Source organism: Variovorax sp. M-6 (genome assembly GCF_052114385.1).
GTDB lineage: Bacteria > Pseudomonadota > Gammaproteobacteria > Burkholderiales > Burkholderiaceae_C > Variovorax.
In genome coordinates, this window is record NZ_JBFREQ010000016.1 from 57,304 (window position 1) to 112,389 (window position 55,086).

Below are 55,086 nucleotides of genomic sequence, written 5' to 3' on the forward strand. Positions count from 1 at the left end.
GCACCGGCAGCACGGGGCTGGCCGGAACCATCGGCGCCGCCGACAGCAATGCGAGTTGCTGTTGCATCAGTTGCATCTGCTGCGCAATGACTTGCTGCACCAGGTTGCCGTTGCCCGCTGCGGGCTGCATCACCGGCAGCGTGATCGCGGCAACCGGCGGCTGCGCCTGCGCCATCGCGGGCGCAGGCTGCATGGCAGCGACCGGCGCCGCAGCGACCGCAGGGGCCGCGACCGGCTCGGGCGGCAGCGTGGCATCGAGGAATTCGGCCAGCGCGTCGAAGCTGCGGTAGCTCTCCATCAGCTGACGGAACGTGAGGTTGACCTTGAAGGTCTTCTTGACCTGCATCGCGACCTGCGTGAGCGTGAGCGAATCCAGGCCGATCTCGACGAAGGGCGCGGCGCCCTCGACGTCGGCCATGTCGATGCCCGACAGGTTCTCGAACAGTTCGCGCAGGCGCGTGACGAGGGCGGCGCGGCGCGCGGGCGGTGCGAAAGTGGCTGCTGCTGCGGCGGTCATGGTCAACTCCGGAATCGAGGGGGACGGTGGCACGGATATGGAAGGAAGCGAGGCGAGCGCCGGTGCCGCGGGTGCGACGGCGATGTCGACCCAGAAGCGCTTGCGCTCGAAGGGATAGGTGGGCAGGCGCAGGCGATGCTTGCGTCCGCGGGTGTCCAGGGCGCCGAGGTCGATCTCGACGCCTTGGGCCCAGAGCCGTCCGGCGCCGAGGCGCCAGGCCGCGCTTTCGCCGGCCGGCCGGTCGGCCAGCAGCGTGGCTGCTGCCGCGGGCTGCGCCTTGGTCGCATGCTGGCGCACCAGCGTCGCGAGCGTGTTGCGCGGACCGATCTCGACGAACAGCGGGTGCGCGAGTCGTGCCTGCGCCTCGCGCACGGCGGGCGAGAAGCGCACCGTCTCGCGCAGGTGGCGTGCCCAGTAGCGCGGGTCGGTGGCCTCCTCGGCGGTCAGCAGCTTGCCGCTGAGCGTGGAGTAGATCGGCAGGCCGGGGGCGGCGAGCGGGGTCTCGCGGACCAGGGCCTCGAAAGGCGCGACCGCCGCGTCCATCATCGCGGAGTGGAAGGCGTGCGAAGTCTGCAGCGTCTTGGCGACGATGCCCTTGGCTTCGAGCGCCGCGCGCAGGGTCTCGATCGCATCGCTCGGGCCGGCGGCGACGCAGACGGCGGGGCTGTTGTCCGCGGCCAGGGAGATGTCGTCGGGCAGCAGCGGCAGCAGGTCGGCGGCGGCCATGCGCACCGAGAGCATGGTGCCCGCGGGCAGGGCCTGCATCAGCGCGCCGCGTCGGGCGACCAGCCGTGCCGCGTCCTCGAGCCGCATCACGCCGGCCAGCACCGCGGCGGCGAACTCGCCGACGCTGTGTCCGATCATCGCGGCCGGCTTGACGCCGAGCGCCATCAGCTGGCGGGCCAGCGCATATTCGAGCGCGAAAGTGGCCGGCTGCGTGACCGAGGTCGGGGTCAGCGCGGCGGCATCGTCGGTGAACATGCGCTCGCGGAGGTCGAAGTCGAGCAGGCCGTCGAAGCACCGGATGCAGTCGTCGAAGGCGGCGCGGAAGACCGGGTCCTCGGCGTGCAGCGTGCGGCCCATGCCGGCGTACTGCGCGCCCTGGCCCGGGAACATGAACACCGGCTGCGGGACCCAGGCGTTGAGCGATGCGGCGGCGCGCAGGGGCGAGTCGGCGCTGCGCAAGGCGGCGATCGCCTCGTCGATCGATTCCGCTGCCACGACGGCGCGCTGTGCGAACTGCTTGCGTCCGACGCGCAGCGTGTGGGCCACGTCGGCCAGCGACAACTCGCGGTGCGCATCGAGGTGCTCGGCCAGGCGCGCGGCCGCGGCGGCGAGCGCCGCCGGCGAGCGCGCCGACAGCGTGAGCAGCTGCGCGCCGGTGGCGGAATCGGAAGGTGCGCGCAGCGGCGCTTCCTCGATCACCACGTGGGCGTTCGTGCCGCCGACACCGAAGGCGCTGACGCCGGCCCGGCGCGGCGAGGCTTCGCGCCGCCATGGGCGCAAGCGGCTGTTGACGCGGAAGGGCGTGGCGTCGAAATCGATCGCCGGGTTCGGCGCCTCGTAGTGCAGGCTGGCCGGAATGGCCTCGAAATGCAGCGCGAGCGCGGCCTTGATCATGCCGGCCGCACCCGCGGCGGTCACCATGTGGCCGACGTTGCTCTTCAGCGAGCCGATGGCGCAGAAGCCGGTGTCGCCGGTGTGCGCGGCATAGGCCCGCGTGAGTCCCTCGACCTCGATCGGATCGCCCATCGGCGTCGCCGTGCCGTGTGTCTCGACGTAGGAGATGCTGCGGGGGTCGACGCCGGCCGAGGCCAGCGCGGCCTCGATCACCGCGGCCTGGCCGTCCACGCTCGGCGCCGTGAAGCTGGCCTTGGCGCCGCCGTCGTTGTTGATGGCCGCACCGCGCAGCACCGCATAGATGGTGTCGCCGTCGGCGATCGCGTCGGAGAGCCGCTTGAGCAGCACGACCGCCGCGCCGTCGCTGAAGACGGTGCCCTTGGCGCCGGCGTCGAAACTGCGCGTGTGGCCGTCGGGCGACAGCATCGATCCCTCGTTGTAGAGATAGCCGCTGCGCGGCGGGCAGGTGACCGAGGCGCCGCCGGCAAGCGCCATGCGGCACTGGCCGGTGCGCAGCGCGAAGAAGGCCTCGGCGATGGCCACCAGCGAGGTCGAGCAGGCGGTGTGCACGCTGACCGCGGGGCCGGTCAGGTTCAATCGGTTGGCCACGCGCGTGGTGACGTAGTCCTTTTCGTTGGCCAGCATCACCTGGAATTCGCCCACCATCTCGACCAGGTCGGGCCGGGTCGCGACATGCCGCTGGAAGTAGCTCGCGTTGTACATGCCGCCGAAGACGCCGACCGGGCCGGGTGCCTGGTCGGGCACGTAGCCGCCGCGTTCGAGGCATTCCCAGCAGATCTCGAGGAACACGCGCTGCTGCGGGTCCATCAGCTCGGCTTCCTTCGGGTTGATGCCGAAGAAGGCGGCATCGAACTGCTCGATGTCGTCGATGACGCCGCGTGCGCGCACGTAGAGCGGATCGGCGCGCAAGGCGGCGCTGACCCCGGCGTCCAGCGTCGCGTCGTCGAAGAAGCTGATCGACTCGCGACCGGCCATCAGGTTGTCCCAGAACTGCTCGACGTCGGCGGCGCCCGGGAAGCGGCCGGCCATGGCGATCAGCGCCACGGGCTCGGCGCCGACAGGGGTCGCCGGCTCGGCGGCCGCGGTGCGCTGCGGCGCTGCCGCAGGCGCGTTGTCCTGCAGGCTGGCGGCCAGTGCCGCGGGTGTCGGCTGGCGGAAGAAGAGATTGGCCGACAGGCGGCGCTCGCTGCCTTGCTGCAGCTCGCGCAGCACCTGGAGCACCAGCAGCGAATCGCCGCCGAGATCGAAGAAGTTGTCGCTGCGGCCCACCGCGTCGATATGGAGGGCGCGCGCAAAGGCCGTGCAGACGCGACGTTCCGCGTCGTTGCGCGGTTCCTCGAAAGTCTGGGCCAGGTCGGGCCGCTGCCGTGCGGGCTCGGGCAGTGCGCGGCGGTCGAGCTTGCCGTTGGTCGTCACCGGCAGCTGGCCGAGCCAGACCTGCGCCGCGGGCAGCATGGCTTCGGGCAGGCGGTCGGCCAGGTGCGTGCGCAGCGCCGTCCACGGAATCTCCGAATCGCGCGCAACCAAATAGGCGACCAGGCGCAGATGGCCCGCCGCATCCTTGCGTGGCACGACCGCGCAGGACTTGATGCCGGGATGCGCAAGCAATGCCGCCTCGATCTCGCCGGTTTCGACGCGGTGGCCGCGGATCTTCACCTGGCCGTCGATGCGGCCGAGGTACTCGATGGTGCCGTCGGGCAGCCAGCGCACCTGATCGCCGGTGCGGTAGAGGCGCTCTCCGGGGGCGCCGAAGGGGTCGTCGACGAACCGTTCGGCGCTCAGGTCGGGTCGCTGCAGGTAGCCGCGCGCCAGGCCGCGGCCGCCGATGCACAGCTCGCCGACCAGGCCCGCCGGCAGCATCGCCATCGAGGGGCTCAGGATGCGCAGCGCGGTGTCGTTGATGGGGCGGCCGATGGGCACCGAGCGGGCGTCGGCCGGCAGGTCGTGCGGGATGCGGTGAGTCGCCGCGAAGGTCGTGCACTCGGTCGGGCCGTAGCCGTTGATCAGCATGAGCGAAGGCATCGCCGCCAGCGCGCGCCGCACGTGCGGTACCGACAGCGCCTCGCCGCCAATCAGCAACTGGCGCAGGCCGGCGAGTTGCGCCGGCTCGTCGTCGACCACGGCGTTGAAGAGGGCGGCCGTGAGCCAGGCGGTCCGTACCGAGTGCTGCTCGATCGTGCGCGCGAGGCCGGCGCCGGACGGCACCTGCTCGTCGTGCACCACGCAGATGCCGCCGTTGAGCAACGGACCCCAGATTTCCAGCGTCGAGGCGTCGAAGCCCAGCGGCGCCGCATGCAGCATCGCCTCGCCGGCCGGCAGCGCCACGTAGCGGGCACCGATCACCAGGCGCAGGATGGCGCGATGGCAGATCTCGATGCCCTTGGGCGTTCCGGTCGAGCCCGAGGTGTACATCACGTACGCCACGGACTCGCCGTCGGCGGTGACGCTCGCGAACGGTGGCGGCGCAGCCTCGTCGGCCGCCGTTTCGTCGATGCACAGCAGCGGCCGATCGCTCGGCACCAGCGCCTTGTAGACGGCCTGGGTCAGGACCAGGCGGACGTCGGAATGCGAGAACATGAACGCGATGCGCTCGGCCGGGAAGTCGGGCTGCACCGGCACGTAGGCGGCACCGGCCTTCAGGATGCCGAGCAGCACGATCACCGCGGCGCTCGACCGGTCGAGCATCACGCCGACGGTGTCGCCGGCGCGAACCCCCTGCGCCTGCAGGCGGCGAGCGACGAGCTCGGCGCGATCCGCCAGCTCGCGGTAGCGCAATGCCCCCTCCTCGCCGACGAGCGCGACCGCGTCGCCGTGCGCGGCAGCCTGGCGATCGAACATCGCATGCACGGTCAGCGCGGCGTCATAGGGGGATGGCGGCGAGTTCCAGGTATCGAGCTGGCGCTGCCGGTCGGCGGCGGGCAGGGTGCGGATCTCGTACAGGGGCACCGACGGCCGGTCGAGCAGGTCGGCGGCGGTGTCGGCGATGGCCTGCAGAAGGCTCAGCTCGCAAGCGCGGTCCATCAAGGACGAGGCGCCGGCCAGGCGGAGCGTGCCGGGCCGGTCGGCGAAGGCCTGGAAGTGCAGCTGCAACAAGGCCGCGTCGCCGGCATCGGCGACGCCCTCGCGGCGCGCGCGGTCAACCTCGGACAGCCATTGCGGTGCGCAGACGTTGTCCGCCACGCCCAGGGAAGTGCCCAGCCAGCGGGACTGAAGCAGCGCCCACGCGGCAGCAAAGAGCGTGTCCGGCAGGAAGCCGAAAGTGCGGGCCTGCTCGGCCCAGCGCATGGCGAGGGCTGCGGGGATGTCGAGGCTGGCCGCTTGATCGGCCTCGCCTTGCGCGCCGGAGCGGGGTACGAACAGGTCGGCCAGCGACAGCGCCGCCTCGGCCGAGGCCTGGGAAACGGGTTGAAGTGCTTGGGCCATGAACTGATGACTCCGCTGTGAAAAAGCTGATGTCTTCAAGAAACAGTTGTTGTGTCAACGCCCGCAAGTTCGCAATACATGTATCCGACCCAATCAGTAGTCACAAAGCATTCAACTCGACATCCAGGCCGATGTTGCCCTCTGGGCGCTTGCCGCACCACCAGACGAAAGCCATGCTGGGCAGCCTATGTCGTTTGGAAGTCCTGCAACATTCGACGCATTTGGTTTCACTGATGCATTGACGAAGCGCTCTCTCGGTGACGATTCTGCCCCCATTTTTACAAATTGAATACAAATGGCGTAAAGGAATCGCCAAGTTGGCGGCAAGAACTCATAGAAAAGTTCTATTTTTTCACGGCGGCCTGTCAGGCCGCGGCTTCGTCGAGCGTTCCTTCGTCGAGATGGCCGATGTCACCCCAGCCGACCAGCGTGAAGCCCTGCGGTGTCCAGAGCAGGCGGTTGATGGCGGCGTTTCCCAGGTGCCAGGTACGCGGTGCCTGCAGTTCCTGGCCGGTGGCCGCGCGGTAGAGCACGTCCATCACCCCGCCATGGGCGACCAGGACGACCAGCTCGCCCGGATGCAGCGCCGCCAGCCTGGAGGCAGTGGCCGTGACCCGATCCCTGAAAGTGAGCAACGACTCTCCGCCTTCGGGCGCAAATTCCGGATCCCGGGTGCGCCAGAGCCGCGCCTGGGCTGGCAGGCTGGCGTCGATGTCGGCGAAGGTGCGGCCTTCGAAGTGGCCGAACGCGCGTTCGCGCAGCCCGGGCTCGGCCGCCACCGCGATGCCGCGCGACTGCCCGATGGGCTGCGCGGTCTGCCAGGCGCGCGACAGGTCGCTGGCATAGATGGCCGCGATCGGCTCCTCCTCGAGCGCCCGGGCGACCCGACCGGCCTGCCAGAGGCCGGTGTCGTTGAGCCCGATGTCGAGCTGGCCCTGGATGCGGGTGTCCACATTCCAGGCGGTTTCGCCGTGGCGAATGGCGATGACGCGGGTGAGCTCCATCGCCGAGAATTTTAGGGGTAAACCCTTGGCCTCATCGGGCCGCGCGCGGGATCTCGATGTTGACCCGGCGCTCGCCCGGTGGCGGATTCGGGAAGCCCTGCAGCGCGGCCTGAAACATCACGGGCAGGATGTCGGCGCTGTTGCTGTAGGGGCCGTCGTTGCGCGCATGCGTCTCGTACACCACCCGGTTGGACGGCAGCTCGCGCAGCACGACGCTGACCTCGCGCGCGAACCAGGGGGTGGCCGGCGGCCCGAACGCCGACCCGTACCAGCCGCCGCCGTACCAGCCGCGGGGGCCCCAGCCCCCGTAGCCCCAGCCGGCGCCGTAACCCCAGCCCGGCCCGGGCCAGGGGCCGCCGACCAGCCAGGGATCGGCCCAGGGCGACAGCTCGGTCGTCACGCGGGCACCGATCAGGGCGCTCAGCTGGGGTGCGGCGTCGTCGTGCCGCAAACCCACGCCGTCGAGCGCGGCACCCGCCATCGCCTCCAGCTGTTGCTGCGCCGCCTCGTCGATCTGCTGCGAGGGCAGGCGTTCGAAGCGGTAGCTCGCCCCGGCCGGCACGCCGCCCATGTTCGCGAAACTGCGCACGTCGCTGTCGACCACCCAGCGCGTGGCGCAGCCCGTCAGGCTGAAGGCCAGCAGGAGGGCGGAGAGGACGACCTTCATGTGTCAGAGCTGCACGATGCGCAATGCCGCCGGTGCCGGGGACGCCGGGAATTCCGGGGCGTCGAAGGCCTTGTCGCCGTCTTCGTCGGCCACGCCGGTCGCCTTCAGGCCCTTGAAATCGAAAGCCTTGCCGTCGAGCAGGTGCGAGGGCACGATGCTCTGCATCGCGCCGAACATGTTCTCGATCCGGCCCGGGTGCTTGCGTTCCCACTCGCGCAGCATCTCGCCGACCTGCTTGCGCTGGAGGTTCTCCTGGCTGCCGCACAGCGTGCACGGAATGATCGGGAATTCGCGGTGCTGGGCCCAGCGGATCAGGTCCTTCTCGGCCACGTAGGCCAGCGGCCGGATCACGATGTGGCGGCCGTCGTCGCTCACCAGCTTGGGCGGCATCGACTTGAGCTTGGCGGCGAAGAACATGTTGAGGAAGAAGGTCTGCAGCATGTCGTCGCGGTGGTGGCCCAGCGCGACCTTGGTGGCGCCGAGTTCGTCCGCCACGCGGTACAGGATGCCGCGGCGCAGCCGGCTGCACAGGCCGCAGGTGGTCTTGCCTTCGGGGATCACCCGCTTGACGATCGAGTAGGTGTCCTGCTCCTCGATGTGGAAGGGCACGCCGAGCGCCTTCAGGTAGCCCGGCAGCACGTCTTCAGGGAAGCCCGGCTGCTTCTGGTCGAGGTTGACCGCCACGATGTCGAAGTGGATCGGCGCCCGGGCCCGCAGCTTCAGCAGGATGTCGAGCAGCGCATAGCTGTCCTTGCCGCCCGAGACGCAGACCATGACCTTGTCGCCATCCTCGATCATGTTGTAGTCGACGATCGCGCGGCCGACCTCGCGGCACAGCCGCTTCTCGAGCTTGTGCGTCTCGCGCTCGATCTTCAGGGGGTTGGGGGACGCGGGTTCGTCAATCCAGACGGCGCTCATTTACTTGCTCCTGAATACTTCCACGCCGACCGCATCGCAGTCGGGATACACATCGGGCTTGGCGGTCGACACTCGCGCGGCCTGCACCTTCGGATGACTCAGCACCTGCGTCAGGATGTCGTCGCACAGCGTCTCCTGCAAGTGGATATGGCCCTTGCTCAGCCGGGTGGCCACGGTGCGGCGGATGAAGTCGTAGTCGACCACCTCGTCGAGCTCGTCCGCCTTCGGCGTCGAGAGCTCGAGCGGCACGTAGAGGTCGACGTTGATGATCACGCGCTGCTCGGCGCGCTTCTCGAACTCGTGCACGCCGATGTTGATCCACACCTCGTAGTCGCGCAGGAAGACGCGACGGCACGAGAGCAGCAAGGGGTCGAGGGCAGCGGTGGTCATGAGTGGGAGGCTTTCAGCAGGTCGTCGACGACGAACATGATGTCGCGCGCGAGCGGCACCAGGTGCTGGCCGTTGTCGACGCAAAGGGTGGTGCCGGTCACGCTGGGCGTGGCGGCGAGGAAGACGCAGCTGCGGGCGACATCGGCCGGGTCGATCGGCCGGCGCATCAGGTTGCCTTGGCGAGCCCGGGCGAAGTTGGCCTCGGTCTGCGGGCCGCTGCGGTAGAGGATGCCCGGCGCCACGCCGCACACCCGCAGCGCGGGCGCCAGCGCCTGCGCCTGCAGCGACACGGCGCGCTCCAGCGCCAGCTTGGACACGGTGTAGGAAAAATAGTCGGGGTTCAGGTTGTAGACCTTCTGGTCCAGCACATGGATCGCCGAGCGGTCGATGCCGTCGCCGGCCGTTGCGCTTTGAGCGAGCAGCCGCGCCAGGGACAGCGGCGCGATCAGGTTCACGCCGAGCTGGCGCAATGCGGCGTCGCTGTCGAAGTCCAGCCCGGTGTCGGGCTCGAAGGCCGAGGCGTTGTTGACGACGCAGGCCAGGGGCCCTTGGGCCGAAGCCTGCGCGACCAGCGCGCGCCGGCCCGCTTCGCTGCCGATGTCGGCTTCGACCGCGGTCGCCGCATGGCCTTCGTCGGCGAGACGCGCGCACAATGCCTGCGCCTCCTCTCGCGAGGCACGGTACTGGCACCACACCTGCCAGCCCGCGCGCGCGAAGGCCTCGCAGACCGCGGCGCCCAGTCGCTGGCCGCCGCCGGTCACGAGCACGCCACGGCGTGGGGTCGATTCAGCCATCCTGATAAATTTCCCGTATGAACATGGAGCAAGGCGCCGAACGCGCCACCCCCCTGACCCGGATTATCGACGCGGCGCTGCAGCGCACCGGCGGCTGGCTGCCCTTTGACCGCTTCATGGCGCTGGCCTTGTACGCACCGGGACTGGGCTACTACGCCAACGCGAGCCGCAAGTTCGGCCGGATGCCGGCCTCGGGCAGCGACTTCGTGACGGCGCCCGAACTCACGCCGCTGTTCGGCCGCACCCTGGCCCGGCAGGTCGAGGAGGCGCTGGTGCGCACCGGCACGCAGGAAGTCTGGGAGTTCGGTGCCGGTTCGGGCGCGCTGGCGCTGCAGCTGCTCGACACGCTGGGCGAACGCATCGCGCGCTACCGCATCGTCGACCTGTCGGGCACGCTGCGCGAGCGCCAGCAGCAGACGCTGGCCGGGCATGCGGCCAAGGTCGAGTGGCTGGCCGAGCTGCCGCAGGAGATGCGCGGCGTGGTGGTCGGCAACGAGGTGCTCGATGCGATGCCGGTGCAACTGCTGGTGCGCAAGGCGCAGCAATGGTTCGAACGCGGCGTGGTCCGCCAGGGCGACGGCTTCGCCTGGGAGGACCGGCCCACCGAACTGCGGCCGCCGGTCGAGGTGGAGGGCGCGCACGACTACCTGACCGAGATCCATCCGCAGGCCGAGGCCTTCATCGCCACGCTGGCCGACCGGCTGCGGCAGGGCGCCGCCTTCTTCATCGACTACGGTTTCCCCGAGGCCGAGTACTACCACCCGCAGCGCCACATGGGCACCGTGATGTGCCACCGCGGGCACCTGGCCGACGCCGATCCGCTGGCCGAGGTCGGCGCCAAGGACATCACGGCCCACGTGAACTTCACCGGCGTCGCGCTGGCGGGGCAGGACGCCGGTCTCGAGGTGCTCGGCTACTGCAGCCAGGCGAGGTTCCTGCTCAACGCGGGCATCCTGCCGATGATGGAAGCGGCTTCGCTGGCCGAGCGCGCGATGGCCGCGCGGCTGATCCACGAGCACGAGATGGGCGAGCTGTTCAAGGTGATCGGCTTCGCCGTCGGCGAGCCCTGGGACGCGCTCGGCTTCGCCGAGGGCGACCGCAGCCACACGCTGTGAGGTTTTCGGTGACCGGCGGTGGGGTCTAATCTCCCCATGAGTTCCATCTTCACACCGGCCGACGACCTGCGCGTCGCCCATGCATTGGCCGATGCGGCGGCCGCGCACTCGCTGCGCCTGTTCCGCACTCCGCTCGACATCATCTCGAAGGCCGACGAAAGTCCCGTGACCCAGGCCGACCGCGCGGCCGAGACCGCGATGCGCGAGATCCTCGGCACCGAACGGCCCGCCGACGGCATCTTCGGCGAAGAGCACGGCCGCGAACGGCTCGAGGCCGAGCGCGTCTGGGTGCTGGATCCGATCGACGGCACGCGCAGCTTCATCACCGGATCGCCGCTGTGGGGCACCCTGATCGGGCTGCTGCGCGGCGGCCGGGTCGAGCTCGGCATGGTCGACATGCCGGTGCTCGGCGAGCGCTGGATCGGGCAGGCCGGCATCGGCGCGACGCGCAACGGCCAGCCGGTTCGTGCGAGCCAGTGCAGCGCGCTGGCCGACGCCCGCATCGTGACCACTTCGCCGGACATCTTCAACCCGGCCGACTGGCAGGCCTTCGACGTCTTGAGCCGCCGCTGCGCGATGCGGCGCTTCGGCGGCGACTGCTACGGCTACGCCCAGCTGGCCGGCGGCACCATCGACCTGGTGGTCGAAACCGGCCTGCAACCCTATGACTACCTCGGCCCGACCGGGCTGATCGAGGCCGCTGGCGGCATCGTCACCGACTGGCAGGGCCGGCCGCTGGGGCTCGAATCGGACGGCCGCGTGGTCGCGGCCGCCACAAGCGAACTGCACCGACAGGCGCTGGCGCTGCTCGCGGCCTAGACTGCACGCATGATCCGCTGGCTGATCGTCGTCGTCCTGGCCCTGGTGCTCATGAGCGGCCTGACGGCCTGGCTGCGGCGCTTCGGCTTCGGGCGCCTGCCCGGCGACTTCGAGTTCCGTGCCTTCGGCCGCGATTGGCAGCTGCCGATCGCGAGCACGGTGCTGCTGAGCATGATCGCGGCCCTGGTCGCACGATGGATCTGAACAGATGAGCGCAGTGCAGGGCCGCCCCAAGCAAGCTCGCGCCCCCTCGGGGGGCAGCGAGGACACGAAGTGCCGAGCGTGGGGGCCCATGAGCGCAGTGCAGGGCCGCCCCAAGCAAGCTCGCGCCCCCTCGGGGGGCAGCGAGGACACGAAGTGCCGAGCGTGGGGGCACCCATGAGAGCCTGCGTCGACATCGGCGGCACCAAGATCGCCGTGAGCCTTTCGGCCGACAGCCGCACGCCGCTGGTCGGCCGGCGCAGCGAACCGACCGCCAAGACCGGCGACAACGACTCGGTGGCGCTGCAGATCGTGCGGCTGATCGACGAGGCCTGTGCCGAGCAGAACATCGCCAGCGCCTCGATCGACCGTGTCGGCATCTCGTCGGCCGGCCCGTTCGAGATCCGCGACGGCATGGTCGAGCTGGCGTCGCCGAACATCTGCGGCGGCATCGCCGGCCCGGCGCGCGGACTGCCCAACCAGTGGATGACCGCGCTGATCGAGGCTCCGCTCAAGCGGCGCTTCGCCCATGTGCGGATCGAGAACGACGCGGTGGCCGCCCTCGAGGCCGAGCGGCGCTGGGGTGCGCTGCAGGGCGCCGACCATTGCGCCTACGTCACATGGAGCACCGGCGTCGGCGTCGGGCTGTGCGTCGACGGCCACGTGCTGCGCGGCAAGAACGGCAATGCCGGCCATGCCGGCCACAGCTTCGTGTCCGACGACGACCACCAGGCGCTGTGCGGCTGCGGCAATTTCGGCGACGTCGAGGGACTGGTGGCCGGCAATGCGATCGCACGCCGCTTCGGCGAGCCGGCGGCCGACCTGTTCGCCGCCGCCGCCCGCGGCGAAGCGAAGGCGCTGGCCACCACCGATGCGCTGTGCCGCGTGATGGGCCGGATGCTCTTCAACCTGGTTGCCACCCTCGACCTGCAGCGCATCAGTCTCGGCGGCAGCGTGTTCTGGAACAACCGCGACTTCCTGCTGCCGCGGCTGCAGGCCCAGATCGACGGCAAGCTCGCGGCCCTGACCCGGGGCGCGGTGCTGGTGGCTGCCGGCCTGGGCGACCGGGTCGGCGACTACGGGGCGATGGCGCTGCTCGACTGAGCGAGATCCGCCAGGGGAACACGGTTGGCGCCAGTCGGCTTCAGTGCAGTGCCTTGCGCACCGATGCGATCGCATCCCAAATGGCCTGCATGCGCCGCTCCACGTCGGCGTTGATGACCGTGACCAGCGAGCCAAGGGCGTAAACCGGCAGGGCTCGCGCCCTCCCGCCCGAGCCGCCAAAAAATGAGGCACGAGCCTGAAAGCAGCAGGCCATGGCGACGGGCGATGCTTGGGCTTGCATGCAGGGGCGGACTGCCGGTTTGCTGCAGCCGACCTTGGGCTTATGCTCGCGTACTACCGTGATCGGCCAGGAGCCGTCGGTCGCCGTTAGCGCCAGGAGCAGTCACTCGACGGCACGCTCAACCCGAGGTGGACGATTCAGATGCCACCCCGCGTCGCGCGTTGACTACCATGCTACGGCTGGATATTTTGGTTCATGTGGAACAGGTTGCCCGGGTCGTACTTGCGCTTGATCGACGCCAGCTTGTCGTAGTGCGGTCCGTAATTGTCCTTGACCCGGCCCTGGTCGTCCTCGGCCATGAAGTTGATGTAGCCGCCTGCTTGCGAGTGGGGCTCCAGGGCTTTGTAGTAGTCCTTCACCCACTTCGTGTTCCTGGCGTTGTCAGCGGGATCCGGCCACATCCCAGCGATCACGGTCGCGAAGCTCGCGTCGCGATGACCCCATGCGGTCGCGTCCGGCTTCACCCGGTGGCAGGCTCCGTTGATCGGGTAGATGTGCATCGTGGAGTTCATCACCGGCACCTGCGGCCCGAACCGGGCGTGGGCCTCGATCGCGCCATCCGTCAACTCGGTCGCGAATGAGGCCTTCCAGTAGTGCTGCAGGCCCGGAGGCAACAGCGCATCGAAAAGGCCGTTGATCACGTAGTACGGCATCGGCGCGACCATCTCCGCAACGACCGGCGCCGCGCCGCGTATCTTCGCCATTTCCGCGTCGGCCTTGTCCATCGGCCCGGCCCAACACGAGACGATCGCAATGAACGTCTTGCCATGGTCCTCTGCTTTGATGAAGGGCAGTGGCGGGGCAATCTGGAACGCTGGAAACAGCCCCATTTCCTCCGGCGCTTTCGCCACATAGTCGCGGTAGAACTGCAACACCTCGCGCACCTTCTCGATCGGATAGAAGAAGATGCCTGCCGTAATGTCCTTGACCGGATGCAGCTGGTACTCGAACGAGGTCACCACGCCGAAGTTCCCGCCTCCGCCGCGGATCGCCCAGAAGAGATCCTCGTTCTCCGCGGCACTCGCCACGCGGAACTGTCCGTCCGCCGTTACGAGATCCGCCGAGAGCAGGTTGTCGAGCGATAGCCCGAACCGGCGCGTGAGGTAGCCGATGCCGCCGCCAAGCGTCAGCCCGGCGATGCCGGTCGAGCCGATGATTCCACCGGTCGTCGCCAAGCCGAACGGGTACGTCGCGTGATTGAAGTCGGCCCACAGGGTCCCGCCGCCTGCCCGCGCCGTCTTACGATTCGGATCGATCCGCACGCCTTTCATCTGCGAGAGGTCGATCACGACGCCCCCATCGCACGTCCCGAAGCCGGGAACACTGTGCGACCCGCCGCGCACCGACAGATCGAGGCCGTTCTCGCGCGCATAGTCGACCCCGGCCATCACGTCGCCAACGTCGACCGCACGGATCACGACCGAGGGCCGCCGATCGATCATTCCGTTGTAGACCTTGCGCGCCCCTTCGTAGCCGTCGTCGGTGGGAGTGATCACCTGCCCGCGAGCGCGCTCCCGAACACCGTCGATCGTCGGCTTGGCCATCGTTGTCATCGCCGCACCTCCGCTTCTGTTGCAAGACTCGGGCGAACAATATGCGCCCGATGAGAAGCCCAGTCAATGACGCAGGCTCGGGCCGTCAATTGGCGCGCAATCTCTGCGAACACCCGCTGCTGCGCCGCGCAAGCCATGCACTACCCGGGCCATCCCGGTGCGCGCGACATCCCCGGCCGCCTGAAAGCAGAACGGCTGACTTGAATGTCGGCTTCGATGCGGGGCGAGCAGCCGCTACGGGCCCATTCCCGAGAATGAAGCTTGCTCAGCCAACTTCCGCAACCAGTCCGAGACAGTCATTCGCCAACCCGACATGAACGCCCAGCGCCGCCCCTCACGCCGCCATCCGCACCGCCGCGCCTTGCCCCGCCCCTGATTCGCACGCAATCTCCCCAAGCCGCCGCAGCCCGCCCTCGATCGCGTCGGTGAAGGGCCAGCCGCAATTGATGCGCAGGTAGTGGTCGAAGCGCGACGAGTTCGAGAACAGCGCGCCGGGCGCCACCAGGATCCCCTCGCGCAAGGCGCGGTCGAACACCGTCATCGATGGCAGCCGGTCGGGCAGCTCCACCCACAGCTGCAGTCCGCCCGGCGGCAGGTTCAGCCGCGTCCCCGCGGGGAAGTGCGCCGCGATGGCATCGGCCGTGCGCTCGCGCTGTTCCCGCAGGCGTTCGCGCAGGCGCCGCAGGTGCCGGTCGAAGGCGCCGGTGCCCATGTACTCGCCGGCCGTCCACTGCGACAGCTCCTCGTTGCTGCGGGTCTGCGTGTACTTGAGCATCTCGACGCGCCCATGCCACCGTCCGGCCGAGATCCACCCCAGCCGCATGCCCGGCGCCAGGATCTTGTGCAGCGAGGCGCAGTGGATCACGTTGCCCGTGCGGTCCCATGACTTGATCGCCCGCGCCGGCGTCTCGGTGTCGAGCAGTTCGCTGTAGGTGTCGTCCTCGATCAGCGCAACGCCATGCTGCTCGCAGAGCGCGACCAGGCGCTGCTTGTGCGCGTCGGGCATGACGCTGCCCAACGGGTTCTGCAGATGCGGCACCACCACCACCGCCTTGATGTTGTCGTAGGCATCGAGCGCCATCTCCAGGGCCTCGACCGACAGCCCGGTCTGCGGGCTGGTGGGAATCTCGACGGCGCGCATGCCCAGGCTCTCGAGCACTTGCAGCAGGCCGTAGAAGGTCGGCGACTCGACCGCCACCGTATCGCCGGGCTGGGCCACGGCGCGCAGCGCGAGGTTGAGCGCCTCGATGCAGCCGTTGGTGGACAGCACCTCGTCGGGCGCGAGCGTCATGCCCGCGCGCAGTCCGCGCCGCGCCGCGGCTTCGCGCAAGGGCGTGAGGCTGCGCGAGGGCGCGGCGGTCGTCAGCACGGCCGGCCGCTGGCGCAGCAGCCGCATCATGATCGTCTGCAGCGCCTGCGCCGGATAGAGCTCCGGCGCACCGCGCGCCAGCGAGAAGTCGATCCGCACCTCGCCCTGGCGCCTGCGGGCGACGAATTCCGAGACCTTCGCATGGATGCCGACGTACTGCGCCGGGTCGGGCGCCACATTGGCGGCGGGCTCTTCCATGGTCGCGATCGCGAGCCGGCGCGGCCGCCGCACGAAGTAGCCCGAACGGTCGCGGGCCTCGACCCAGCCTTCGCCTTCCATCGTGCGGCACAGCTGAAGCGCGGTCGACAGGCTGATCCCGTGCAGCCGCATCAGGCTGCGCAGCGAGGGCAGCTTGTCGCCCGGCTTGAGCGAACCGGCGCCGATCGCGTCCAGGTAGTGCGTGGCCAGCTGGCGGTAGAGCGGTGGCGATTCCATGCGGTCGATGCTCGCCCAGGCGGGGCCGGGAAAACAGATGCAGATTGTTCGGAAAGAACCATAACAGATGGCCTTCCAAGACGTCTGTTGCGGCAGCCAAAGGCTTTTGCTGTGCCTGTTTTTTCGGCAGGGCGCTGCCTACGATGAAGCCGTTGCCAACTCTTCGACAGGGCCCCCGCGATGACCACCGAGCTTCCCGAAACCACCCGCCTGCTGCCCGGCCAGACGCTGCGCATGGCCGTCGATGCCGGCTTCACGCTGCTCGTCACGCAAGGTTGCGTCAACGTGACCGCGCCGCCCAGCTGGTTCGGCGAAACCATGTTCAGCGTCAGGACGCCGCTGGACGATGGCGAGGCCTTCGTTTCGGAGCGGGGCGGCTGGATCGAGGTGACGGCGCTGTCGCCTGCTCGCGTGAGCGCCATCCCGGTGTCCTCGGCCGCGGCGCCCATGCCCGTTTCGCGCGTGGTTCGTCTCGTGCAGCGCCTGATCGGCGGCACGGCCTGACCTGGTCAGGCCGCGCGCTGGCGGACGCGCTCAGCAGAGCGAATCGGTCAGCGCACTGATCTGTTCGGCACAGGCGCGCAGCGAAGGCACGACACGGCCCTCGATGTGCGCCAGGCTCCATGGTTCGCCGATCGAACTCACGTTGAGCCCGACGGTCGATTCGCCGCTGCGTGACGGCAACGCGATCGCGACGCCGAACAGCCCCGCGACGAGCTCGCTGTTCGTGAAGCTCCAGCCACGTTGCCTTACTTGCGCGAGTTCGACATGCAGCGCTTTGCGCTCGGTCACGGTGTAGGGCGAGAGCCTGGCCATCGACCCCGAGGGCAGATGCTCGGCCAGTCGGTCCTGGGGCAACTGCGCGAGCAGCGCGCGGCCCAGCGAATGGGCGTAGGCCGGCAGCCGGTCGCCTGCCCGCAGATCGAGCTTGATCGGCCGGTCGGCCTCCACGCGCTCCACGAAGAGCACGTCCGTGCCTGACAGGATGCCGATGGCGGCACCCGCGTCCAGCTCCCTGGACAGCGCCAGCAGGTAGGGGCGCGACGCGGCTGGCAGCCCGAGCGAGCGGAAATACCGATAGCCCAGCTCCAGTGACTTCGGCGCCAGTTCGAAGAGGCGGTCGTGCTGGACCAGGTAGCCGAGTTCGGTCAGCGTGATCAGGATCCGGCGCGAGGCCGCGCGCGTGACGCCGATGAGTTCCGCGGCGGACTGGATGCTCACCGTGCGCGTGCGCTCGTCGAAGACCTCGAGCAGCCGAAGCCCGTTGGCCAGGGCGTCGAGGAACTCCCGCTTCTCGTCGCCAGCGCTTTCCTGGCTGTCCTTCTTTTGCATCTGCACTCCATGAATTGAAACCTGCGCGAGCCGCTCGCGACACGCGTTGACAGCGTATCCGAGCGCCGCTAAAGTAAGTAGCGAACATTTGTTCGCAAATTGAGGAGTTTACCCATGCAGGTTCTGCCGCTGTCCGAGGGCTTCGGTGCCGAGGTGCGAGGCATCGATTTGTCGCGCGACTTTTCCGAGGAGGAGTTCGATGCGATCCACCGTGTGTTCGTGGACAACAAGCTGGTTTGTTTCCGCGACCAGACGCTCTCGGCGCCGGCGCAGATCGCCTTCAGCAAGCGCTTCGGGCCGCTCGAGGTGCACCTGCTGTCGCAGTACAACCACCCGGATCACCCGGAAATCTTCAGGCTCTCCAATCGTGTCGTGGACGGGCAGCCGATGGGCATCGCGGACGGCGGTTCCTACTGGCATTCGGATTTCGCCTTCCAGGAGCAGCCCGCGAAGGCGACGATCCTGAACGCGCTCGAGATTCCGCCCGAGGGCGGGGACACGCTCTTCGTCGACATGGCCGCGGCCTACGACGCCTTGCCCGACGCGTGGAAGCAAAGGCTCGACGGGCTGCACGCGGTGCACCGCTATCGTCGCAAGGCGTCGACCGATGGCCAGTCGACCCAGGTCGAACTCACCGAGGCCCAGAAGCAGCAGACGCCGGACGTGGCGCATCCGCTGGCGCGCACGATCCCGGACACGGGCAGGAAGGCCGTCTTCGCCCATCGTGGAATGACGGCGGAGGTGGTCGGCGTGTCGCGCGAAGAGAGCGACGAGATCCTCGAATTCCTGTTCCGCCACACGCTGCAGCCGCAGTTCCGCTACGACTTCCGCTGGAGTCCGGGTGACGTCGTGATGTGGGACAACCGCTCCACCATGCACAGTGCGACCACGCGCGATCTGCCCGCCGGACAGTTCCGCACGCTCTACCGCACCACGGTGCGCGGCGAGCGCCCGGTCTGAGCATGGTGCAGGCCACACAGGTCGGGACCTGCGATGTCGACGGCATGCCGCTGTCCGACGGACGGATCGTCCGCGTCCGCCTGGCCTATACCAGCCAGGGGCCCGCAGAGGCGCCGACCTACCTGCTTCTCCATGGCTACACCGGCAGTCACTTCGCGCTCGCCCCGCATCCGGCGGCCGCCGACAGCGCCTGGGCCTGTGCCTGGGTCGGTCCGGGGAAGGCGCTCGACACCCGGCACTGCCGGGTGTTGACGGTGAATCTTCCCGGCTCCTCGTACGGGTCGAACTGGGAGGGTGCCGACCATGCGTACGCCCCCATCGCCGGCATGGCGTGGGCGATCGACGCCTGGCTCGGCGGGCTCGGCGTCGTGCGCCTGCATGGCGCCATCGGTTATTCGTTCGGCGGCTACGTTGCGCTGGGTCTCAAGTCCTGGCATCCATCGCGGGTGGCTCGCGCGTTGGTGATCTGCAGCGCATCGCGCGGGCGTGGATCGCTGGACGAACTCGACGCGCTGCGCCGCCTGGACACGCCGGAAAAGCGCTTTGCCCATCGAATGGAGACGCTTCGGACGGCCGGCCTGGCGCAGTGGACGCAGAATCATGGAGAACAAGCCCTGGACCGCGAGCGCAGCGCGGTTCGCCGCTGGGCCGCCGAATTCAGCGCTGCGTCGCTGTGGCGCCTGCGGGCCGCCGCGGCCACCTTCGAACTGCCTCGCTGGCCAGCGGCCACCACAGCCCTGTATGCCTCCTCCGACCTGCTGTTTCCTCCGCGTGCGGAGGGGGCGGAAGAGGTGCACACGGTGCAGACGCGCTATGGCCATCAAGCGCTCCTGCTCGACCCCGACGCCTGGATCGAGCCGATCGGCCGATGGGCGCGCGCAGAGCCGCCAGGACCGGCCTCGACATCAACGACCGAGACAACACCACAGGACCTTGCATGAAACGCAATCACTTCATTCACTCGCTGGCCGCCTTGCTGCTGTCTGCGGCCGCCTGCGCGCCGGCCTTCGGCGAAGCCGCCAGATGGCCCACGAAGCCGGTGCGCCTGATCGTGGCCTACCCGCCGGGCGGCGCCACCGACACGCAGGCGCGCGTGGTCGGGCAGAAGCTGTCCGAGCGCTGGGGCCAGCCGGTGATCGTGGAAAACAGGCCCGGGGGCAATACGGTGATCGCCACCGATGCCGTCGCCAAGGCGCCGCCCGACGGCCACACGCTGCTGCTCACCGCGATGCCCTTTGCGCTGAACCCCTTTCTTCTCGACAAGCTGCCCTACGACTCCGCCAGGGACCTGGCGCCAGTGACTGTGCTGACGACGATTCCCAACGTGCTCGTCGCGCATCCCGACCTGGGCGCGAAAAACGTGTCGGCGCTGGTGCGCAAGGCCAAGGCCGCCCCGGGCTCGATCTCGTTCGCATCGACCGGGCTCGCGACCTCCACCCACCTGTCCGGCGAACTGTTCGCGAGCATGGCGGGCATCGAGCTGGTCCATGTGCCGTACAAGGGAAGCGCGCCGGCGCATCAGGATCTGCTCGCGGGTCGCGTGCCGATCATGTTCGACAACGGTGTGCTGCAGCACATCAAGGCCGGCAAGGTCGTTGCGCTGGGCGTCACCTCGGCCAAGCGCGTGCCCTGGCTTCCCGACGTTCCCACGATCGCGGAACAGGGCTTGCCCGGCTATGAGGCGGTCGCCTGGTACGGCATCTTCGCGACCGGCGGCACGCCGCAGGACACGGTCGACCGCATCGCCGCCGACATCACCTGGGCCGTGCGTTCGCCGGAACTCGCACCGAAGCTCGAGGCCATCGGTGCCAGTGCGGGCGGCGGCACGCCGGACCAGTTCCGCCGCTATCTGGCGGACGAAACGCAGCGCTGGGGCAAGCTGATCAAGGAGCGCGGCATCAAGGTCGAGTGAGGCCAGCGCGGCGGCACCGCTAGCGCTCGCTTGCCGCTTCGCGCAGCGCCATCAGAAAGCCCTGCCGCCACCAGTGCACGTCCTGTTCGCGGATGCGCGCCAGCAGCTTCTGGTGGCGCTCGCGCCGCTCCTCCAGCGGCATCTGCAGCGCCTGCTGCACGGTCTCGGCCGTGCCGTGGGTGTCGTAGGGATTCACCAGCAGCGCCTCCTTGAGCTGCTCGGCCGCGCCGGCGAAGCGCGACAGCACCAGCACGCCGGGGTCGGCCGGGTCCTGCGCCGCGATGTATTCCTTGGCCACCAGGTTCATGCCGTCGCGCAGCGGCGTGACCAGGCCGACCGCGGCGGCACGGCACAGGCCGGGCACGCGCTTGCGGGCGACCATGCGGTGGATGTAGCGCACCGGCATCCAGTCGAGCTCGCCGTAGTCGCCGTTGATGGCGCCGCACAGCGACTCCAGTTCGCGCCGGATGTCGCCGTAGGCGTCGACGGTCTCGCGCGTCGGCGAAGCGATCTGGATCAGGGTCGCGCTGCGGCGGTTCTCGGGATAGTTGGCCAGCAGCTCGCGGAACGAGCGCACACGCTGCGGGATGCCCTTGGAGTAGTCGAGACGGTCGATGCCCAGCAGCAGGCGCCGGCTCGAATACTCGCGCTTCATGGTCTCGTACATGTCGCGCGATTCCTTGGCGTGCGTGAGCGCCGCGAACTCGTCGACGTCGATGCCGATCGGGAAGGCGTTGCAGCGCACCTTCTGGCCGTAGGCGCGGTACATGTGGTTGTCCAGGATCTCGCCGTGGGCCTCGTTCTTCACGTAGTGCTCGAAATGCTGCACGTCCTGCTCGGCCTGGAAGCCGATCAGGTCGTAGGCGAACAGCGAGCGCATCAGCCACTCGTGCTGCGGGACCGCCGCGATGATGATCTGCGGCGGCAGCGGGATGTGCAGGAAGAAGCCGATGCGCTGCCGGCAGCCCATCGCACGCAGCTCGGCCGCCAGCGGGATCAGGTGGTAGTCGTGCACCCAGATGATGTCGTCTTCCCTCAGCAGCGGCAGCAGCTTGCGCGCGAACAGCTGGTTCACGCGCCGGTAGCCGCCGATGAAGCCGGCGTCGAAGTGCGCCAGGTCGAGCCGGTTGTGGAACACCGGCCACAGCACGTCGTTGCTGTAGCCCTGGTAGTAGCTGTCGTGGTCCTCGCGGCTCAGGTCGATGGTGGCGAGGGTGACCTTGCCGGCCTGCTGCCGGTGCAGTTCGCCTTCGCCGGTCGGGCCTTCCTCGACGATGGCGCCGCTCCAGCCGAACCACAGGCCGCCGCTTTGCTGCAGGCTCTCGCCGAGCGCCACGGCGAGCCCGCCGGCGGCTGGCTTGCGCGGGTCGGCGACCCGGTTGGAGACCACGACGAGTCGACTCATATGCACGAATCCCAAGGCGCCGACAGCCGCACCGCCGCGTTGATGATCCCCACCATCGAATAGGTCTGCGGGAAGTTGCCCCACATCTCGCCGGTGACCGGGTGCGTGTCCTCGGACAGCAGGCCGAGCGGGTTGCGCGCCGCCAGCATGGTTTCGAAGATCTGGCGCGCTTCGGCCTTGCGGCCGATCTTGGCCAGCGCGTCGATGCGCCAGAAGGTGCAGATGTTGAAGGCGGTCTCGGGCTTGCCGAAGTCGTCGGCGGCCTCGTAGCGGCGCATGTAGGGGCCGTCGCAGAGGGATTTCTCCATCGCCTCGACCGTCGAGATGAAGCGCGGGTCGCGCGCATCGATCAGGCCGACTTCGACCATCAGCAGCACGCTGGCATCGAGCTCATGGCCGCCGAAGCTCTCGGCGAAGGCCTGGCGCTCTTCGCACCACGACTTGTCGAGGATCTCCTCGCGCATCCGGGACGAGTGCCCGTGCCAGTAGGCCGCCCGGTCCACAAGGCCGAGCGAGCGTGCGATCTTGGCGAGCCGGTCGCAGGCGGCCCAGCTCATCAGCGCCGAGCTGGTGTGGATGCGCGCGCGCGTGCGCAGCTCCCACATGCCGGCATCGGGCGTGCCGTAGACCCGGATCGCCTGCTCGCCGACCGCCTCCAGGTGCGGGAACTCGGCGACGCCGGCACGGCTCAGCAGCCGGTGGTCGTGGAAGGCCTGCGCCGCGCCGAGCACGATGTTGCCGTAGACGTCGTGCTGGAAATGCTCCTGCGCCTGGTTGCCGACCCGCACCGGTCCCATGCCCCGGTAGCCACCCAGCCCTTCGACGAAGGACTCGGGCAGCTCGCGCTCCAGGCCGATGCCGTAGAGCGGCTGGATGTGCTCGCCGTGCGAGCCGATCACCACGTTCGACAGCCAGCGCAGGTAGTCCTCCATGGTGCCGACCTCCGACAGGCTGTTGAGCGCGCGCACCACGAAGAAGGCGTCGCGCAGCCAGCAGTAGCGGTAGTCCCAGTTGCGCTGGCTGCCCGGCGCCTCGGGAATGCTGGTGGTCATGGCAGCGACGATCGCGCCGGTGTCCTCGTAGAGCGAGAGCTTGAGCGTGATCGCGGCCCGGATCACCGCCTCCTGGTACTCGAACGGGATCGCGAGGCGCTTGCTCCAGGTGCGCCAGTAGGCGATGGTTTCCTGCTCGAAGTGGCGCGCGGTGTCGGCGATGCCGTCGGTCAGCGTCTCGTCGGCGCCGAGCACGAAGTTGTGCTCGCGCGAGAGCACGAAGGGCTGGCGCGAGAGGATGTGCGAGACCGAGACGTCGGTGGTCAGCCTGAGCGTGAAATCGGGGCCGACAAAGCGGATGTGGTTGCTGCCGCGCGTGATGGTGGGGGCCTGCGCGCCCCATTGGAAGCGCGGCGCCAGCGACACGCGGATGCGCGGCGTGCCGTTGATCGGCTTCACCCGGCGCACCATCGTGAGCGGCCTGAAATAGCGCGAACGGCTGTGGAAGCGCGGCGCCAGGTCGGTGATCTCGATGCCCTGGCCGCTGCTGTCGAACAGCTGGGTCCGCAGCACCGCGGTGTTCGACTCGTACCACTGCCTCGACGAGGCGAAGTCCTCGATCTCGATGGCCCAGGCGCTGGCGTCCTCGCCCGGGTGCAGCAGCGCGTTGAACACCGGGTCGCCGTCGAAGCGCGGCAGGCAGCACCAGACCACGCGGCCGCGGGCATCGACCAGCGCGCTGTAGGCGCAGTTGCCGATCACGCCGACGTCGAGCGAGGCGGCGGCGGGCGGGCCGAAGCCCGTGCGGGTGGCCGGATCGGCGAGGTCTTCGATGGCGGCGATCTCTGCGGCGGGTGTCTTCATTCAGGCTTCCTAGGGCTGTCGTTGTGGCCGGGTGACGCGAGCAGGTCCCGCGCCGCCACCAGCCATTCGAACACCGCGCGCGGCGAGTCGAGGCGGCACAGCGCCCGGCTGGGACCGGAGCCGACCTTGATCGCGACGCCGCCGCGCGGCTGCACGATGGCGAAGCCGCTCTCGTCGGTGGTGTCGTCGCCCGCGAACACCGGCATCCGGCCGGCGAACGGCGCTTCGTGCATGAAGGCGTCGATCGCGACGCCCTTGTTGATGCCCGCGGGCTTGACCTCGAACACGAACTTGCCGTGCATCAGTTCGAACTGCGGCTGGTCGCCGATCACGCGAGCCATGGCGTCGCGGCAGACGGCTTCGAGCTGGGGCGCGAGCCGGTAGTGCAGGGCGATCGCGGCGTGCTTGCGCTCGACCAGCAGGCCCTCGTGCACGCGCGCGAGTTCGTTGGCGGCATCCAGCACGAGCGTGAGATCGAGCGCGCGCTGCTCCTGCATCCGGCCATCGGCATCGCGGCGCTGCACGCCATGCTCGCCCGCGGCCGGCAGCCTCAGGGGCGCGAGGAAGCGGTCGATGACGTCGATCTGGCGGCCGGAGACGACGGCCAGCGCGCCGCCCAGCAGGTCATGGAGGTCGCCGAGCAGCGCGACCAGGGCCGGCGGAACATGAATCGCCTCCGGCGTCTCGGCGATGTCCACCAGCGTGCCGTCGAAGTCGAGAAAGAGGGCCGCGTCGGCGGTGAGTCTGGGGGGCTTCTGCATGGAGGGAAAACCATAGCAGACTCGCGCCGCCCGGCGCGTCGGCCAATGTCGCTATTCGAAACTCAGGGCGCGGGCAGAAGGGCAGCCGACACCGCCGCGACCCGCGCGCGGGCGATCGCCTCTCCGATCTTCGGACCGGATGCGCCGGCCCCCTGCGCGGCGCGCGCGATCGGCTCGGTCGCCACCGAACGCGCCGCGGTCAAGGCCGCCAGCAGTCGCGGTCGCTGCGGATACGGCGCCTGCTCCAGGCCGAGCCGTCCGCGCGCATCGCATTCGCAGGCCAGCAGCACCTCGGCGAAGCGCTCGGGTTTCCTGAAGGCGTCGCAGCGCTCCAGCAGGCGGACGATCGCGGCGGCGTCGAGATCGCCGCTGCGGTGGATGTTGCCGTGCTCGCGCGCCACCACGTCAGCCAGTTCCCGGACCTCGACCGGCACCCGCCAGCGGTCGCAGACCGCGCGCAGCAGGCGGGCGCTGCGCTGCTCGTGACCGATGTGGCGCGGCAGTACGTCGGCGGGCGTGGTGCCCTTGCCGAGGTCGTGCACCAGGCAGGCGAAGCGAACGCCCAGCGGCGCCGAGAGGCGCGCCGCCATGTCGAGCACCATCATCAGGTGCACGCCGGTGTCGACTTCGGGGTGGTGGGCCTCGGGCTGCGGCACGCCCCAGAGGCGGTCGACCTCGGGCAGCAGCACCGCCAGCGCGCCGCATCGGCGCAGCAGCTCGAACATCCGCGAAGGCCGGGTCTCCATCAGGCCGCGTGCGAGTTCCTGCCAGACGCGCTCGGGCACCAGGGCGTCGACCTCGCCGGCCTCGACCATCTCGCGCATCAGCGCCAGGGTGTCCGGCGCGACCTGGAAATCGCTGAAGCGGGCCGCGAAGCGCGCGACCCGGAGGATGCGCACCGGGTCCTCGCGGAAGGCGTCGGTCACATGGCGCAGCAGCTTGTGCTGCAGGTCGCGCTGGCCGTGGAAGGGGTCGACCAGGTCGGCCGGGTCCAGGTCCAGCCGGTCGGCGGCGGCGATGCGCTCGGCCGGCAGCGCGATCGCGTTGATGGTCAGGTCGCGCCGCGCCAGGTCTTCCTCGAGCGTGACGTCGGGTGCCGCGTGGACGACGAAGCCGCGGTAGCCCGGGGCACTCTTGCGTTCGGTGCGCGCCAGGGCGTATTCCTCGCGCGTCTCGGGATGCAGGAAGACCGGAAAGTCGCGTCCCACCGGCAGGAAGCCGAGCGCGGCCATCTTTTCGGGCGTCGCGCCGACCACGACCCAGTCGTGGTCGCTGCCGTCGCGGCCGAGCAGCGCATCGCGGATCGCGCCGCCGACGAGATAGGTTTGCATGCGGCGAGTCTAGACCCGGGCGGGCCGGCCCGAGCCGGCGCCGGTGCTCAGCGATGCTGGCGGTATGGCTCGTCGAAAGGCACGAAGGTTTTCTCCGCCAGCGCGTCGTCGATCCATGCCTTCACGCCGGGCAGCGCCTGCACGCGCTCGATGTAGGCGCGGATGGCCGCGGGCACCGGGAGCGCGTAGGTATTGATGCGCGTGCCGACCGGTGCGAAGTAGGCATCGGCGATCGTGAACTCGCCGAACAGCATCGGCCCGCCATGTTGCGCGAGCAGGTCGCCCCACATCTGCACGATGCGCTCGAGGTCGCTCTTGACCTCCGGCTCGTCGCGCAGCAGCCGGGCGCCGACCTCGGGCAGCGAGGCCTCGATGTTCATGACGCAATGTCCGCGCAGGCCGCCGAAGCCCGAATGCATCTCGGCGCAGATGCTGCGGGCGCGGGCGCGGTCGGCCACCCCCTGCGGCCACAGCTTCTTCTCGGGAAAGGTCTCGGCCAGGTATTCGGCGATCGCCAGGGTATCCCACACCACGAGATCGCCGTCCGTCAGCACCGGCACCTTGGCGACCGGGTTGAGCGCGCCGATGGCGTTCTTGAACTGCGAGCCCGTATCGAAGGAATCGAAGCGCACCATGACTTCCTCGAAGGGGATGCCGGCCTGCTTCATCAGCACCCAGGGCCGCATCGACCAGGACGAGTAGTTCTTGTTGCCGATGTAGAGCTGGGTCATGGCAGTCCTTCGAAATGATGCAAAGCCTTGGATGCTAGCGGCGCTGCGCGATGCGATTGATGCCATCGCCGCGCGGTATTGATGCTCAGCCGGGCCGGGTGTCCGGGGCGCGTGGCGCAGCCAGGTCCACCGTCCGCGGCAGCACGGGGGCGCTGCCATGCCAGCGGCGCACGGCGCGCTGGAAGAACATGCTGTTGGGGATCTTCAGCGTGGTGCCCTCCTGCGCGCTGCCGCTTTCCTCGAGCGTGGTGAAGACCAGGTTGATGTCCAGCACGCGGCCCTTGAGGCCCGGCTTCTCGCCGTTTTCCAGCACCTCGATCGTGTCGCCGGGCCAGAACATGCGGGTGGTGAAGATCAACAGCGCGCAGAAGATGTTCGACAACACGCTCCAGGCGGCGAAGAAGGCCACCGCGCCGACGGCGGCAAAGCTCGTGAAGGCGGTCCACAGCACGGTGCCCGAGACGCCCAGCCGCTCCAGGCCCCACAACAGGGCGCCGCCATAGATCAGGAAGGCGGCCGTGCGGCGCGTGACCAGGGCCACGTTGCCGGGCAGGGCATAGCCTGTCGTCACGCGCAGGATCAGCCGGCGCGCGAAGCGGTACAGCAGCCAGGCGGCCAGCGCGATCAGCGCCACCTGCGCCATCGGGATGAGGATTTCCAGCCACTCGATGGCCCAGCCGGGTAGCTGGGTGCGCAGGCTCTGCAGGGTTCGGTTCACTCCCGTCCTCAGGGCAGGTCTTTGTTCGGCTCGGGTTCGCTGGCGTTGCGCGGACCGACGGTGCCCAGCCGCGCCTTGAGCGACTGCGGCTGGCCGCTGATCAGGGCCGCGTAGTTGGTGGTGTTCGCGAGCACCTTCTTGACGTAGTCGCGGGTCTCGGTGAAGGGGACGTTCTCGGCCCAGATGGCCGCCTCCATCAGCGGCCCGTTGCGCCAGTTGCGCGGCCGGCCCGGCCCGGCGTTGTAGGCTGCCGCGGCCAGCGCCATCGAGCCGTCGAAATCGTCGAGCGCGAGCTTGAGATAGTTGGTGCCGATGGTGATGTTGGTCTCGCGGTCGTTGATCTGGCCCGCCGTGAAGTCGCCCATGCCGATCTTCTTCGCGGTCCAGCGCGCGGTGGCGGGCATCACCTGCATCAGGCCCGAGGCGCCGACGCCGGAGCGCGCGTCCATGATGAAGCGGCTTTCCTGCCGGATCAGCCCGTAGACGTAGGCCGGGTCGAGCCCGATCTCGCGGCTCTTGCGCAACACCGTGTCGTGGAACGGCATCGGGAAGCGCTGATCGATGTCGATCACGCCCTTGGTGCGCTCGCTGGTGTTGATGCAGCGGTCCCAGACCTCGCGCTGGCAGGCCAGGTCGGCGGCGGCCAGCAGTTCGCGGTCGCCCATCCCGCCCTTGTCGTGCAGGTTGGTGGCGTAGTTCCACTCGCGCGTGCCTTCGGGGCGCAGCCCGATCCCGATCGCGTAGAGCGCTCGGCTGAGCGAGGCGTTGCCGCGCGCCGCGTTCTTCTCCTCGGCCGTGAGCGGCTCCGGCCTGGTCGGCACGGCGGCGCGCTGGCCCAGTTCCTCGAGCGCCAGCAGTTCGTAGAAGCCGCGGGTCCCGGCGATGGTCTCGAACAGGGTGCGGGCCTGGGCGCGGCGCTCCTCGCCGCCGGCGGCGAGCAGGGCACGGGCCTTCCAGTAGACCCAGGTCGGGTCCTGCTGCTGGACCTCGCTCATGGCATTGATCGCGGCCTGCACATCCTTCCAGTTGCCGCTGCGCAGCGCCGCGCGCGCCTTCCAGGCGAGCATGTCGTCGCTCAGGTCGCCCAGCCGGGTGACATTGGCGAAGTAGCTGTTGGCCAGCGGCGAGAGCTTGGTCGCGAACTGGCGCCCGATCGCGCCCCAGAGCCAGTTGCGCTCCTCGGTCGACAGCGTGGTGTCCCATTTGCCCTCGAGCTGGGCGGCGGCCACGGCCGGGTCGGCGACCGTCATCTTGATCAGGGCCAGCACCACCAGCTCGCGGCGCGACTTGGCGACCGCGGTGGCGCGACCGGCCAGGAACCTGGCCGGGCTGGCGTTCATTTCGTCGAACAGCCCGACGGCATCCGGCGCGACCAGGATCACCGCGGCGCGGGCCGCCTGCGGACGGTTGGCCTCGATCGCCAGCCGGGCCTTTTTCCAGGCGTCGTTGGGCGACATCAGGCGGGCGCCGATCATCCGGTCGGCCGCGGTCAGGCAGCCGTCGTCGAGATCGCGCTGGGCGAACCAGTTGCGCCGCACCTCGTCGGCCTGGGCCTGGGTGACGCTGCCCGAGCGCAGCGTCTCGACCAGGATCGCGTAGCAGCGCACCTGGGCGTCGTCGTTCATCCGGAAGGCCGGGTGCAGCGCGCTGAAGCTGTCCCAGTCGCGGCGCTGGCCGGCCAGCAGCAGCCAGTCGTTGCGCATCCGGTCTTCCTGGTAGGTGCCGGGATAGCGGGCCAGGAAGTCCTGCACTTCCTGTGCGCTCGCTTCTCCGAGCCGCGACTTGAGTTCCCAGTAGGCGGCCCAGGGTTCGAGCGCATGGCCGCGCGCCTGCGGCAGCAGGGCGGCCAGGCGGGCCTTGTCGCCGCGCTGCGCGGCCTGTTTCATCTGCAGCAGGACGTCGTCGTTGCCGCTTTGGGCGCGGGCCGGCTGCAGCATCGACGCGGCGGCCAGGAGCAGCGACAAGGCCAGGGTGGAAAAAGAGGCGGCGGCCGGGCGCCGTGTGGATGCCAAAATGCTTGCGAACTGCATCGGGGGATTATGGACAAGTCAAAGGGTGCCGACACCTCGGCAACTGCCACATTTCTCAAGGGCCAACTGCGAGCGGCGCTGATCGAACAGCGCCTCGCCATGCCCGACCGCCTCGCGCGCGCTGACCTGCTGCAGCGCGTGATGCGGATCTGGCTGGTGGGGCGGCCGGACGCCGTGATCGGCGCCTACTGGCCGATCAAGGGCGAATTCGACCCGCTGCCGGCCCTGCACCGCTGGAAAGAGGACGGCGAACTGCTCGACGAGCCGCAGCGCCGGCGCATCGGCCTGCCGGTGGTCGACCGGGTCCACAAGACGCTGACCTTCCACGCCTGGTATCCGGGCTGCCCGATGGAGAACGATGCCTTCGACATCCCGAAACCCAAGGACACCGAACTGATCGTCCCGACGCTGCTGTTCGTGCCCTGCCTGGGCTACAGCGCCGGCGGCTACCGGCTGGGCTACGGCGGCGGGTTCTACGACCGCACGCTGGCGGCGCTGGAGCCGCGGCCGTTCACGGTCGGGCTGGGCTTCGCGAATGGCTTCATCGACGATTTCGAGCCGGAGGCGCATGACCTCCCGCTGGACGCCATCCTGAACGACAACGGCGTCGTCTGGCCAATCGGCTGAGCTCGCCGTTCAATCCAGCTGGTCGATGGTGTCGGGGTCCGGCACTTCGCCGATCGTCTCGCGCGTCGTCGCGGCCTGGCCTTGCAGCCATTCGCAGAAGGCCTGGATCTCGGGCCGCGGCGCGCTGCGCGGGCCGGTGATGAGCCAGTAGGCCATCGGGGAATCCATCCGGTGCTGCGGCAGCACCTCCACCAGGTCGCCGTTGGCCAGGCTTTCGGCGATCAGCGAGCTGCGCGCCAGCACCACGCCCTGCCCGGTCAGCGCGGCCTGCACCATCTGGTAGGCGTAGTTGAAGTAGAGCCAGCGCCGCGGCTGCGCGCGCGGCATATCGTTGACCTCGAACCAGCGGCGCCAGGTCAGCCACTCGAGGTGCGTGCGGTGGGCGTCGCCGGCCTCGATCAGCGTGAAGCGCGTGATGTCCGCCGGCACCTTGATCGCCGGGTTGCTCTTGATCAGCCAGGGGCTCGCCACCGGCGTGATGGTCTCGCCGAAGAGGCGCAGCGCCCCGGCCGGCATGTTCTCGCGCGGACCGTAGCGCAAGGCGATGTCGACGTCGGCGATGTCCATGTCGAGCGCCACGTCGCTGGCATCGATGCGGATGTCGATTTCCGGGTTGTCGCGCTGGAAGGCCTCGAGCCGCGGGATCAGCCACATCGAGGCGAAGGAGGCGAAGGTGGTGAGCGAGACGCTCTTGCGCCCCGCGTTCTGCCGGATCTGGCGCACCGCGCCGTCGATCCGCGGCAGCGACTGCTGGACCGCCAGCAGCAACTGGGCGCCGGCGCCCGTGAGTTCGACCGCCCGCGTGTGGCGCAGGAACAGGCCGACGCCGACCTCTTCCTCGAGCGACTGGATCTGCCGGCTCACGGCCGACTGGGTCAGCGCCATTTCCTCGGCGGCGGCGCGAAAGTTCAGGTGCCGGGCGACGGCCTCGAAGGCGCGCAGATGACCGGCCGAGATCGGCCTTGAACGCAGGTGGGTCTGGGAGTGCAGCATGGCGAGGGACTTCGGCCAGAAGTTGGATTGATGCGAAACCGGAATCAGTAGGCTACCGCGTTTTCATTGGACCGCCAACGAGGGAGCGCCGATCATTCATTCCCGAAGCGCGCCATTGCGTGCTGCAAATCCTCAGGAGTCCATCATGTCCGCTGTCTGCACCTCTACGTCGCTTCCGTCCGTTGCGCTGGCCCGTCCGGCGGCCGTGCCGCCGGCCGTGCGCCGCGGTGCATGGCAGCTCGATGCCGGTCATGCGATGAGCCTCAGGGCCGCCAGTGCGAGCGTGCTGCGCATCCGCCAGGGGCGGGTCTGGGTCACCCGCGACGCCACCGCGCACTCAGCCAGCGAAGACCTCGTGCTGGCCCCGGGCGAGTCCCTGGCGATCGCGGCCGGGGAACGCATCGTGATGGAGCCGTGGGACAGCCACGGCGCGACCTACAGCTGGGACGCCGCGGTGGCCTGAGCTGTGGAAGGCCAGGCCCCCCGGGTCCTGGCCTGAAATGTCGAAGCGCTGGCAGCGTGGGTGCGCCGCCTCGGCGCCCAGTCGTCGCGCAACGGCGCCCGGGTGGTCGAAGCCGGTGGCCATCTCCGGTGAATGCGGCCTCGGGCCGCGACTCAAATACTGCCGTTGTGAGCACGAACGCACGCTGCGCAGGGTGAAGTCGGCGTCCGCGTTTCCGATATCGCGTATCTTCGGACCTCCGCGCGATTTCCGCCCCCACCGTCCCACCCATGAATTTGCTATCCCGGCTGCGCCAGATCGTCATGGTGAGCGGCGTCGAGTTTCTGGGCGTCGCGGTCGGTGGCATCGCAGGGTTGCTGATCGTCAACGTGCTGCCGAAGGACCAGTACGCGGTCTACACCTTCCTGATCACCTGCATGCAGCTGATCCTGGGGCTGACCGACCTGGGGCTGAGCAAATGCTCGCTGCCGATCGTCGGCCAGCGAAACAAGGAGGTGCCCTGGGTGGTGGGCGTCTGCCGTCAGATCTTCAGCCGCCGCACGCTGATCCTGGGCGCCAGCTTCGTCTTCGTGGTGCCCTATGCCGTCTATACCTTCCTGCAGCACGGATGGAGCGAATGGGCCTACGTGCTGGCCGGCGCGCTGGTCGTCGCCTCGATCCTGGTCACGCTGTGGGGCCACTATGCCGGCGCGGTGCTGCTGATTCTCGGGTACGTGAACGCGCTCACTCGCATCGGAGCCTGCGTGACCGTCGCGCGCTTCGCGCTCGTGTCGGCGGTCCTGCTGCTGCCCATGACGCCCTATTCGATCGCGATCCTGATGGTGGCGACCGTGAGTTCCGAAATTCTTGCCCTGATGCTCTTGCGCAGGGAGTTCAAAGCCAAGAACATCGAGGAATCGCGCCTGAGTCCGCAGGACGAGAAGCGCGTCGACAGCCAGATCCTGAAGATCGTGATCCCCCTGATTCCGTCGGCGGTGTTTTTTCAGGTTCAGGGCGTCGTCACCATCTTCCTCGCCTCCCTGTTCGGCACGGCGAACATGGTGGCCGACATCGGCGCTTTCGGCAGGCTTGCACTGGCGCTGGTGCTGCTCGATCGGGTGGCGGGTATTCTTCTGTTTCCGGCCATTGCAAGAGCGCCTGCAGGAGCGCGCCTCGTGACGATGATCTCCAGGGCCCATGCCATCTATCTGGTGGCGATGATCTGCCTGCTCCTGAGTGCGGTCTTCTTCCCGCAATACTGGATCCTGCTGCTGGGGAAAAAATACGAGAATATGGTGCCGTATGTCTGGATGCTGTTCTTGTCTTCCATCCTGTTGAACGGCGCCGGGTTCGCCTTCTCCACCCTTGCGGTGCGGGGATTCACCGAGAAGCAGGCATTCAGCGTGCTGGTCGTCATCGCCCTGCAATGCCTGTATTTGTGGAAATTCGGCGCCAATGATCTTTCTGCGATTCTCTGGTTCAACATCGTGACCAGTGCCGCCCATTTCTTCTATCAATACGGGTTGCTGATTTTAAAGTGGCCCGATTTCAAAAGAGCGCCGCAACCCGCTGTCGAGGGCCTTACGCCATGAAAAAGCCAAGAATAAGCATCATCATTCCGTCCTACAACCAGGGCAAATACATCGAGGAAACCCTGCGCTCCATCCTGGATCAGCGCATCGATGGCCTGCAGTTGATCGTGATGGACGGCGGCAGCACCGATCAGACGCTCGACGTACTGAAGAAGTACGCGTCGAAAATCGACGTGCTGGTGTCGGAGCGCGACGGCGGCCAGACCGACGCCATCAACAAGGGATTGCTGCAGGCCCGGGCGGATATCGTCGGCTGGCTCAACAGCGACGACGTCTACCTCCGAGGCGCACTGGCGAAAGTGTTGCGCGTTTTCGACGAGCACCCGGAGATCGGCGTGGTGCATGGCGACCGCCTCATGCTCGACGCCGATTCGCACGTGGTCGGCTGGGTTTGCGGGCGCGAGTTCAATCCGGCCGAGTACGGGTACAACGTGGCGAGCGAAACGGCGTTCTGGCGAACCGATGTGTTGCGCGAACCCCTGGACGCCTCGTTGCGCTTCACCATGGACCTGGACTGGTTCAGCCGGCTTCATCTGGCGGGCGCGAAATTCCATCTCATTCCCGATTTCATCGGCGGGTTCCGTTGCCATGCAGAATCCAAATCCTCGACCATGCAGGATGTGTGCGGCGTCGAATCGGAGCGCTGCTGGACCAAGTACTTTTCCAATGACAAATGGAAAATACAGGCCCCCAACAATCGGCGGCGATTCTACGGAAGGCTGCTGACCCGGCCGTTCATGCTCACGGTGCCATATCTTTATCAGCGCTTCATTGTTCGCCCGCGCTCGGCCCGGCGCAATTCAGCGCACGCTTGAATGTCGGCTGATTCCAGAAAATCCGCTGCGCGCGCCAAATCATGATCGGCAAGAAAGCAAGATACTTCGGCGTCGAGCTTCTGATTTACCTGACGAATCACTGGGTCAACCGGTTTCCTTCGCACTACGTTCGGCTGGCGTGGTATCGGAGGGCCATGGGATTCGATATCCATCCCGACAGCAGTCTGCTCATGGGAAGCACCTTCGACACCCGAAGGGGAATAAGCATCGGCCGGAACTCGATCGTCAACGAGAAATGCCGGCTCGACAACCGGGGGGAGCTGACGATCGGCAACAACGTCTCCATCAGTTCCGAGGTCATGATCCTGACGGCCACGCACGATGCCCAGTCGCCCGAGTTTTCCACCGTGACTTCGCCCGTGGTCATCGACGACTACGCGTGGATCGGCGCTCGCGCGGTCATCTTGCCGGGGGTCCATATCCACCGCGGCGCGGTGGTGGCGGCGGGTTCGGTGGTGACCGGTGACGTGCCCGAGAACGCCATCGTGGGGGGCGTTCCGGCGCGCCCGATCGGCACCCGCCACGCCGAGATGGTCTACAACCCCTCCTACCGCAGGCTTTTCCATTGACTCGCGTGCCGTGAGCCGGCTTCGTCACGAAGCCTCGGCCAACTGGCGCAGATCGTCCTCATAGGCACGCAGCCGCCGCACGGCCTTTTGGCGCTGCGCGTCGCTGGTTCGATTGTGAAGCGCCGCGACGGTCCGGCAGGACTCCTGCTGCGCCGCCCGTTGCCGATCGCGCAGCGGGCCGGGCGGGGGCTCGGCGATCCGCGCCACATAGGCCTTGATCGCCGACCGGGCCTGGGCCGGGGATGTCTTCTCGACACTGAAGCGGCGCAGCAGTGTCAGGACCTCCTGCTGCCGCTCCCTGCGTTCGGCGTCGAATGCGCGCGGGTCGAAGGCCGAGCGCTCGAATTGCTGCCGCAGCAGCTCGCGCTGCCCGGTGTCGAGCCGGCCGTAGAAGTCCTCGCTGCGATCGAGGAACTGGTCGTAGCGCTTTTCGCGCTGCTGGGCGGGGGGGCGATCGAGCCAGTCCTGCTTGTATTTGTCGTTGGTCTTTTCGTACTTGCGGGCGAGCTGCTCCAGCTGCGACTCGCTGAGGCTGAGCGCCAGCGCGGTGCCGGCCGGCTCCGCCCGCTCGGCCAGCGCCAGCAGGCGCAGCCGCAGGGCATCGAACAGCGCGCAGGCCTGGGCCGGGGTCAGGTCGGCGGGTGCCAGTGCCTGTGCCTGCTGCAGCAGGTCGGCGATCTTCGGCAGTTCGTCGCGCCGATGCCAGGCCAGCAGTTGCCGCAGCTCCTCGCGCACGCGCGGCGTTTGCGCGTCGTCGAAGTCGACGTAGCCGTCGAGCCACCAGTAGCCCACTTCAGGCAGGTTGTTGTAGGCCAGCTTGACCGCGCTGCAGGCGGCGAGCGCTGCGCCCAGGGCGAGCACGCCGATAATTCGCGCCAGCTTGGCGCAACAATTTCGGGAAAGTGGCATGAATCAGATTCCGCAGGACAACCAGGGGCCGGTCGACGTCGTCATCATGGCGGCCGGCAAAGGCACGCGCATGAAGAGCAGCCTGCCCAAAGTGTTGCATCGTTTGGGCGGGCGCGCGCTCGTGACCCATGTGATCGACACCGCGACACGCATCGGCGGGCGCCACATCGTGGTCGTGACCGGCCACGGCGCCACCGATGTCGAGGCGGCGCTCGAAGGCGCAGCGGCCGGCGCGACGCCGCAGTTCGCGCGCCAGGTGCCGCAGCTCGGCACCGGCCACGCCATGCAGCAGGCGGCGCCGCTGCTGCCTGACGATGGCACGGTGGTGGTGCTGTCCGGCGACGTGCCGCTGATCGGTGACGACACCTTGCGCGCGCTGGCGGCCCAGAGTGCGGGCCGGCGGCTCGCGCTGCTCACCATCCGGGTCGACGACCCGAAGGGCTACGGCCGCATCGTGCGCGTGCAGGGGTCGCCGGATGCCGAGGGCGAAGTGCAGTCCGTGGTCGAGGAGAAGGACGCGACCGAGGCGCAGCGCGCCATCCAGGAGATCTACAGCGGCGTGATGGCGGTGCCGGCGCGGCTGCTCAAGGCCTGGCTGGCGCGGCTCGACAACAAGAACGCGCAGGGCGAGTACTACCTGACCGACATCGTGGGCTTCGCCACCGTGGACGGCGTGCCGGTGGTCGCGCACCGCACCGACGACGCGCTGCAGGTGGCGGGCGTCAACAGCCCGGCGCAGCTGGCCGCGCTCGAGCGCGCCTATCAACTGCGCCAGGCCGATGCGCTGATGGCGCAGGGCGTGCGCCTGGCCGACCCGGCGCGCTTCGACCTGCGCGGCACCCTGGTCTGCGAATCGGATGTGGAGATCGACGTCAATTGCGTCTTCGAGGGGGCGGTGTCGCTGGGCGCCGACGTGCGCATCGGTGCCCACTGCGTGATCGCCAATGCGCGCATCGAGACCGGCTCGGTGATTCATCCGTTCACCCACATCGACGGCGAAAAAGCCGGCGTGACCGTGGGTCAGGGCGCACGGGTGGGTCCGTTTGCGCGGCTGCGCCCCGGCGCACGGCTGGGCGCCGAGGTGCACATCGGCAACTTCGTGGAAGTCAAGAACTCGACCCTCGGCGCCGGTGCCAAGGCGAACCACCTCGCCTACCTGGGCGATGCCACCGTCGGCCAGCGCGTCAACTACGGCGCCGGCAGCATCACGGCCAACTACGACGGCGCCAACAAGCACCGCACGATCATCGGCGACGACGTGCACGTGGGCAGCAACTGCGTGCTGGTGGCGCCGCTCACGATCGGCGCCGGCGGCACCATCGGCGGCGGCTCGACCGTGACCAAGAGCACCGAGCCGGGCGCGCTGACGATCTCGCGCGCGAGGCAGACGAGCTTCGCGGACTGGAAGCGGCCGCAGAAGGCGCCGAAGGCTTGAGGCTCGGCGGCGTGTGCGTCAGGCCGCGCCGGGCAGCGGCACGCGCGGCGCGAACTTGGCCCGCTTGACGCTGAAGAAGGCCTTGACGTTGCGCACGTTGGCATCGCTCGTGAAGAGGCGCTGCGCCAGCGCCTGGTAGCCGGGCATGTCGCGCACGGTCACGATGAGCACGAAGTCCGGCCCGGGCGAGACGCGGTAGCACTGCTGCACCGCGTCGTCCGGTGCCACGCGCTGCTCGAAGGCGTCGAGCGAGCCTGCGTCCTGCCGGTCCAGCGAGACCTCGATCACCGCGGTCAGCAGCGGGCCGATCCGCGCAGGGTCGAGGATCGCGACTTCGCTGTCGATCCATCCGCCCGCGCGCAGGCGACGCACGCGCCTGAGGCAGGTCGGCGGCGAGATGCTGAAGCGCTCGGCCAGTGCCTGGTTGCTTTGCGACGCATCGCGCTGCAGGGCATCGAGCAATCGAAGGTCCGTGTCGTCAAGATCTTCTGATTTCATATTTTCAATTTTAATGAAATAAAATTTCCATAAATGAAGTGAATGAAATGAATCAACAATGTAGTTGAGATTTTGACGACATATTTCATTCCGAGGGGCCTACCATCGTGGACCCAATCGCAGGAGCAATTCAATGTGTGGCATCGTCGGCGCCGTTTCCGGTCGCAATATCGTTCCCGTTCTCGTGCAGGGGCTGCAGCGCCTCGAATACCGCGGCTATGACTCCTGCGGTGTGGCGGTCCATGCCGGTGGCTTGCAGCGCGCGCGCACCACCTCGCGCGTGGCCGATCTGCTCGCACAGGTGCGCGACGACCGGATCGAGGGCAGTACCGGCATCGCCCACACGCGCTGGGCCACGCACGGCGCGCCGGCGGTGCACAACGCCCATCCGCATTTCAGCCACGGCCCGGGCGCCGACGCCGAAGCGGCCCGCCCCGGTCGCGTGGCGCTGGTGCACAACGGCATCATCGAGAACCACGAGGCGCTGCGCGCGGCGCTGCAGGCCAAGGGCTATGTGTTCGCGAGCCAGACCGACACCGAGGTCATCGCCCACCTGATCGACAGCCACTACGACGGCGACCTGTTCGAGGCCGTGAAGACCAGCGTGAAGCAGCTCCAGGGCGCCTATGCCATCGCGGCGATCTGCCGCGACGAGCCGCAGCGGGTGGTCGGTGCGCGCGCCGGTTCGCCGCTGATTCTCGGCGTGGGCCAGGAGGCGGGCGAGAACTTCCTCGCCAGCGATGCGATGGCGCTGGCCGGCGTGACCGACCAGATCGTCTATCTCGAGGAGGGCGACGTCGTCGACATCCAGCTTGGCAAGTACTGGATCGTCGACCGCGACCACAAGCCCGCGGCCCGCACGGTTCGCACCGTGCAGGCCCACAGCGGCGCCGCCGAACTCGGTCCCTACCGCCACTACATGCAGAAGGAGATCTTCGAGCAGCCGCGCGCGATCGCCGACACGCTTGAAGGCGTGGAAGGCATCGTGCCCGAGCTGTTCGACGGTGGCGGCGTGGATGGCGCGCCCGGCGCGGCCGCCTGGCGCGTGTTCAAGGAGATCGACCGCGTGCTGATCCTGGCTTGCGGCACCAGCTACTACAGCGGCTGCACCGCCAAGTACTGGCTCGAGGGCATCGCGAAGATCCCGACCCAGGTCGAGATCGCGAGCGAGTACCGCTACCGCGACTCGGTGCCCGATCCGAGGACCCTGGTCGTGACCATCAGCCAGTCGGGCGAGACCGCCGACACGCTGGCGGCGCTGCGACACGCGCGTTCGCTGGGCATGGAGCACACCCTCACCATCTGCAACGTCGCCACCAGCGCCATGGTGCGCGAGTGCAAGCTGGCCTACATCACGCGCGCCGGCGTCGAGATCGGCGTGGCCTCGACCAAGGCCTTCACGACGCAGCTCGCCGGGCTGTTCCTGCTCACGCTGGCACTGGCGCAGGCCAAGGAGCGCCTGAGTGCAGCGGATGAGGCACGCTACCTGAAGGAGATGCGGCACCTGCCGGTGGCGCTGCAGTCGGTGCTGGCGCTGGAGCCGCAGATCATCAGCTGGGCGGAGGACTTCGCGCGCAAGGAGAACGCGCTCTTCCTCGGCCGCGGCCTGCACTATCCGATCGCGCTCGAAGGCGCGCTCAAGCTCAAGGAAGTGACCTACATCCATGCCGAGGCCTACGCGGCCGGGGAACTCAAGCACGGCCCGCTGGCGCTCGTGACCAGCGAGATGCCGGTCGTGACCGTGGCGCCCAACGACGCGCTGCTCGAGAAGCTCAAGAGCAACCTGCAGGAAGTGCGGGCGCGCGGCGGGGTGTTGTATGTGCTGGCCGACGGCGACACGCTGATCGAGAGCAGCGAAGGCATTCACGTGATCCGCATGCCGGGGCACTATGGCGCGCTGTCGCCGCTGCTGCACGTGGTGCCGCTGCAACTGCTCGCCTATCACACGGCGTGCGCGCGCGGGACCGATGTGGACAAGCCTCGGAATCTGGCGAAGAGTGTGACGGTGGAGTAGAAAAATTTCCCCATTCGCGCGCAAACTTTGATTTGCTTTAATTGTGGACAAAACTACCTAGGCAGACGCCCGGTTTTTGCACAACGAGGCGATTGTGGACAAAAGTTGCATCGTTTTTGCAGTTCGCTAGCAAGCTAGATCACATGCTGACCGGGCGGTTGGTCGAGGTTGTGCTGACGATCCTGCCGGACGACGGGAGCGGACCGCACGGAGCGGCGCCCGGCGCTAGACGGCCTCGCAAGTGGTCTTTGGTTTACTAAGGTTGTGGGATTTTTCCCTGGGGAAAGCTTCCCATTTCCTGAAAAAGCGTGTTGTGGGATTTTTCGACTAAAAAATCAAAGGTCCGGCATGCCTTCGGTTCCTCCGCTGCAGCGCCATGTGACCTTGCACGCCTCGTGCTCAAAGGTTGCCTCCATAAGGTGATCTTCAGCAGAGCCAAAGGACTTCCTCCGGCGTTGCTGCTGTGCGAGCTATCTGTGCGGCAGTCAACGAACTCGGTGGCGGCTCGAGACTTGCAGCAGAAGTTCGATACCTGCGAGCTAGACGTCTGCCCCAAAGCTGCGGATTCAATCGGTCGACGCAACGATTTGGCTGAACATCTCAGCCGGTGTGCGGAAGTCGAGGGTCTTCCTTGGTCGCTCGTTCAATTGTCTTGCAACGGCATTCAGCTTGGCCTGTGAATGGATCGAGAGATCGATCCCTTTAGGGAAATACTGCCTGAGCAAGCCATTCGTRTTCTCGTTGGTTCCACGCTGCCAAGGATTSTGMGGATCGCARAAGWAGACYTGRAYGTCGGTCGCCARGGTGAASYGCTTGTGRSCCGCCATCTCYTTGCCTCGRTCCCAGGTSAGCGAYTTGTASAGCTCCTGCGGCAGCTTGCGAGCRTTCTTGATCAGCGCRTTGACGACGGTCTCGGTGTCCGTGCCCCCAAGTTTCACCAGCATCACGTAGCGTGTTTGACGCTCGACCAGGGTGGCAATCTGACTGCTCGTGCCTCCGAACAGCAGGTCGCCCTCCCAATGACCAGGCACTGCCCGATCATCCACCGTGGCCGGGCGCTCGCTGATCGATACGGTGTCAAGGATTCGTCCGTGGCTATCGGTCTTCTGCGTGTGATGGCGCGAGCGGCGCATGACCCGCGTGCGTCGCAGATGCTGCAGCAGTTCCTTCTTCAAGGCCCCACGGGCTTGGATAAAGAGGCTGCGATAGATGGTCTCGTGTGACACCTGGAAGTCCTCGTCGCCAGGATAAATATGCTTGAGCCACCCCGCGATCTGCTCGGGCGCCCACAGCGATTGGAGCTTGGCAGCCACGATGCGCGCCAAGGCTCTGTTCCTTGCCAGTTTGCATCTCTTGGGACGGTGCCCGCGGTCCCACGCCGCCTGGTCGGCCTGAGCAGCCCGATAGCCCTCTCGACCACCGTTGCGCTTAGTCTCCCGGCTAACAGTCGATGGCGCTCGCCCGAGGATGCTGGCGATCGCTCGAATCGAGAAGCCGGCCGCCACAGCACGTGAGATCTCCTCGCGCTCGGCCAAGGTCAGTGCCAAGCAAGACCGGCACCGCTCAGGCGGCGGTATTCCGCCTGTTCGGGACAGAATCCCTTCGACCGACGAATGCGATCGATCGAACAACTGGGCTATCTGTTGAAGGCTATCGCCTGCTTTCCAGCGCTCCCACATCAAGGCCTTCTGGCTTTCCGTGTAGTAGGTCCGCGTTCGATACTTCATCTGCAACACTCCTTCTGCCTACGCAGTTTCTAGTGTGTTGCATCGACAGATTGAATCCGCAAGCTGAAAGCAGTCATCCGCGACTCGATCGACTCAGACACGCGGCATGAGATCATCAGGAACACTGATCCTGCTGGCCTGTACATGTGTTTGCTCGGCGGCGCGCACCTTTCCGAGTCTCAGGCGGTTTGTGGCAGCATTACGCCCAAAACTACAACCCCGGAGTGAGGGCTATGGACCAACCGAAGGTCAGCACCGCGATCATCCTGAACGCGGCGTTTGCATTCTTGAGTTTCGCGACCAGCTTGCTGGACTTCAAGTCGCAGTTTTGGGGCACCGCTTTTTGCGTCTTCACCGCCATCCTGCTGGTGTACGCCGCTGTTCAGATGGCTCGGCTTCCGTATTCATGGGGTCGTCGGCTGCAAGCCTTTCGGCAGCTCCGCTTCTGCGGGCGCATACCACTGAGCACGGCGGCCAAGCTTGCTTACGAAGAAGCTCGGGCGAACAAGACACTGTGGGCCGAGGCCGCCGAACGACTCGCTGTTTTGAGATCGCCTGCGGGAATCCTTGACTACGTTGCAACGTACTTTGGCGCAGAGGTGCCTATTTGGGGTAGTCGGCCTCCCTCCGATCAACTCGAAGAGATTCCGGCAAAGAGCGCCAAGAATGGGAGCATGGAAGGGGGTGCGACCCGTCTAACCGTTCGAGACAATGCGAACACGGAGTACATCAACCTTCAGGTCCGCGCAAAGGACGTGCGCAAGGTCATTGAGATCATGGGTGCCAAGGTCTTTGCGGACGGGAGTAAGTAGTGAACGTCGCCACGACACCTGCACCGACCGCGTCACCGTATTCCATTTCGACCATCATCCCTGCGACGCAGGCGATCACGATTCAGCTTCCACCCAAATCGCAGGACGACAAGTACCTCGGCCTTGAACCCGCGATGTGGGGGGCCGTGCTGACTGGTATCGCATTGATCGTCACAACGGCCTACCAAGTTTGGAACACAAACAAGCAACTCAAAGAGGCGCGAAATGCAGCCGCAGCGCAGGTCGAAAGCGACCGAGAGCAAGCGCGGCTTGACCGTACGCTTGAGTCTCGCAAGACGCTCTTCGACACCTTCATCGATGACTTCAAAAAAACTGCAGCCCTTATTGGTGACCTACCCAACAAGGACATGACCAGGGCCGGGCCCGACATCGAAGAGTTGTCCGCCATGAACGCGACGGTAAACAAGATCTGGCTATGGGCTGAGGTGGAAACGGTTCGTCAAGTGCGCGAGTTGCAAGCCCAGATTAACGAGCACTTCTTCCAGGCATTGGTTCAGTGCCAACCCATTTGGCTCGCGAAGGGTAGGGTGGCTCGAATCGATGCCGTGATTCAGCGGCTGGAAATGGAGCGCGAGCAGTATTTCGCGGCCGCGAGAAGCTTTGTGCCGCATCCAGATCCCATTCAGGAGCAGAGGCAGCGCATGGTCAATGACTTGCTTGCAAATGCGACGGCAGGGATCAACCAAGGGCGGTCCGAGCGAAACGATGAGCTTGTTGAAGAAGGCAAGGTGCGCAGGGCCTATCTCACATTTGTTGGGGAGCGCAGTGCAGAGCTAATGGATCGCCTCGCCGGAATCATGACGCTGGCTCGCAAGGAGTTGCAGGTAGAGGGAGACACGTCAGTGCTTGATAGTCAGACCGCTCAGTTCAAGCAGCGGGTCAGCGCCGCCATCGACAAGGTGCAGCAGGCATTGGCAGAAGACGCGCCCAGGGCGGGGTAGCATCGCCCTCGATGACAACCAATGCGGACTCCCTGGTTTTGGTGACGCTCAATGGACTGTGACGCTGTTTCAACATTCGACGACATCGTCGCGATACTTCTACCAGAAATCGATGAGGGCCTAGCCTCGCACGGGGAGTCCTTGCCAACGCGACCCCACCGCGCCGCAACGTTCATCGTCGAGCATTGCATCGTGGAGATTAGCGGCGAGTCGAAGGACAAGTACCTCACCAAGCCTTGGTTCGGCGCCTTGCTTGCGGCAGTCATCGACTGGTACCGAAAGGTGTACGGCGAGGCGATGAAGTCTCGCCCTGCGCAGAGCCATACGGCTGTAGTCGCTATCCGCAGTACGCCAACTGCACTCGACGTACCGTTGACCGTAAGCACCCCAATTGCGGAGGACAATACGTTTTGGATTACGTTTGCCGCCAGCGTGCTCCCTGGAGAGAACCCACTCGATTGGCTGGTGCGCCCGCCGAAGCTGTCCGAACTGTCGGAGGAGCAGTTGAAGCAGGCTACGTCCTCGGCGACATCGACGAGTGAACTGGTTCGGCGAATATCCAACGGTCTGATGACGATAGGAAATCAAAGCGCGCGCGCGCTGAAGCACGCTTCGCTTGTCTTGCCGCACCTCCAAGCAGCGGCCCAAAACATCCTTCAGCCCAACCGGAATGGCTTCTCTAGTGCGATCTGGGAGGCGAATTTCGCCACCGAAAACGCAATCAAGTGCCATTTGCTATTGGCCGGCGTTTCAAAGGTGCCAAGCGTTCATGATGTACGACAGCTCGATTCGCTCGCTGCGGACTCGCATCGCTCAGCGGAGTTGGAGGTCGCTGTTTCGGTGATGCCTTCGGGCAAGGATGCGGTTAAGCACCGCTATGGCGAGCTGGGCGACGCGCCTATGAGTCACGCTATGGAGGCCTATCGCGCAAGCTTGGTCGTCTGCAGGCACTATGCCAACGCCATTCCGCCCAAGATGAGACTTGAGAACGCTCGCCTGAAGATGAAGGTGCCACCGATGCCGCCCAAGTCATCCGCTCATGGATGACGTCGCTTAGTCCTTGGACTCAACGGAAAGCGCCGATCCGTAGCACTTCCCTAACTCGCCTTCCTTCGACTCTTTGCGCTTCGCCAAGCTCACGCACCAGTTCCTGCATTCGTGAGAAGTACAGATTGAAGATTGGGATCACACCTCCATGGCCATCGAACCCTATCGCGTGGCGCATGAACTCCCTATCTTCTGCCTCGGAAAAGCCTTGATCGCTACCGGCCTCGCGTCCCCAGAAGTCCTCGCGGTCATGGGTGGCGTTGTGGAAGACGATTTGACTGATGTCCCTGTCGTCGTCGCGATCCCGCTGCGCGTGACCGTTGTTCAACAAATAGAACTCAGCGGCAAACCCGCCGCATGCGACACTTCTATAAGTCTCTGGCATGATCACGCAGCGTGCTCGCGCGTGCCCACGGGTGTCCCCGTCAAGTAGTTCGACGAAGTCAACTTCGCCGCCGAGATGCAGGCAAACAGTGGCGTGGCCAACCTCGTGCCAGCACTTGTATTCGACGCTGTCGACAAGAATCTTCATGCTAGTTCGAGAGTGTAGTCGCCGCACTCTTCAATTGGGCGGAACAACGTTTGCGCACCGATGGGCAACGGCCGGTTGGCTGACGTTCTCCGCCCCAATCGATAAGTGTTGGCGCGGCCACATGCGCGCCTGATCGGTGCTGATCGACCCACTGCGATTCAAGCTCAAACTTTCGGACCAGCTTCCGGAACGTCATCAATTCCGTGCTCGGCCCTGAACTGTGCCATCTCCTCCGCGCTGGGAGGAGCTGTGAACCGTTCGATCACCTTGTCGTCCCATTGGAGCCGCACCAGTGGGTCGCAATACAGCACCTTTCGGGCTGAAGACATCACCAGCCCATAGGAATTCTGGATCATCAGGTTATTGAAAGCTCCAATGAAAGCCTGAGTTGCCGGGCTGACGATTGCCGGGTACTCACCACCCCAACGCCCAATCAGGGCGGCGTGCTTCGCCAATGGGAAGTAGACCTCAGTGTTCTTCAGGCCGAAGCCGGGGCTGTGCCGAAACAATGCCGGCACCTCTTCTGGATTGGTGTACGCGATAACGACAGGCCGATTGGTAGTGACCAATTCGCCTTCGTCACCCGACACCAAGTAGAGCGTCCAGTCTCGCTCGCCCAGAAGTTCCAATAGCGTGTTGTACAGATCGATCTCGGTCTGTATGTGCTGCTCGCGCGGAACCTCAATCGTGTATTCCCCTCGCTCGTGGAAATCCTTTGCTTCCTCATACGTTACCAATGGCGGTTGGCCTGTCGCTTCCTTAAGTTGCTCGAGCTGGGAATGCCAGCGTTCCTTTTCCGCGAGCACCAGATCCATCACACCTCGCGCGACACGCTCTTGACACTGGCGCATGTTTTCCCGTTGCTCAGGCGAGCGGACGGCGAGCAAGGCCATCAAATTGAGAATGCTATTCCTGTCATCGCCATCGAAACCCCCGGTCTTTACCACTTCACGGATAGCTTCTACGGCCGCTGATTCGAGCTTGCTGAACTCCTCTTCGAGCCAGTCTGGCTTGCGGTCCTTGGCCTCGAATCGCATGAAGTCACGTTGCGCGCAGACGTTGCGCGTGTTGGTCTCAAAGGCTTTCTTGTTTCCGAGGTCGTGGACGACCACCATGTAGTGCTTCCCGCGCTTCCGGGCGAAGCCACGCAGGTATCCCTGGGGTATGTAGTGATGATTGCGGGATTCAGCCATTCCCCAATTGTTGCCCACCCGTGCAGTGGCGCGCTGCAATCGCTGCCAGGCCTTCAACTCTTGGACGACGCATTCGGCGCAAGAAGGTCGGCGGGACGCCCTAGGTTGCAGCCGCTCCAAGCGGCACGATCGCCTTGAAGACGCCAGTCTTGCTCATCGTGCGACGCATCTCAAACTGGGCAAGGGCTTCCACGACATCGATCGCCTGCAGGTGGTCAAAGTCTATGCCCGACCATTGCTCCCGAGTCACGCGCACCGACAGCAGGTATTCATCAGCGACATGGCCGGTGCTAGCACTGCGCCTTTGCGAGTAGCTCGAGAGCACCACCTGCTGCACCATGGGGAGCGCCGCGAAGGTCTCCCCGACGAGGAGGAATGCGACGCCGTGCACATGCGCGGCGTACATGCGCTGCACCTTGGTCGGCGACAGCTCCTTGAGGGAAAGGCGCATGCCGCGCTGCGGCACGGTAGCTGTCCGCTTAGGCATGTCCTCGATCTCGGGCAAGTCCACGTCCAAGCAGGCAAGTCGCCCTTGGTCCAGCAAATCGAAAGTCACGTTGGTCTCGCGAGGCCAGTCCACGTCCTGCAGGGCCAATTCGAGGAAGGCTTCCATGGCGGGCTGGTCGCGGTAGATGCCAACCTCGACCAGTTGGCGTTGCTGCTCCATTTCGGCGGCGTGCAGGCGTTTGGCACCATTCCATTCAAGAACCTCTTGCTGGTGCTCGGCCAGGGCTTCGGCGTTGGCTTCGGCCACTCGCCGTCGCTTCCCCGGCAGCGCCCACCACTTTGCCTTGAGCGGTGCGGGTGGAGTCGGTTGAGGATGCGGGTAGTCGACAGCCTGGAACGTGGGTACCTTGTGTGGGCTTGGTGTGTTCTCGTGCAGGCGCTCCAGTGCTTCCATTTGGCCGTTGATCTTTGCGCAGCAGTCTTCCAGCAGGCCGCGTATCTCGCCCTTGGCTTGAGACTTCGCCAAGGCCAGTAGTTGCTCGGTCGCCGGCGCGCCGGCCATGTCGGTGGCGGTGATTTCGCCATCATTGGAGACGGACACGCGAAGCGAGACGTTCTGTGGCTGCGGCGGGACGGCGGCAAGGCGGGTTTGCCGAGCGCGGGTGGCCGAGCTTGCGCCCGACAACTGGGTTCGCGAGGACAGGCCGGTACCAGGCATGCCGGTGTTCAGGAACGTCCCTCGCTTTCCTACGCCAATGGACGCGCCGCGCGGGCCGAGTGTCCAGCTGGTGCCGCTGCCCGAAAGGTTCATTCGGATGCCTGGCGCCAACTTGATTGATTTGCGAAACCGCAGGGCCATGTCCAGTCTCTCCTCAGTATTGGGGAGCCGCGTTCGAAGGCGCGGCAAGCGAGGCGAAGGGTACATGATGGCGAGCACTGACTGCACTCGAAAGTCACTCGTCAGGCTTTTTCATTCGCGAGCCTTTGTGGTCATTCCGCATCCTCATTTGCATGGACTTCTTCCACCGTAGGTGAGTGCAGTTAGTACGTGCGCCGGGTTCGAACGGCTTCACCACCTGCTCGAGCTCCCCTTCGGCTCGGCCGCATTCATGGTCGACGCGCAGATGGCGTCATCTTGGGAGCTCAATCCGATCTACGCGACGCTCCATGAGTCCTCGTACGCCGACGGGGGTGCCACTCGCTGGTCGGGACACCGGCTCGGCGATCACCTGCGACCTCCTCGGCGCAGAGCACGTCTTCCCTTGGATGTGGACGACTACGCGAGCCTACACGCGCATCGCGAGGTGGCGCAAATTCTGGCCCAGCATCCATGGCCACGCCTGTACGACGCTGACCGACTCGCCCGCAACGAGGTCCCATTGGCAGCGACCGTGTACGTCGACGATGTCTACGTGGAGCGATCATTCGCCGAGGAGACGGCCCGTGGCGTTCGTGGGCTGCGGGCCTGGGTTACCAACGGGTACGCCCACAACGGCCTGCGGGCCGATGGCGAGCGCATCGTGGGTCGCCTGCTCGACATGGTCCGCGGTCGGCGCGAACCGATGGATGTGACCTTCGCGTACCCGGCAAAGGAATGTCTGCAGAGCGCTGGCTAGCGGTTTTCCGTGCTTGCCTTCCTGAAGGGCATCCTTCGCTGCAGTCCGGTGTCTAAGCGGGTCCTAGCAGAGCGGCGGCGCGGAATACTCAGACAATCGTGGCTAGAAGTAAACTTTCGGACCCTCATGTGCTCCGTACTCTGGTGGCGGAAGCCAAACTGCGCGATCTCATGTGGTTCAATAAGCCGTGGCATGAACGTGACTTTCAACCTCAACGAACAACAATGGCAGAACTGGACGCAGAGAAGCTGAAGGAGAACGCGCTGACATCGATTCGCCTTGGCATAGAGGACTTCCAGCGCACCAAGCAGCCGAAGGAACAGGGAGGCGATCCGGCCCGTGCCCTCTCAGCCGTGCGTAACCTGTTCGCAGGCATCCTGCTTCTGTTCAAGTACAGGATCGCGGTTTCGGTCGATGATCCAGACGATGCGCCTGCCCTGATCTTCAACCCTCCCGAAGTCATGCCCCAGGCTGACGGCAATGGTGGCGTCGAGTGGAAGCCCGTCGGTAAGTTCAGAAAAACCACTATCGATGTCGCGACCATCAAGAAGCGCTTCGAGGGGTTCGATATTGATGTCGACTGGCAGGCCATCGAAAAGATGCAGGAGTGCCGCAATCACCTGGAGCACTTGCACCCGGCCAATACGCTGGGCGAGGTGGCGGGCTTCGTTGCCGACCTGTTCCCTGTGCTGCGCGAGTTCATTCAGACGCAAATGAACGAGCAGCCGGCCGACATACTAGCCACTGTATGGCCCGTCATGCTCGCGCACCACGAGTTCTTCATCAACACCATGGCGACATGCGCGGCTGCGTGGGACGACGCTGGTGTCCCTGCGCTGATGCAGCCGTGGCTAGATCAGTGCCAGTGCGAGGCGGCTCTTCCCTGCTCCGACCCAGCCAGGACGACATCGAGGACGGGGCCAGCGTTGAGAGCCAGGACAAGTCGTTCAAATACGTCTGTGTCGCCTGCGGTCACTCGGACCTGATTGCTCCGCTGATGATCAAGGCACTCAACGACGCCTACGACTATGACCCCCGCGATGGGGGCGAGCCCGGTGTCGACGGCTGCAATGGCTGTGACCGATCTACCTTCCTCATCCATGAGCAGAATTGCCTATGGTGCGGCGCTGAACTCGACTACAAGAAATGCTCAGTCTGTGAAGAGGTGCTCGGGCAGGGTGACCAGTACAACGGTGGCCTTTGCGGCTACCACGCACACGTCTTCGACAAGATGATGCGAGACGACTAGGTTCGCTCAAGAACTGACACACTTGCCATTGACCTGCGCGTGTTTATCGAGACAGCAATTTTGGAAGACGGCGGGTTGCAGGGTCTTGGTGGGGACGCTGCTCGAATTCCACCCGAGGTCGATGACCGCTTGATGCCAAGCAGCGAGAGTACGCTCGCCTGCGGCCACCGGCACCAACCACTGCACTGCCGCCGTCCAGGTTCGCAAAGCGACCGGCGGGACATGGCCCCTACGCGACGTCGATCACCGACGACAAGGCCGGACAGCGGGATGACCGCACTGCGCTAGTGTGTGGTCACTCGCGTCAATTGGGCTGAAGGTCTGCAAACGCTGCCAAGCGACCGGCGCCCCTTGCGCTTGACATCGGTTGCCTGCGTAGGTTCTTGGCCGAAGGGGTCTTCGCTACCGAGGTAAGTCGGCTGTGGCGTTGTCGGCTACCGACGACGCAGTCAATGTGCGACCACCTGAGCAGCGGTCACAAACCACGGCCAAGTATTCAAGATTACTCGCTTGTCCGCAGGTTTCGCCGTAGACGATCTCGCACTGCGAATACGTGAGATGAAAGGCGGTCATGTCGACAGGGCCTGAACAGCGCGCGCAGATCTCAACAGGGCCGATGTCCGGTGGATGTTCAGGAATCGGAACCCGTTCCGCGGCCATCAACGCCGGAAGTCCTAGTGCTCGGCAAGACGCCGAACAGTACACTCCGATTCCCTCGGCGTGTGTGACATCCACCTCCGGCCATCGACCGTCGGCAAAAAAGTGCACGCGCTCAATCGCCCGCGTCACATCGAACAGCGGCTTGTAAAAGCGAGCGTTGCAGGTCATGCAATAGAAGTCCATCGGAGCGTTCTGGTCCATGGTCGGCCCCTCGTCCGCAATGCCTGCGAGATTCTGGACCTCTCCGCAAGACTAGTGAAGCGCCTGGCGGGCTGTGCGGTCGTCGTTCGGTGCCCGTGATCAGCCCGGCTAGCGGACGCGCCTGCCGCGCCGCGTCACGCGGTCGAAGGTGAAGACATGCTCCTGAGGCGCCTCGACGCAGCAGCCGAAAAGCCGACGTCGCTCGGTTCCTTCGCCATACCGCAGTTCGATCGCTGCAGCGCAAACCGGGCAAGTGGCGCCATACCGAACCAAGCCGATGACGCGCGCATTGCCGTCCTTGAAGCTCTCGAGCTGTGCCGGCGCCTCGCTCCACTTCAGCAGGAATTCCGAGGCGGGAACGATTCGATCGGCCAGCAGCCACCAGAGTCGACGAAGCTGGTCCCACAACATCCAACCGAGGCCCGCCGCGAAGATGAAGAAGGCGAGGTCTGCCGTCCTGACCGGCCGATTTACGAACAGGAACAGCCAAACGGTCGCCGCCAGACCTGCGATGCAGACCGCCGGCGCGAGGCCGGTGCCGAGGAACAGCAGGCCGCGAAGCGACCTGGTCCTGAACCAGCCGGCCCCAAAAAATAGACGCGCCATCCAGGACGGCTGAACCGAGCCGACGGGCGCGTAGTCGTACTCGATCAGGTTCCCAGCCGTGGTCGACCCCTCCTGAACCGGTACGATGTCTGGTTCCGACCCCGCGGAGTCGAGGTCGGGCGCGAGTGCATGAGGCACCAGGAACCACTGGGCGCGATGGCGACCTGAAGGTGAGCGCTTCCTGACTTCCAAGGTGTGTCGAAGGCCGCGCTGCGAGAAAAAGGCATCGAGGTCTGACGTCCGACTTGAGAGGTATCGCTCCAGATTAGCGCTCTTGATCTTCCTGGAAGCGGCCTCGAAGTCGTTGGCCTCAGGCCATTGGCAGGCTTGCGCTAGGTCAAGTGCATCGAATTCCAACTGCTCTGGATCCGCAGAGCTGGCAACCTTGTACGACTCGTCCGCCAACACGCGAAGCAGAACCAGCGCCTTGGTTTCATCGCGCTGCGTGGCGAGCCAGTCGCGAAAGCAAGGCAACAGCTCCTTGAGGGTAGGCAACCCGTTGGCAACCGGTTCGGGGCTGGTTCGTAGGGATTCCGATCGCAACACTGGGTTCACCTCAACTCAATTCCAGGACCCTCTATGTTGTCATTGTTCGCACTGCACTCCTCAAATCGCTTCGTTCACGTCACGGAGGTCGAGCGCGGCCTTGCCTGCGACTGCCGGTGCTCAATCTGTGGTGAGGTGGTACTTGCGCGCCAAGGCGATGTCCGCGAACACCATTTCGCCCACAGCTCCAATGCCGAGCCGTGTGCGTCCGACTACGAATCCGACCTGCACCGGTTCGCAAAGCGAGTGATCATCGAAGCGGGCGGTTTGGTCGTGCCAATGACTCCGGCTGCGGCGCAGATCCTCGGGTTTGGTGACGAATGTGCGTCGTCCATTCTGTTGGCGTGCGCGGGTATCGAGGAGGAGGTTGCCATGGGCGACTACCGACCTGATCTGCTCGCGGCTACAACGGAGGGTGTCAGCGTGGCCATCGAACTTGCCTATTCATCGTTCTGCGATTCGGAGAAGCGCCAGGCTCACGAGGCCATGCGACTGCCAGCCCTCGAAATCGACCTGCGAGGCTTTACACCGACTGCCTTTGATGCCGCCCAAGTCCGGCGGACGGTCCTGGAGGATGGTCCCTGCAAGAGGTGGCTCTGGCCGGAACTGCTCGGCCCCATAGTCGAGACCCATGAGGTGCCGGGCCTACCTCCAACTGTACCGACGGGGCAGGCGCAATTCCTGCCTGAAGAGATCGTGACCATCCGTGGCCGCTGGGTCTCGATCAAGAGGCTGYCAAGCGGTGACATTGCCATCAAGGCGGTGCGGTTCGACTCAGACGTCGTTTCGGCGGTCCGTACGGTCGCGCGGTCCCACTATGGACGATACCGCCCGGCGTATCACACTTGGGTGATCCCGCGCTTTCGGGCCGAGGCGGCTTGCGCCCAGCTACGTGGGATTGCCTCGACGTTTTGATCGCCGGGCGGGTGCCTCCGGCGCCCGTATTATTCGAGACTGCGTAACTTCGAATCAGTGGCCGCGCGCACCTGCCTAGTTGCGGAGTTCTTCAAGTGTCTTGCCTGAAGCGATCAGTTCCTTGAGCCAGCGAGGCTGAGGGCCGCGCCCCGTCCATGACTTTCCTGCGCCATCGGTGTACACCACGGTCGACGGACGACGCTTCTGCGCAACCTTCTTGGCTGGCTTGGGTGCCGCGACTCCTTCCACCTGGAAATCCTCGAGGCGCTTCCCTGCAGCGAGCGCTTCCCGAAGCCATCCGGGGCGCTTACCCCAGCCGCCCCAGTGGTTACCGTGGCCATCGCTATAGGTCACGCGGCCGGTCTTCTTCCAGGTAGCCGGAACGGACTTCGTCTTGGACGTGCGCACTGCCGTCTTGGGCTTTCCGAAGAGTTGCTCCGGGGTCAATCCATAGTGTGCGATTGCCACCCGAATACGCGCCACAACTCCATCAACTTCCTTCGCTCGATCGCCTCGGCCGCCCTTTGCAGGTCGACGATCTTCTGTTGAATCTGCTCGTAAGTCTGAGCCATCGGGGTCCTCGTCCATTGCGGTGACGTCCACTAGCTTAGTTCAACAACGGATCGCGACCTTGCCCTCCTCAGAGACTACGCGACAGAGTGTCGAAATTCCTTCTTATACCGCTTCGATATTGGCTCGGACGAGCCCTGCGACTTCGATCCAGACTATCGGCAACTTCGAGCTTCGTCAGGCCCCGCCTGTGCGCAAACGCCATCAATACCTTGATCAAAGTCTGAATTCGTAACGGACTATTGGCGCGAATGAAAGGCGGTGATGATCTTTCGCTTACCGATGTTGTGCAGTAATGCGGACCGCCGCCGACAGCCGCTTTCAGCTTGCTCGATGCGTGGCGATTTCTTAAGTCACCGCCCGAGCAGAAATGAAGGAATCCATAGAGGTCGGAACCTTCCATGGTGATGCGGGCGTTGCGACGCAGAAGGCCGGGCTTCCGTCAGCTACCGCTGCGTGTGCGACACGGGTGGCACCGTGGTCCCCGCAAATCACGGAGGGAGCAGCAACCTGTGATCCGACGTCCTCGAAGCGATTTCTCGCGCGACCCTCCCTACGCTGTACTGGTGGGTGCCACCGATACAGCGCTGCGAAGTTCCTTCATGTACCTTTTCGAAACGGCGGTGATCAACTCGGCCGGCTCCGCACCGAGTCCCTCGGCGATGCGATAGACGCTCGACAGCGAGGGCATCGCCACTGCTCGCTCCACTTTCGCCACAAAGGTCCGGTGGATCTCCGCCATGAGAGCGAATTTGTCCTGGCTGAGGCCGAGCGCCAACCTGCGAGCTTTCAGCTCGGCTGCAAATGCCCGGAGCAACGCCGGATCCTGGTCGGAACGCATGAGACGAATCTCGCCTCTTGCGTGCTTTTGCGCACCAGCCTATCGGGTTCAAAATGCTAGGACAGGTGTGCATATGCTCGGGCATGGGCGGTGAGTTCGCCCCGGGCGAAGCCCAGTCTGTTACCACAAATTCTTGAGCTTTTAGGCACCAGCGTATAAGATACAAGGTGCCTAGCGGTCGATGCGAGCGACGGGCCGTCGTCGGCGGCATCGGCAGATCGCAGCGAGGTTTCGGGTCTCGCGCGATGTAACGCGGACCGACGCGCCTGAGTATTGGAGCAACGACGACGTCCCGGGAGCTGTTGGACTCACGGCATCGTCCGACGTTTGATCGCGTGCACGACCGCGATGGAGTGACCAGCATGAACGGTGCTCTCTTGAAAGCGCGCTTTCCGTACATGTTCGAAGGTGACCACGTAGGCCTGACCTTCTATCGCGGCTGGACGCCGATTCTGGGCCGTGCATGCGAACAGATCGACCGGCTCCTGCCTCCCAGCAAACTTGGCTTTCGCTGGGTCCAGCTTCGAGCCGACCAAGGCTGCGGGCTCTTCTTGTATGTCTTGGGCGAATTTCGAACGTTCGTGGTCAACCTCAAGGGCGATTCCCGCCGAGCCATGCTGTTTGCAGCCTACGATGTTGTCGCCGACCTAGCGCCCGAGCTAGATCGCGTCGTTCTCGAGGCCGAGCGTGTAACGAGCACAGCTTGCATGGTGTGCGGTCGGCGCGCCGGAGCCGCCAACTATTTTGGAACCGAGCTCACGTTGTGCAGCCTGCACGAGCCGGGGGCCCTGGCGCGCTGTGGTGAAGAAGGCCTTGAAGGCTTTTGGAGGGAGGCGGTCGAGTGGGAGGCGAATCCATCGTGAACACGATTCGCCGACGAACTTCTTCGGGAGGCGACTCCGACGAGCCGGAGGGCTTCGCCTTGTATCGCACCGAGGCATTTGAGGACTCGTATCAGGGCGTGGAGATCTTGCTCCCTATCGCGCTGCAATGGCGCCTGCTCGAGGAGCGTCGTAGACTGGCTCGGGCTCGCGAGGAGGATAGGCGCGTCTCGACCCTGGAACGATTTCGGGCCGACCGGGACGCGACGAGGGCCGCTTTCGCACGTGCCGCCCCGTTGCCTGCAGGACCAGACGACAAACTCTCCTTCATCAAGCAGTTTGAGCGAGGTGTGGCGCGTCGTGACCGGAAGCGCCGCCACCCCGTATTGAAAGCTGAAGAGGTCCTGCGCGTGCTCGCCAAGACGGCCACCGTGCGAAACAGAGACGAGCACAAGCGCGAGCTTGAGCTCATGGAGAAGGTGAAGTCCATGGGCGCGCTGAGAGATGTCGCCAATCCCGCCCGTCATCCGGATAGATGGGCTCGAGCGGTGGCGAACTTGCGTGCGTCTCACCCACACTTTCTGGCTGTCACCGACTTCGTTGTTGAACACGTGGCGCTTTCGATGAACAGCAAGGGTCCACTCTCGATTCCTCCGCTTCATCTATGGGGACCGCCCGGAATCGGCAAATCCCACTATGCGAACGATCTGGCGCTTGTGTTGGGGACTTCGCTGCGGCGCCAATCCATGGAGAACGCGCAAACCACATCTTTGCTCCTAGGCACTGAACGTCATTGGAGTACCGCATGCCCAGGGGCGGTGTTCGAGGAAATCGTGCTGGGGAGGTACGCGAACCCGGTCTTTCTGATCGACGAACTGGACAAAGCTCCGGCGAACTCGACGTATGACCCTCTCAAACCGCTCCACTCTTTGTTGGAGCCGCTCACCGCGGCGACAGCTCGCGATGCCGCGCTGGACATCACGTTCGATGCCAGCCTGGCCATCTACATCGCGGCTTCGAACGACCCAAGAAAGATCCCTGAATCGCTGCGATCAAGGTTTACGGAGTTCGAGATCCCGCTTCCCCGCGGCGCGAACGCCATTCAGATCGCGCAAGTTGTGGCTGCTCGAACGGTCGAAAAGCTCTCGGTGCCGGGTTTCCTTCCGCCGGAGCCGCGGTTGGCATACCGGCTCGCCCAC

General features: G+C 66.1%; 52 protein-coding genes (2 of these 52 cut by a window edge). 24 read left to right on the plus strand and 28 right to left on the minus strand.

Translation table 11 applies throughout. From position 1 onward, the window contains the following. From AB4Z46_RS18620 to AB4Z46_RS18645, 6 genes are all read right to left on the minus strand, one after another. On the minus strand, window positions 1-5,581 hold the 5' portion of the coding sequence (locus AB4Z46_RS18620; RefSeq protein WP_442285011.1) for an amino acid adenylation domain-containing protein. The gene continues 1,628 nt to the left of window position 1, outside the view; 5,581 of the gene's 7,209 nt are visible here — the first part of the coding sequence; its start codon is at window positions 5,579-5,581; its stop codon lies beyond the left edge, outside the window. 365 nt (window positions 5,582-5,946) lie between these two features. Further along, complete coding sequence (locus tag AB4Z46_RS18625) at window positions 5,947-6,585, minus strand: histidine phosphatase family protein (protein ID WP_442285012.1); 639 nt, start codon at window positions 6,583-6,585, stop codon at window positions 5,947-5,949. Window positions 6,586-6,616: 31 nt separating this feature from the next. After that, window positions 6,617-7,252 (minus strand): DUF4136 domain-containing protein, encoded by a 636-nt coding sequence (locus AB4Z46_RS18630; RefSeq protein ID WP_442285013.1) that lies wholly within the window; start codon window positions 7,250-7,252, stop codon window positions 6,617-6,619. A 3-nt stretch (window positions 7,253-7,255) separates the two neighbouring features. Then, window positions 7,256-8,170: a tRNA 2-thiocytidine(32) synthetase TtcA gene (ttcA, locus tag AB4Z46_RS18635; RefSeq protein WP_442285014.1), complete on the minus strand. Its 915-nt coding sequence runs from the start codon at window positions 8,168-8,170 to the stop codon at window positions 7,256-7,258. Then, the gene (locus AB4Z46_RS18640; RefSeq protein ID WP_442285015.1) at window positions 8,171-8,560 is read right to left on the minus strand and encodes a dihydroneopterin aldolase; all 390 of its coding nucleotides are present in this window, start codon (window positions 8,558-8,560) and stop codon (window positions 8,171-8,173) included. It abuts the gene before it with no gap. Further along, complete coding sequence (locus AB4Z46_RS18645) at window positions 8,557-9,354, minus strand: SDR family oxidoreductase (protein ID WP_442285016.1); 798 nt, start codon at window positions 9,352-9,354, stop codon at window positions 8,557-8,559. Before AB4Z46_RS18645 ends, AB4Z46_RS18640 begins: the two co-directional genes overlap by 4 nt. 23 nt (window positions 9,355-9,377) lie before the next feature. Between AB4Z46_RS18645 and AB4Z46_RS18650 the strand changes: the two genes are divergently transcribed. The 4 genes from AB4Z46_RS18650 to AB4Z46_RS18665 all read left to right on the plus strand — a co-directional run bounded on the left by AB4Z46_RS18650 (window position 9,378) and on the right by AB4Z46_RS18665 (window position 12,593). Continuing rightward, on the plus strand, window positions 9,378-10,469 hold the full coding sequence (locus AB4Z46_RS18650; RefSeq protein ID WP_442285120.1) for a class I SAM-dependent methyltransferase: 1,092 nt from the start codon (window positions 9,378-9,380) through the stop codon (window positions 10,467-10,469). A 36-nt stretch (window positions 10,470-10,505) separates the two neighbouring features. After that, entirely contained in the window at window positions 10,506-11,288 is a 783-nt protein-coding gene (gene hisN, locus AB4Z46_RS18655) for a histidinol-phosphatase (protein ID WP_442285017.1), read from the plus strand. 9 nt (window positions 11,289-11,297) lie between these two features. Beyond that, complete coding sequence (locus tag AB4Z46_RS18660) at window positions 11,298-11,492, plus strand: DUF2905 domain-containing protein (RefSeq protein ID WP_286368922.1); 195 nt, start codon at window positions 11,298-11,300, stop codon at window positions 11,490-11,492. 174 nt (window positions 11,493-11,666) lie between these two features. Beyond that, window positions 11,667-12,593: an ROK family protein gene (locus AB4Z46_RS18665; RefSeq protein ID WP_442285018.1), complete on the plus strand. Its 927-nt coding sequence runs from the start codon at window positions 11,667-11,669 to the stop codon at window positions 12,591-12,593. 40 nt (window positions 12,594-12,633) lie between these two features. Here AB4Z46_RS18665 and AB4Z46_RS18670 read toward each other — a convergent pair whose 3' ends face one another. From AB4Z46_RS18670 to AB4Z46_RS18680, 3 genes are all read right to left on the minus strand, one after another. Then, window positions 12,634-12,834: a hypothetical protein gene (locus AB4Z46_RS18670; protein ID WP_442285019.1), complete on the minus strand. Its 201-nt coding sequence runs from the start codon at window positions 12,832-12,834 to the stop codon at window positions 12,634-12,636. A gap of 173 nt (window positions 12,835-13,007) precedes the next feature. Continuing rightward, window positions 13,008-14,387 carry an FAD-binding oxidoreductase gene (locus AB4Z46_RS18675; RefSeq protein ID WP_442285020.1) on the minus strand — a complete coding sequence of 460 codons (1,380 nt, stop codon included), beginning with the start codon at window positions 14,385-14,387 and terminating at the stop codon, window positions 13,008-13,010. Window positions 14,388-14,721: 334 nt separating this feature from the next. Then, complete coding sequence (locus tag AB4Z46_RS18680) at window positions 14,722-16,191, minus strand: aminotransferase-like domain-containing protein (protein ID WP_442285021.1); 1,470 nt, start codon at window positions 16,189-16,191, stop codon at window positions 14,722-14,724. A gap of 180 nt (window positions 16,192-16,371) precedes the next feature. On the opposite strand from AB4Z46_RS18680, the gene AB4Z46_RS18685 reads away from it, so the two are divergent. After that, window positions 16,372-16,695, plus strand: a complete 324-nt coding sequence (locus AB4Z46_RS18685) for a hypothetical protein (RefSeq protein WP_442285022.1) — start codon at window positions 16,372-16,374, stop codon at window positions 16,693-16,695. Between the two features lie 30 nt (window positions 16,696-16,725). On the opposite strand, the gene AB4Z46_RS18690 is transcribed toward AB4Z46_RS18685, so the two are convergent. Further along, on the minus strand, window positions 16,726-17,523 hold the full coding sequence (locus AB4Z46_RS18690; RefSeq protein WP_442285023.1) for an IclR family transcriptional regulator domain-containing protein: 798 nt from the start codon (window positions 17,521-17,523) through the stop codon (window positions 16,726-16,728). A gap of 114 nt (window positions 17,524-17,637) precedes the next feature. Here AB4Z46_RS18690 and AB4Z46_RS18695 point away from each other — a divergent pair, with 114 nt between their 5' ends. Genes AB4Z46_RS18695 through AB4Z46_RS18705 form a run of 3 tightly spaced genes read left to right on the plus strand, consistent with a single transcriptional unit; the run spans window position 17,638 to window position 20,395 of the window. Beyond that, entirely contained in the window at window positions 17,638-18,483 is an 846-nt protein-coding gene (locus tag AB4Z46_RS18695; protein ID WP_442285024.1) for a TauD/TfdA dioxygenase family protein, read from the plus strand. Window positions 18,484-18,485: 2 nt separating this feature from the next. Then, window positions 18,486-19,424 (plus strand): alpha/beta fold hydrolase, encoded by a 939-nt coding sequence (locus tag AB4Z46_RS18700; RefSeq protein ID WP_442285025.1) that lies wholly within the window; start codon window positions 18,486-18,488, stop codon window positions 19,422-19,424. Further along, a complete protein-coding gene (locus AB4Z46_RS18705; RefSeq protein ID WP_442285026.1) occupies window positions 19,421-20,395 on the plus strand; it encodes a tripartite tricarboxylate transporter substrate binding protein in 975 nt (324 codons plus the stop codon). Before AB4Z46_RS18700 ends, AB4Z46_RS18705 begins: the two co-directional genes overlap by 4 nt. 19 nt (window positions 20,396-20,414) lie before the next feature. Here AB4Z46_RS18705 and otsA read toward each other — a convergent pair whose 3' ends face one another. The 7 genes from otsA to AB4Z46_RS18740 form a co-directional block, all read right to left on the minus strand. Next, complete coding sequence (gene otsA / locus AB4Z46_RS18710; protein WP_442285027.1) at window positions 20,415-21,800, minus strand: alpha,alpha-trehalose-phosphate synthase (UDP-forming); 1,386 nt, start codon at window positions 21,798-21,800, stop codon at window positions 20,415-20,417. Beyond that, entirely contained in the window at window positions 21,797-23,656 is a 1,860-nt protein-coding gene (locus tag AB4Z46_RS18715) for a glycoside hydrolase family 15 protein (protein ID WP_442285028.1), read from the minus strand. Before AB4Z46_RS18715 ends, otsA begins: the two co-directional genes overlap by 4 nt. Then, on the minus strand, window positions 23,653-24,417 hold the full coding sequence (otsB, locus tag AB4Z46_RS18720; RefSeq protein WP_442285029.1) for a trehalose-phosphatase: 765 nt from the start codon (window positions 24,415-24,417) through the stop codon (window positions 23,653-23,655). The genes AB4Z46_RS18715 and otsB overlap by 4 nt, the downstream gene beginning before the upstream one ends. Window positions 24,418-24,479: 62 nt before the next feature. Beyond that, complete coding sequence (locus AB4Z46_RS18725; RefSeq protein ID WP_442285030.1) at window positions 24,480-25,748, minus strand: multifunctional CCA addition/repair protein; 1,269 nt, start codon at window positions 25,746-25,748, stop codon at window positions 24,480-24,482. Window positions 25,749-25,795: 47 nt separating this feature from the next. Further along, window positions 25,796-26,479: a glutathione S-transferase family protein gene (locus tag AB4Z46_RS18730; RefSeq protein WP_442285031.1), complete on the minus strand. Its 684-nt coding sequence runs from the start codon at window positions 26,477-26,479 to the stop codon at window positions 25,796-25,798. Between the two features lie 85 nt (window positions 26,480-26,564). Continuing rightward, window positions 26,565-27,197, minus strand: coding sequence for a mechanosensitive ion channel domain-containing protein (locus AB4Z46_RS18735; protein ID WP_442285032.1), 633 nt, complete (start codon window positions 27,195-27,197; stop codon window positions 26,565-26,567). A gap of 8 nt (window positions 27,198-27,205) precedes the next feature. Next, window positions 27,206-29,227, minus strand: coding sequence for a transglycosylase SLT domain-containing protein (locus AB4Z46_RS18740; protein ID WP_442285033.1), 2,022 nt, complete (start codon window positions 29,225-29,227; stop codon window positions 27,206-27,208). A 9-nt stretch (window positions 29,228-29,236) separates the two neighbouring features. On the opposite strand from AB4Z46_RS18740, the gene AB4Z46_RS18745 reads away from it, so the two are divergent. Next, window positions 29,237-29,854 carry a 5-formyltetrahydrofolate cyclo-ligase gene (locus AB4Z46_RS18745; RefSeq protein WP_442285034.1) on the plus strand — a complete coding sequence of 206 codons (618 nt, stop codon included), beginning with the start codon at window positions 29,237-29,239 and terminating at the stop codon, window positions 29,852-29,854. A 9-nt stretch (window positions 29,855-29,863) separates the two neighbouring features. Here the strand turns inward: AB4Z46_RS18745 and AB4Z46_RS18750 are convergent, their stop codons facing one another. Next, window positions 29,864-30,847 carry a LysR substrate-binding domain-containing protein gene (locus AB4Z46_RS18750; protein WP_442285035.1) on the minus strand — a complete coding sequence of 328 codons (984 nt, stop codon included), beginning with the start codon at window positions 30,845-30,847 and terminating at the stop codon, window positions 29,864-29,866. A gap of 145 nt (window positions 30,848-30,992) precedes the next feature. Between AB4Z46_RS18750 and AB4Z46_RS18755 the strand changes: the two genes are divergently transcribed. From AB4Z46_RS18755 to AB4Z46_RS18770, 4 genes are all read left to right on the plus strand, one after another. Then, window positions 30,993-31,310 (plus strand): DUF2917 domain-containing protein, encoded by a 318-nt coding sequence (locus AB4Z46_RS18755; RefSeq protein ID WP_442285036.1) that lies wholly within the window; start codon window positions 30,993-30,995, stop codon window positions 31,308-31,310. 416 nt (window positions 31,311-31,726) lie between these two features. Next, window positions 31,727-32,881: a hypothetical protein gene (locus AB4Z46_RS18760; RefSeq protein ID WP_442285037.1), complete on the plus strand. Its 1,155-nt coding sequence runs from the start codon at window positions 31,727-31,729 to the stop codon at window positions 32,879-32,881. Next, a complete protein-coding gene (locus AB4Z46_RS18765; protein ID WP_442285038.1) occupies window positions 32,878-33,696 on the plus strand; it encodes a glycosyltransferase family 2 protein in 819 nt (272 codons plus the stop codon). The genes AB4Z46_RS18760 and AB4Z46_RS18765 overlap by 4 nt, the downstream gene beginning before the upstream one ends. Window positions 33,697-33,737: 41 nt before the next feature. After that, a complete protein-coding gene (locus AB4Z46_RS18770; protein ID WP_442285039.1) occupies window positions 33,738-34,286 on the plus strand; it encodes an acyltransferase in 549 nt (182 codons plus the stop codon). A 24-nt stretch (window positions 34,287-34,310) separates the two neighbouring features. On the opposite strand, the gene AB4Z46_RS18775 is transcribed toward AB4Z46_RS18770, so the two are convergent. Continuing rightward, complete coding sequence (locus tag AB4Z46_RS18775) at window positions 34,311-35,195, minus strand: DUF6279 family lipoprotein (RefSeq protein ID WP_442285040.1); 885 nt, start codon at window positions 35,193-35,195, stop codon at window positions 34,311-34,313. Between AB4Z46_RS18775 and glmU the strand changes: the two genes are divergently transcribed. Continuing rightward, window positions 35,194-36,630 carry a bifunctional UDP-N-acetylglucosamine diphosphorylase/glucosamine-1-phosphate N-acetyltransferase GlmU gene (gene glmU, locus AB4Z46_RS18780; protein ID WP_442285041.1) on the plus strand — a complete coding sequence of 479 codons (1,437 nt, stop codon included), beginning with the start codon at window positions 35,194-35,196 and terminating at the stop codon, window positions 36,628-36,630. The two genes, AB4Z46_RS18775 and glmU, sit on opposite strands and share 2 nt — an antisense overlap. 18 nt (window positions 36,631-36,648) lie before the next feature. Here the strand turns inward: glmU and AB4Z46_RS18785 are convergent, their stop codons facing one another. Next, complete coding sequence (locus AB4Z46_RS18785; protein ID WP_442285042.1) at window positions 36,649-37,128, minus strand: Lrp/AsnC family transcriptional regulator; 480 nt, start codon at window positions 37,126-37,128, stop codon at window positions 36,649-36,651. A gap of 133 nt (window positions 37,129-37,261) precedes the next feature. Here AB4Z46_RS18785 and glmS point away from each other — a divergent pair, with 133 nt between their 5' ends. After that, entirely contained in the window at window positions 37,262-39,142 is a 1,881-nt protein-coding gene (glmS, locus tag AB4Z46_RS18790) for a glutamine--fructose-6-phosphate transaminase (isomerizing) (protein ID WP_442285043.1), read from the plus strand. A gap of 566 nt (window positions 39,143-39,708) precedes the next feature. On the opposite strand, the gene AB4Z46_RS18795 is transcribed toward glmS, so the two are convergent. Then, complete coding sequence (locus tag AB4Z46_RS18795) at window positions 39,709-40,869, minus strand: IS30 family transposase (RefSeq protein WP_442285044.1); 1,161 nt, start codon at window positions 40,867-40,869, stop codon at window positions 39,709-39,711. 233 nt (window positions 40,870-41,102) lie between these two features. Between AB4Z46_RS18795 and AB4Z46_RS18800 the strand changes: the two genes are divergently transcribed. From AB4Z46_RS18800 to AB4Z46_RS18810, 3 genes are read left to right on the plus strand one after another with little or no spacing between them, the layout of a single operon-like run. After that, a complete protein-coding gene (locus tag AB4Z46_RS18800; protein ID WP_442285045.1) occupies window positions 41,103-41,681 on the plus strand; it encodes a hypothetical protein in 579 nt (192 codons plus the stop codon). Then, window positions 41,681-42,643 carry a hypothetical protein gene (locus AB4Z46_RS18805; RefSeq protein WP_442285046.1) on the plus strand — a complete coding sequence of 321 codons (963 nt, stop codon included), beginning with the start codon at window positions 41,681-41,683 and terminating at the stop codon, window positions 42,641-42,643. Before AB4Z46_RS18800 ends, AB4Z46_RS18805 begins: the two co-directional genes overlap by 1 nt. Before the next feature lie 51 nt (window positions 42,644-42,694). Then, window positions 42,695-43,690, plus strand: a complete 996-nt coding sequence (locus AB4Z46_RS18810) for a hypothetical protein (protein ID WP_442285047.1) — start codon at window positions 42,695-42,697, stop codon at window positions 43,688-43,690. Between the two features lie 19 nt (window positions 43,691-43,709). Here the strand turns inward: AB4Z46_RS18810 and AB4Z46_RS18815 are convergent, their stop codons facing one another. The 3 genes from AB4Z46_RS18815 to AB4Z46_RS18825 form a co-directional block, all read right to left on the minus strand. After that, a complete protein-coding gene (locus AB4Z46_RS18815) occupies window positions 43,710-44,222 on the minus strand; it encodes a hypothetical protein (RefSeq protein WP_442285048.1) in 513 nt (170 codons plus the stop codon). Window positions 44,223-44,386: 164 nt separating this feature from the next. Continuing rightward, window positions 44,387-45,415 (minus strand): DUF4238 domain-containing protein, encoded by a 1,029-nt coding sequence (locus AB4Z46_RS18820; protein ID WP_442285049.1) that lies wholly within the window; start codon window positions 45,413-45,415, stop codon window positions 44,387-44,389. 100 nt (window positions 45,416-45,515) lie between these two features. Continuing rightward, window positions 45,516-46,721, minus strand: coding sequence for a DUF4236 domain-containing protein (locus AB4Z46_RS18825; RefSeq protein ID WP_442285050.1), 1,206 nt, complete (start codon window positions 46,719-46,721; stop codon window positions 45,516-45,518). A gap of 250 nt (window positions 46,722-46,971) precedes the next feature. Here AB4Z46_RS18825 and AB4Z46_RS18830 point away from each other — a divergent pair, with 250 nt between their 5' ends. The 3 genes from AB4Z46_RS18830 to AB4Z46_RS18840 all read left to right on the plus strand — a co-directional run bounded on the left by AB4Z46_RS18830 (window position 46,972) and on the right by AB4Z46_RS18840 (window position 48,727). After that, window positions 46,972-47,478: a hypothetical protein gene (locus AB4Z46_RS18830; RefSeq protein ID WP_442285051.1), complete on the plus strand. Its 507-nt coding sequence runs from the start codon at window positions 46,972-46,974 to the stop codon at window positions 47,476-47,478. A gap of 128 nt (window positions 47,479-47,606) precedes the next feature. Then, on the plus strand, window positions 47,607-48,464 hold the full coding sequence (locus AB4Z46_RS18835) for a hypothetical protein (protein WP_442285052.1): 858 nt from the start codon (window positions 47,607-47,609) through the stop codon (window positions 48,462-48,464). 11 nt (window positions 48,465-48,475) lie between these two features. Next, window positions 48,476-48,727 (plus strand): hypothetical protein, encoded by a 252-nt coding sequence (locus tag AB4Z46_RS18840; RefSeq protein WP_442285053.1) that lies wholly within the window; start codon window positions 48,476-48,478, stop codon window positions 48,725-48,727. A gap of 402 nt (window positions 48,728-49,129) precedes the next feature. On the opposite strand, the gene AB4Z46_RS18845 is transcribed toward AB4Z46_RS18840, so the two are convergent. Both AB4Z46_RS18845 and AB4Z46_RS18850 read right to left on the minus strand, forming a co-directional pair. Further along, complete coding sequence (locus tag AB4Z46_RS18845) at window positions 49,130-49,588, minus strand: hypothetical protein (protein ID WP_442285054.1); 459 nt, start codon at window positions 49,586-49,588, stop codon at window positions 49,130-49,132. A 108-nt stretch (window positions 49,589-49,696) separates the two neighbouring features. Beyond that, window positions 49,697-50,689 carry a hypothetical protein gene (locus AB4Z46_RS18850; RefSeq protein ID WP_442285055.1) on the minus strand — a complete coding sequence of 331 codons (993 nt, stop codon included), beginning with the start codon at window positions 50,687-50,689 and terminating at the stop codon, window positions 49,697-49,699. 84 nt (window positions 50,690-50,773) lie between these two features. On the opposite strand from AB4Z46_RS18850, the gene AB4Z46_RS18855 reads away from it, so the two are divergent. Then, on the plus strand, window positions 50,774-51,655 hold the full coding sequence (locus tag AB4Z46_RS18855) for a hypothetical protein (protein ID WP_442285056.1): 882 nt from the start codon (window positions 50,774-50,776) through the stop codon (window positions 51,653-51,655). Between the two features lie 75 nt (window positions 51,656-51,730). On the opposite strand, the gene AB4Z46_RS18860 is transcribed toward AB4Z46_RS18855, so the two are convergent. Beyond that, window positions 51,731-52,243 (minus strand): H-NS histone family protein, encoded by a 513-nt coding sequence (locus AB4Z46_RS18860; protein WP_442285057.1) that lies wholly within the window; start codon window positions 52,241-52,243, stop codon window positions 51,731-51,733. Between the two features lie 535 nt (window positions 52,244-52,778). Further along, a complete protein-coding gene (locus AB4Z46_RS18865) occupies window positions 52,779-53,066 on the minus strand; it encodes a helix-turn-helix domain-containing protein (protein WP_442285058.1) in 288 nt (95 codons plus the stop codon). A gap of 362 nt (window positions 53,067-53,428) precedes the next feature. Between AB4Z46_RS18865 and AB4Z46_RS18870 the strand changes: the two genes are divergently transcribed. Then, on the plus strand, window positions 53,429-53,929 hold the full coding sequence (locus tag AB4Z46_RS18870; RefSeq protein WP_442285059.1) for a hypothetical protein: 501 nt from the start codon (window positions 53,429-53,431) through the stop codon (window positions 53,927-53,929). Then, window positions 53,926-55,086, plus strand: the 5' portion of a protein-coding gene (locus tag AB4Z46_RS18875; RefSeq protein ID WP_442285060.1) for an AAA family ATPase. Its footprint extends 138 nt past the window's final position; the window shows 1,161 of its 1,299 coding nt (coding positions 1-1,161); its start codon is at window positions 53,926-53,928; its stop codon lies off the right edge, out of view. The genes AB4Z46_RS18870 and AB4Z46_RS18875 overlap by 4 nt, the downstream gene beginning before the upstream one ends.

Coding starts and splice junctions, on each gene's coding strand:
- AB4Z46_RS18625 (WP_442285012.1), bottom strand. CDS start 6,585: ATGGAGCTCACCCGCGTCATCGCCATTCGCCACGGCGAAACCGCCTGG.
- AB4Z46_RS18630 (WP_442285013.1), bottom strand. CDS start 7,252: ATGAAGGTCGTCCTCTCCGCCCTCCTGCTGGCCTTCAGCCTGACGGGC.
- ttcA (WP_442285014.1), bottom strand. CDS start 8,170: ATGAGCGCCGTCTGGATTGACGAACCCGCGTCCCCCAACCCCCTGAAG.
- AB4Z46_RS18640 (WP_442285015.1), bottom strand. CDS start 8,560: ATGACCACCGCTGCCCTCGACCCCTTGCTGCTCTCGTGCCGTCGCGTC.
- AB4Z46_RS18645 (WP_442285016.1), bottom strand. CDS start 9,354: ATGGCTGAATCGACCCCACGCCGTGGCGTGCTCGTGACCGGCGGCGGC.
- AB4Z46_RS18650 (WP_442285120.1), top strand. CDS start 9,378: ATGGAGCAAGGCGCCGAACGCGCCACCCCCCTGACCCGGATTATCGAC.
- hisN (WP_442285017.1), top strand. CDS start 10,506: ATGAGTTCCATCTTCACACCGGCCGACGACCTGCGCGTCGCCCATGCA.
- AB4Z46_RS18660 (WP_286368922.1), top strand. CDS start 11,298: ATGATCCGCTGGCTGATCGTCGTCGTCCTGGCCCTGGTGCTCATGAGC.
- AB4Z46_RS18665 (WP_442285018.1), top strand. CDS start 11,667: ATGAGAGCCTGCGTCGACATCGGCGGCACCAAGATCGCCGTGAGCCTT.
- AB4Z46_RS18670 (WP_442285019.1), bottom strand. CDS start 12,834: ATGCAAGCCCAAGCATCGCCCGTCGCCATGGCCTGCTGCTTTCAGGCT.
- AB4Z46_RS18675 (WP_442285020.1), bottom strand. CDS start 14,387: ATGACAACGATGGCCAAGCCGACGATCGACGGTGTTCGGGAGCGCGCT.
- AB4Z46_RS18680 (WP_442285021.1), bottom strand. CDS start 16,191: ATGGAATCGCCACCGCTCTACCGCCAGCTGGCCACGCACTACCTGGAC.
- AB4Z46_RS18685 (WP_442285022.1), top strand. CDS start 16,372: ATGACCACCGAGCTTCCCGAAACCACCCGCCTGCTGCCCGGCCAGACG.
- AB4Z46_RS18690 (WP_442285023.1), bottom strand. CDS start 17,523: ATGCAAAAGAAGGACAGCCAGGAAAGCGCTGGCGACGAGAAGCGGGAG.
- AB4Z46_RS18695 (WP_442285024.1), top strand. CDS start 17,638: ATGCAGGTTCTGCCGCTGTCCGAGGGCTTCGGTGCCGAGGTGCGAGGC.
- AB4Z46_RS18700 (WP_442285025.1), top strand. CDS start 18,486: ATGGTGCAGGCCACACAGGTCGGGACCTGCGATGTCGACGGCATGCCG.
- AB4Z46_RS18705 (WP_442285026.1), top strand. CDS start 19,421: ATGAAACGCAATCACTTCATTCACTCGCTGGCCGCCTTGCTGCTGTCT.
- otsA (WP_442285027.1), bottom strand. CDS start 21,800: ATGAGTCGACTCGTCGTGGTCTCCAACCGGGTCGCCGACCCGCGCAAG.
- AB4Z46_RS18715 (WP_442285028.1), bottom strand. CDS start 23,656: ATGAAGACACCCGCCGCAGAGATCGCCGCCATCGAAGACCTCGCCGAT.
- otsB (WP_442285029.1), bottom strand. CDS start 24,417: ATGCAGAAGCCCCCCAGACTCACCGCCGACGCGGCCCTCTTTCTCGAC.
- AB4Z46_RS18725 (WP_442285030.1), bottom strand. CDS start 25,748: ATGCAAACCTATCTCGTCGGCGGCGCGATCCGCGATGCGCTGCTCGGC.
- AB4Z46_RS18730 (WP_442285031.1), bottom strand. CDS start 26,479: ATGACCCAGCTCTACATCGGCAACAAGAACTACTCGTCCTGGTCGATG.
- AB4Z46_RS18740 (WP_442285033.1), bottom strand. CDS start 29,227: ATGCAGTTCGCAAGCATTTTGGCATCCACACGGCGCCCGGCCGCCGCC.
- AB4Z46_RS18745 (WP_442285034.1), top strand. CDS start 29,237: ATGGACAAGTCAAAGGGTGCCGACACCTCGGCAACTGCCACATTTCTC.
- AB4Z46_RS18750 (WP_442285035.1), bottom strand. CDS start 30,847: ATGCTGCACTCCCAGACCCACCTGCGTTCAAGGCCGATCTCGGCCGGT.
- AB4Z46_RS18755 (WP_442285036.1), top strand. CDS start 30,993: ATGTCCGCTGTCTGCACCTCTACGTCGCTTCCGTCCGTTGCGCTGGCC.
- AB4Z46_RS18760 (WP_442285037.1), top strand. CDS start 31,727: ATGCAGCTGATCCTGGGGCTGACCGACCTGGGGCTGAGCAAATGCTCG.
- AB4Z46_RS18765 (WP_442285038.1), top strand. CDS start 32,878: ATGAAAAAGCCAAGAATAAGCATCATCATTCCGTCCTACAACCAGGGC.
- AB4Z46_RS18770 (WP_442285039.1), top strand. CDS start 33,738: ATGATCGGCAAGAAAGCAAGATACTTCGGCGTCGAGCTTCTGATTTAC.
- glmU (WP_442285041.1), top strand. CDS start 35,194: ATGAATCAGATTCCGCAGGACAACCAGGGGCCGGTCGACGTCGTCATC.
- AB4Z46_RS18775 (WP_442285040.1), bottom strand. CDS start 35,195: ATGCCACTTTCCCGAAATTGTTGCGCCAAGCTGGCGCGAATTATCGGC.
- AB4Z46_RS18785 (WP_442285042.1), bottom strand. CDS start 37,128: ATGAAATCAGAAGATCTTGACGACACGGACCTTCGATTGCTCGATGCC.
- glmS (WP_442285043.1), top strand. CDS start 37,262: ATGTGTGGCATCGTCGGCGCCGTTTCCGGTCGCAATATCGTTCCCGTT.
- AB4Z46_RS18800 (WP_442285045.1), top strand. CDS start 41,103: ATGGACCAACCGAAGGTCAGCACCGCGATCATCCTGAACGCGGCGTTT.
- AB4Z46_RS18810 (WP_442285047.1), top strand. CDS start 42,695: ATGGACTGTGACGCTGTTTCAACATTCGACGACATCGTCGCGATACTT.
- AB4Z46_RS18815 (WP_442285048.1), bottom strand. CDS start 44,222: ATGAAGATTCTTGTCGACAGCGTCGAATACAAGTGCTGGCACGAGGTT.
- AB4Z46_RS18820 (WP_442285049.1), bottom strand. CDS start 45,415: ATGGCTGAATCCCGCAATCATCACTACATACCCCAGGGATACCTGCGT.
- AB4Z46_RS18825 (WP_442285050.1), bottom strand. CDS start 46,721: ATGGCCCTGCGGTTTCGCAAATCAATCAAGTTGGCGCCAGGCATCCGA.
- AB4Z46_RS18830 (WP_442285051.1), top strand. CDS start 46,972: ATGGTCGACGCGCAGATGGCGTCATCTTGGGAGCTCAATCCGATCTAC.
- AB4Z46_RS18840 (WP_442285053.1), top strand. CDS start 48,476: ATGATCAAGGCACTCAACGACGCCTACGACTATGACCCCCGCGATGGG.
- AB4Z46_RS18845 (WP_442285054.1), bottom strand. CDS start 49,588: ATGGACCAGAACGCTCCGATGGACTTCTATTGCATGACCTGCAACGCT.
- AB4Z46_RS18860 (WP_442285057.1), bottom strand. CDS start 52,243: ATGGACGAGGACCCCGATGGCTCAGACTTACGAGCAGATTCAACAGAA.
- AB4Z46_RS18865 (WP_442285058.1), bottom strand. CDS start 53,066: ATGCGTTCCGACCAGGATCCGGCGTTGCTCCGGGCATTTGCAGCCGAG.
- AB4Z46_RS18870 (WP_442285059.1), top strand. CDS start 53,429: ATGAACGGTGCTCTCTTGAAAGCGCGCTTTCCGTACATGTTCGAAGGT.